This is a genomic window from Candidatus Eisenbacteria bacterium (assembly GCA_030017955.1).
GTDB lineage: Bacteria > Eisenbacteria > RBG-16-71-46 > JASEGR01 > JASEGR01 > JASEGR01.
The window spans coordinates 1-43528 of record JASEGR010000016.1 but is presented as its reverse complement, the minus strand read 5'-3'; the positions used below and the strand labels follow the sequence as shown (position 1 = coordinate 43528).

Annotated in this window: 57 protein-coding genes; 45 read left to right on the top strand and 12 right to left on the bottom strand. The window is 53.1% G+C overall.

The features are described 5' to 3' along the window. Positions 1-48: 48 nt before the first annotated feature. The 38 genes from rpsJ (at position 49) to QME66_03760 (ending at position 25291) form a co-directional block, all read left to right on the top strand. Positions 49-369, top strand: a complete 321-nt coding sequence (gene rpsJ, locus QME66_03945; GenBank protein ID MDI6808121.1) for a 30S ribosomal protein S10 — start codon at positions 49-51, stop codon at positions 367-369. 99 nt (positions 370-468) lie between these two features. Beyond that, positions 469-1116 (top strand): 50S ribosomal protein L3, encoded by a 648-nt coding sequence (gene rplC, locus QME66_03940; protein MDI6808120.1) that lies wholly within the window; start codon positions 469-471, stop codon positions 1114-1116. Between the two features lie 49 nt (positions 1117-1165). After that, complete coding sequence (gene rplD, locus QME66_03935; GenBank protein MDI6808119.1) at positions 1166-1798, top strand: 50S ribosomal protein L4; 633 nt, start codon at positions 1166-1168, stop codon at positions 1796-1798. Further along, positions 1795-2085 (top strand): 50S ribosomal protein L23, encoded by a 291-nt coding sequence (rplW, locus tag QME66_03930; GenBank protein MDI6808118.1) that lies wholly within the window; start codon positions 1795-1797, stop codon positions 2083-2085. Before rplD ends, rplW begins: the two co-directional genes overlap by 4 nt. Before the next feature lie 8 nt (positions 2086-2093). Beyond that, positions 2094-2918: a 50S ribosomal protein L2 gene (gene rplB / locus QME66_03925; protein ID MDI6808117.1), complete on the top strand. Its 825-nt coding sequence runs from the start codon at positions 2094-2096 to the stop codon at positions 2916-2918. 3 nt (positions 2919-2921) lie between these two features. Continuing rightward, entirely contained in the window at positions 2922-3209 is a 288-nt protein-coding gene (rpsS, locus tag QME66_03920; protein ID MDI6808116.1) for a 30S ribosomal protein S19, read from the top strand. Between the two features lie 85 nt (positions 3210-3294). Continuing rightward, the gene (gene rplV / locus QME66_03915; protein ID MDI6808115.1) at positions 3295-3642 is read left to right on the top strand and encodes a 50S ribosomal protein L22; all 348 of its coding nucleotides are present in this window, start codon (positions 3295-3297) and stop codon (positions 3640-3642) included. Between the two features lie 83 nt (positions 3643-3725). Next, positions 3726-4439, top strand: a complete 714-nt coding sequence (gene rpsC, locus QME66_03910) for a 30S ribosomal protein S3 (GenBank protein ID MDI6808114.1) — start codon at positions 3726-3728, stop codon at positions 4437-4439. Further along, positions 4411-4833, top strand: a complete 423-nt coding sequence (gene rplP, locus QME66_03905; GenBank protein ID MDI6808113.1) for a 50S ribosomal protein L16 — start codon at positions 4411-4413, stop codon at positions 4831-4833. Before rpsC ends, rplP begins: the two co-directional genes overlap by 29 nt. After that, complete coding sequence (gene rpmC, locus QME66_03900) at positions 4833-5069, top strand: 50S ribosomal protein L29 (protein MDI6808112.1); 237 nt, start codon at positions 4833-4835, stop codon at positions 5067-5069. Before rplP ends, rpmC begins: the two co-directional genes overlap by 1 nt. 21 nt (positions 5070-5090) lie before the next feature. Then, positions 5091-5348, top strand: coding sequence for a 30S ribosomal protein S17 (rpsQ, locus tag QME66_03895; protein ID MDI6808111.1), 258 nt, complete (start codon positions 5091-5093; stop codon positions 5346-5348). 87 nt (positions 5349-5435) lie between these two features. Continuing rightward, positions 5436-5804 (top strand): 50S ribosomal protein L14, encoded by a 369-nt coding sequence (gene rplN / locus QME66_03890; protein ID MDI6808110.1) that lies wholly within the window; start codon positions 5436-5438, stop codon positions 5802-5804. Continuing rightward, positions 5805-6134, top strand: coding sequence for a 50S ribosomal protein L24 (rplX, locus tag QME66_03885; GenBank protein ID MDI6808109.1), 330 nt, complete (start codon positions 5805-5807; stop codon positions 6132-6134). Positions 6135-6141: 7 nt separating this feature from the next. Further along, on the top strand, positions 6142-6687 hold the full coding sequence (gene rplE, locus QME66_03880; GenBank protein ID MDI6808108.1) for a 50S ribosomal protein L5: 546 nt from the start codon (positions 6142-6144) through the stop codon (positions 6685-6687). An 11-nt stretch (positions 6688-6698) separates the two neighbouring features. Then, positions 6699-6884, top strand: a complete 186-nt coding sequence (locus tag QME66_03875) for a type Z 30S ribosomal protein S14 (protein ID MDI6808107.1) — start codon at positions 6699-6701, stop codon at positions 6882-6884. A gap of 8 nt (positions 6885-6892) precedes the next feature. Beyond that, positions 6893-7291 (top strand): 30S ribosomal protein S8, encoded by a 399-nt coding sequence (rpsH, locus tag QME66_03870; GenBank protein ID MDI6808106.1) that lies wholly within the window; start codon positions 6893-6895, stop codon positions 7289-7291. A 10-nt stretch (positions 7292-7301) separates the two neighbouring features. Beyond that, positions 7302-7856 (top strand): 50S ribosomal protein L6, encoded by a 555-nt coding sequence (gene rplF, locus QME66_03865; protein MDI6808105.1) that lies wholly within the window; start codon positions 7302-7304, stop codon positions 7854-7856. Then, entirely contained in the window at positions 7857-8276 is a 420-nt protein-coding gene (gene rplR, locus QME66_03860; protein MDI6808104.1) for a 50S ribosomal protein L18, read from the top strand. It begins immediately after the preceding gene. Positions 8277-8287: 11 nt separating this feature from the next. Continuing rightward, positions 8288-8833, top strand: a complete 546-nt coding sequence (gene rpsE / locus QME66_03855) for a 30S ribosomal protein S5 (protein ID MDI6808103.1) — start codon at positions 8288-8290, stop codon at positions 8831-8833. Next, on the top strand, positions 8790-8990 hold the full coding sequence (rpmD, locus tag QME66_03850) for a 50S ribosomal protein L30 (GenBank protein MDI6808102.1): 201 nt from the start codon (positions 8790-8792) through the stop codon (positions 8988-8990). The genes rpsE and rpmD overlap by 44 nt, the downstream gene beginning before the upstream one ends. Next, the gene (gene rplO / locus QME66_03845) at positions 8987-9433 is read left to right on the top strand and encodes a 50S ribosomal protein L15 (protein MDI6808101.1); all 447 of its coding nucleotides are present in this window, start codon (positions 8987-8989) and stop codon (positions 9431-9433) included. Before rpmD ends, rplO begins: the two co-directional genes overlap by 4 nt. Next, the gene (secY, locus tag QME66_03840) at positions 9426-10736 is read left to right on the top strand and encodes a preprotein translocase subunit SecY (GenBank protein ID MDI6808100.1); all 1311 of its coding nucleotides are present in this window, start codon (positions 9426-9428) and stop codon (positions 10734-10736) included. Before rplO ends, secY begins: the two co-directional genes overlap by 8 nt. Positions 10737-10790: 54 nt before the next feature. Continuing rightward, on the top strand, positions 10791-11438 hold the full coding sequence (locus QME66_03835) for an adenylate kinase (protein ID MDI6808099.1): 648 nt from the start codon (positions 10791-10793) through the stop codon (positions 11436-11438). A gap of 81 nt (positions 11439-11519) precedes the next feature. After that, positions 11520-12269, top strand: coding sequence for a type I methionyl aminopeptidase (gene map / locus QME66_03830; GenBank protein ID MDI6808098.1), 750 nt, complete (start codon positions 11520-11522; stop codon positions 12267-12269). Positions 12270-12337: 68 nt separating this feature from the next. Next, complete coding sequence (gene infA, locus QME66_03825; GenBank protein MDI6808097.1) at positions 12338-12556, top strand: translation initiation factor IF-1; 219 nt, start codon at positions 12338-12340, stop codon at positions 12554-12556. A 68-nt stretch (positions 12557-12624) separates the two neighbouring features. Beyond that, positions 12625-12741 (top strand): 50S ribosomal protein L36, encoded by a 117-nt coding sequence (rpmJ, locus tag QME66_03820; GenBank protein MDI6808096.1) that lies wholly within the window; start codon positions 12625-12627, stop codon positions 12739-12741. Positions 12742-12768: 27 nt separating this feature from the next. Further along, on the top strand, positions 12769-13182 hold the full coding sequence (gene rpsM / locus QME66_03815) for a 30S ribosomal protein S13 (GenBank protein MDI6808095.1): 414 nt from the start codon (positions 12769-12771) through the stop codon (positions 13180-13182). Between the two features lie 26 nt (positions 13183-13208). Next, the gene (gene rpsK / locus QME66_03810; GenBank protein ID MDI6808094.1) at positions 13209-13598 is read left to right on the top strand and encodes a 30S ribosomal protein S11; all 390 of its coding nucleotides are present in this window, start codon (positions 13209-13211) and stop codon (positions 13596-13598) included. A gap of 77 nt (positions 13599-13675) precedes the next feature. Continuing rightward, complete coding sequence (gene rpsD, locus QME66_03805; GenBank protein ID MDI6808093.1) at positions 13676-14308, top strand: 30S ribosomal protein S4; 633 nt, start codon at positions 13676-13678, stop codon at positions 14306-14308. 126 nt (positions 14309-14434) lie between these two features. Further along, a complete protein-coding gene (locus tag QME66_03800) occupies positions 14435-15496 on the top strand; it encodes a DNA-directed RNA polymerase subunit alpha (protein MDI6808092.1) in 1062 nt (353 codons plus the stop codon). Positions 15497-15580: 84 nt separating this feature from the next. Next, positions 15581-16027, top strand: a complete 447-nt coding sequence (rplQ, locus tag QME66_03795; GenBank protein ID MDI6808091.1) for a 50S ribosomal protein L17 — start codon at positions 15581-15583, stop codon at positions 16025-16027. 60 nt (positions 16028-16087) lie between these two features. Then, a complete protein-coding gene (locus QME66_03790) occupies positions 16088-17314 on the top strand; it encodes a family 10 glycosylhydrolase (GenBank protein ID MDI6808090.1) in 1227 nt (408 codons plus the stop codon). Positions 17315-17353: 39 nt separating this feature from the next. Further along, on the top strand, positions 17354-18730 hold the full coding sequence (locus tag QME66_03785; protein MDI6808089.1) for an FAD-linked oxidase C-terminal domain-containing protein: 1377 nt from the start codon (positions 17354-17356) through the stop codon (positions 18728-18730). After that, positions 18730-19944, top strand: a complete 1215-nt coding sequence (locus QME66_03780) for a (Fe-S)-binding protein (protein MDI6808088.1) — start codon at positions 18730-18732, stop codon at positions 19942-19944. Before QME66_03785 ends, QME66_03780 begins: the two co-directional genes overlap by 1 nt. A gap of 177 nt (positions 19945-20121) precedes the next feature. Then, a complete protein-coding gene (locus QME66_03775; protein MDI6808087.1) occupies positions 20122-20778 on the top strand; it encodes an isochorismatase family cysteine hydrolase in 657 nt (218 codons plus the stop codon). 43 nt (positions 20779-20821) lie between these two features. Further along, positions 20822-21145 (top strand): hypothetical protein, encoded by a 324-nt coding sequence (locus tag QME66_03770; protein ID MDI6808086.1) that lies wholly within the window; start codon positions 20822-20824, stop codon positions 21143-21145. Between the two features lie 70 nt (positions 21146-21215). Continuing rightward, on the top strand, positions 21216-23135 hold the full coding sequence (locus QME66_03765) for a S9 family peptidase (protein MDI6808085.1): 1920 nt from the start codon (positions 21216-21218) through the stop codon (positions 23133-23135). A 137-nt stretch (positions 23136-23272) separates the two neighbouring features. Beyond that, positions 23273-25291 carry a hypothetical protein gene (locus QME66_03760; GenBank protein MDI6808084.1) on the top strand — a complete coding sequence of 673 codons (2019 nt, stop codon included), beginning with the start codon at positions 23273-23275 and terminating at the stop codon, positions 25289-25291. A gap of 45 nt (positions 25292-25336) precedes the next feature. Here the strand turns inward: QME66_03760 and QME66_03755 are convergent, their stop codons facing one another. Beyond that, on the bottom strand, positions 25337-25552 hold the full coding sequence (locus QME66_03755) for a thioesterase (protein MDI6808083.1): 216 nt from the start codon (positions 25550-25552) through the stop codon (positions 25337-25339). Here QME66_03755 and QME66_03750 point away from each other — a divergent pair. After that, positions 25532-25678 (top strand): hypothetical protein, encoded by a 147-nt coding sequence (locus tag QME66_03750; protein MDI6808082.1) that lies wholly within the window; start codon positions 25532-25534, stop codon positions 25676-25678. The genes QME66_03755 and QME66_03750 overlap by 21 nt on opposite strands. A 70-nt stretch (positions 25679-25748) precedes the next feature. Here the strand turns inward: QME66_03750 and QME66_03745 are convergent, their stop codons facing one another. The 9 genes from QME66_03745 to QME66_03705 all read right to left on the bottom strand — a co-directional run bounded on the left by QME66_03745 (position 25749) and on the right by QME66_03705 (position 33275). Next, positions 25749-26087 carry a NifB/NifX family molybdenum-iron cluster-binding protein gene (locus QME66_03745; GenBank protein ID MDI6808081.1) on the bottom strand — a complete coding sequence of 113 codons (339 nt, stop codon included), beginning with the start codon at positions 26085-26087 and terminating at the stop codon, positions 25749-25751. Positions 26088-26384: 297 nt separating this feature from the next. Further along, positions 26385-27287, bottom strand: coding sequence for an ATP-binding protein (locus QME66_03740; GenBank protein MDI6808080.1), 903 nt, complete (start codon positions 27285-27287; stop codon positions 26385-26387). A gap of 31 nt (positions 27288-27318) precedes the next feature. Next, on the bottom strand, positions 27319-28503 hold the full coding sequence (locus tag QME66_03735; GenBank protein MDI6808079.1) for an aminotransferase class I/II-fold pyridoxal phosphate-dependent enzyme: 1185 nt from the start codon (positions 28501-28503) through the stop codon (positions 27319-27321). A gap of 115 nt (positions 28504-28618) precedes the next feature. Then, positions 28619-29473 (bottom strand): ATP-binding protein, encoded by an 855-nt coding sequence (locus QME66_03730; protein ID MDI6808078.1) that lies wholly within the window; start codon positions 29471-29473, stop codon positions 28619-28621. Between the two features lie 90 nt (positions 29474-29563). Continuing rightward, the gene (locus QME66_03725) at positions 29564-29935 is read right to left on the bottom strand and encodes a NifB/NifX family molybdenum-iron cluster-binding protein (GenBank protein ID MDI6808077.1); all 372 of its coding nucleotides are present in this window, start codon (positions 29933-29935) and stop codon (positions 29564-29566) included. Between the two features lie 97 nt (positions 29936-30032). Beyond that, positions 30033-30419, bottom strand: a complete 387-nt coding sequence (locus QME66_03720; GenBank protein MDI6808076.1) for a DUF5320 domain-containing protein — start codon at positions 30417-30419, stop codon at positions 30033-30035. Between the two features lie 31 nt (positions 30420-30450). Then, complete coding sequence (locus tag QME66_03715; protein ID MDI6808075.1) at positions 30451-31077, bottom strand: NifB/NifX family molybdenum-iron cluster-binding protein; 627 nt, start codon at positions 31075-31077, stop codon at positions 30451-30453. 186 nt (positions 31078-31263) lie between these two features. Continuing rightward, positions 31264-32646, bottom strand: coding sequence for a sigma 54-interacting transcriptional regulator (locus tag QME66_03710; protein ID MDI6808074.1), 1383 nt, complete (start codon positions 32644-32646; stop codon positions 31264-31266). Between the two features lie 206 nt (positions 32647-32852). Continuing rightward, positions 32853-33275 (bottom strand): Fur family transcriptional regulator, encoded by a 423-nt coding sequence (locus QME66_03705; protein ID MDI6808073.1) that lies wholly within the window; start codon positions 33273-33275, stop codon positions 32853-32855. 881 nt (positions 33276-34156) lie between these two features. On the opposite strand from QME66_03705, the gene QME66_03700 reads away from it, so the two are divergent. From QME66_03700 to QME66_03690, 3 genes are read left to right on the top strand one after another with little or no spacing between them, the layout of a single operon-like run. Further along, a complete protein-coding gene (locus QME66_03700; GenBank protein MDI6808072.1) occupies positions 34157-35224 on the top strand; it encodes a hypothetical protein in 1068 nt (355 codons plus the stop codon). Between the two features lie 14 nt (positions 35225-35238). Next, positions 35239-36156 carry a metal ABC transporter substrate-binding protein gene (locus QME66_03695; GenBank protein ID MDI6808071.1) on the top strand — a complete coding sequence of 306 codons (918 nt, stop codon included), beginning with the start codon at positions 35239-35241 and terminating at the stop codon, positions 36154-36156. A gap of 10 nt (positions 36157-36166) precedes the next feature. Then, the gene (locus QME66_03690) at positions 36167-37006 is read left to right on the top strand and encodes a metal ABC transporter permease (GenBank protein ID MDI6808070.1); all 840 of its coding nucleotides are present in this window, start codon (positions 36167-36169) and stop codon (positions 37004-37006) included. A 160-nt stretch (positions 37007-37166) separates the two neighbouring features. Here QME66_03690 and QME66_03685 read toward each other — a convergent pair whose 3' ends face one another. Both QME66_03685 and QME66_03680 read right to left on the bottom strand, forming a co-directional pair. After that, positions 37167-38117: a WG repeat-containing protein gene (locus tag QME66_03685; protein MDI6808069.1), complete on the bottom strand. Its 951-nt coding sequence runs from the start codon at positions 38115-38117 to the stop codon at positions 37167-37169. 43 nt (positions 38118-38160) lie between these two features. Further along, positions 38161-40275: an MtrB/PioB family outer membrane beta-barrel protein gene (locus QME66_03680; GenBank protein ID MDI6808068.1), complete on the bottom strand. Its 2115-nt coding sequence runs from the start codon at positions 40273-40275 to the stop codon at positions 38161-38163. Between the two features lie 285 nt (positions 40276-40560). Between QME66_03680 and QME66_03675 the strand changes: the two genes are divergently transcribed. The 3 genes from QME66_03675 (at position 40561) to QME66_03665 (ending at position 43370) form a co-directional block, all read left to right on the top strand. Next, entirely contained in the window at positions 40561-40884 is a 324-nt protein-coding gene (locus tag QME66_03675; protein ID MDI6808067.1) for a hypothetical protein, read from the top strand. Between the two features lie 516 nt (positions 40885-41400). Beyond that, positions 41401-41784, top strand: a complete 384-nt coding sequence (locus tag QME66_03670) for a transcriptional regulator (protein MDI6808066.1) — start codon at positions 41401-41403, stop codon at positions 41782-41784. A 128-nt stretch (positions 41785-41912) separates the two neighbouring features. Then, positions 41913-43370 carry an SDR family oxidoreductase gene (locus QME66_03665; protein ID MDI6808065.1) on the top strand — a complete coding sequence of 486 codons (1458 nt, stop codon included), beginning with the start codon at positions 41913-41915 and terminating at the stop codon, positions 43368-43370. The last annotated feature ends 158 nt before the right edge of the window (positions 43371-43528 follow it).

Genomic DNA, 43528 nt, shown 5'->3' with positions numbered 1-43528 from the left:
CTGTAGGCGCAGGGGTAGTCGTAGAAATCCTGGAATAAGAGAGAGAGAATGACGACGACAGCACAGACACAGAGGATAAGAATAAGGCTTAAGTCGTACGACCACGCCATGCTGGATTTTTCCAGCGAGGAGATCGTCCGTACCGCCAAGAGGACAGGCGCTAAAGTCGCCGGTCCCATACCGCTTCCGACCAAGAGGACGGTGTACACGGTACTTCGCTCCCCCCATGTTGACAAAAAATCCAGAGAGCAGTTTGAGATAAGAGTTCATAAGAGGCTCATTGATATCGTCCGCTCTACGCCGCAGACTCTTGAGGCGCTGACAAAGCTCGAGCTTCCTGCGGGCGTGGACATAGAAATAAAGGTCTAGAACTCTGGCAGCTTGGTCTTTCGACGGGGTAGCCGCCCCTCCTCGATCCTGGTGGGGGAGCGAGGAAGTTCTGATTCCTAACGTAAGGAGTGAGTTTAATTGAATTGTCTTCTTGGCAGAAAAGTCGGAATGACGCAGATCTTTGACTCTCAAGGCAGGGTTCTGCCTGTGACAGTGATAGAAGCCGGCCCATGCTATCTTCTTCAGAGAAAAGAGCAGAAGAAGGACGGGTACCACGCTTTCCAGCTCGGTTTTGCAGAGAAAAGAGAGAAGAGAACAACCAAAGCGCTTCTCGGACATTTCAAGCGTGCAGGGCAGAGTCCAAAGAGACTTGTGAAAGAGGCGAGGACTAATCCCGGTGAAGAGGGCAAGGCGGGGGATGTATTCACGGTTGAGATGTTTTCGCCGGGAATTGTTGTCAATGTCACAGGAACGACGAAGGGAAGAGGTTTCCAGGGAGTCGTGAAAAGGCATGGTTTTTCAGGAGGCGATGACACACACGGGTGCACGACTCACAAGCAGCCCGGTTCAATCGGAGCAAGCGCGTTCCCGTCCAGGGTCCTGAAAGGAAAGAAGCTTCCGGGAAGAATGGGTGGAGCAAGACTTACAATCAGGAACCTCGCGGTCATCGGGGTTGACAAGGAGAGAAATCTCCTTTGGGTTAAGGGCGCAGTTCCAGGCCCTTCGAACGGCTTTCTTCTGGTCGAGAAAGTAAGCAAGCGACGAGAGGAGAAGGGCGCAGCCTGAACGAACTGTGACCAGCGACAGGTTGAATACAGCCGTCTTGAATGCGAACATGACAGAACTGAAGAAACTAGGAATGAACGGGAAAGAACTGGGCAAGTTCACTTTGCCTCCCGCCTTGTTTGGCGTGGAAGTGAATGAACATGTTCTCTATGAATATGTCAGAAACTATCTGGCGAATCAGAGGCAGGGGACATCTTCAGTCAAATCCAGGTCAACGATGAGCGGCGGAGGAAAGAAGCCGTGGAGACAGAAAGGGTCGGGAAGGGCACGTGCCGGCACGAACACATCTCCGGTATGGGTCGGCGGAGGCCGCGCGTTCGGGCCGAAACCGAGGGATTACAGCTACTCGATACCTGCGAAGGTCAAGCGGCTGGCTCTCAAGTGCGCTCTTTCTGCCAAGGCAAAGGAAGATTCGATTTATCTCCTGGACAGTCTGACTCTGGAATCTCCGAAGACGAAGGAGATGGTGAAGATAATCAAGGACCTTGGACTTGACGAGAAGAAGTGCACTCTGGTCCTCGGGAACATGGACAAGAATATCAGTCTTTCAGTCAGGAACATTACGCATGTAAGGCCGAGACTTGCGGCGAATCTCAATGCATACGATCTTATAGATTCTGAGGCAGTCGTTTTTACTCAGGACGCATTGACAAAACTCATTGAGGCTCTGGGGGAAGCTTGAAAGAACCTAGGGAAATAGTCAGACGGGCTCTGATCAGCGAGAAGGGGACCCAAATCAGGACCAGCGGGAATCATTACCTGTTTGAGGTCTTCCGGGATTCCAACAAGATAGAAATAAAGAGAGCCGTGGAGGCAATTTTCGGAGTCAAGGTGGAAAGAGTGAGAACGCTCCAGGTCGTGGGAAAGACAAAGAGAATGGGAGTGTTCCAGGGAAAGCGCTCGGACTGGAAGAAAGCCGTGGTCACGCTGCGGAAGGGCGACACAATCGACATCTTTGAGCAGATCTAGGAGAGAAAATGGGGCTCAAGAAACATAGACCGCTTACACCGACGCTCAGGTATCGCATAGATGCTGACTACTCTGATGTCACGAAATCGAAACCCGAGAAAAATCTCGTCGTGCCCCTCAAGAAGACCGGCGGCCGGAACAACTACGGCCATATCACTTCTTACCATATCGGCGGCGGTCACAAGAGGAAATACCGGATGGTGGATTTCAAGCGTGACAAGGATGGGATTCCGGCAAAAGTGAAGGCAATTGAGTATGATCCCAACCGGTCCGCAAGGATTGCTCTCCTCTGCTATGCCGACGGAGAGAAAAGGTACATTCTTGCTCCTCTCCGTGTGTCCGTCGGGGACAAGCTTCTTTCCGGCTCCGGCGCCGAGATAAGGGACGGCAACTGCCTTCCTCTGAAAGAGATTCCGCTGGGTGCCAGTGTTCACTGTGTTGAGCTCGTGCCCGGAAGAGGCGGCCAGCTTGCGCGTTCGGCAGGAAGTTTTGTATCGCTTGCCGCAAGAGAGAACGGATTCGCTCATCTCAAGCTTCCTTCCGGCGAGGTGAGAATGGTCAAGGAAGAGTGCAGGGCGACCCTCGGTCAGGTCGGAAACCTGGACTTTGAGAACATCGTCTATGGAAAAGCCGGGAAAACCAGATGGCTCGGGAGAAAGCCGATCACTAGGGGTGTTGCAATGAATCCGGTTGACCATCCTCTTGGCGGCGGTGAAGGAAAGAGTTCGGGAGGAAGACACCCTGTAACTCCCTGGGGAGTGCCCACGAAGGGTTACAAGACAGGGAAAAAGAACAAGCCTTCTTCGAAGTACATATTGAAAAGGAGGAAGTAGAAGGTGGCAAGGTCGGTAAAAAAGGGTCCGTTTGTTGATGAGAAACTGCTGAAGAAGGTTGCGGCGATGAATCAGACCCGGGATAAGAGAGTTATCAAGACGTGGGCCCGGCGCTCTACTATTACGCCGGATTTTGTGGGTCATACTCTTGCGGTTCACAATGGGAACAAGTTCATTCCCGTCTATATCACAGAGAATATGGTCGGGCACAAGCTTGGGGAATTCTCCCCAACAAGGGTTTTCAGGGCTCACGGTGCTCACGTGGAAAAAGCCGCGGCGCCTCTGAAGTGAGAAGTCTGGAACCGAGAATCGAAGTTCGGAGATAGATCGCAGAGTTTCTTGTTCTTGAGTCTGATGTTTGCAGGAGCAGGGGGAAATGGAAGCAAGAGCTGTTGCAAAACATGTGAGAGTTTCGCCGAGAAAAGCCAGGCAGGTTCTCGATGAGATAAGGGGACAGAATGTCAATTCTGCTCTCAGTCTTCTTCAGTTCACGCCCAGGTATGTTGCAAAGACTCTGAACAAGCTTCTTAAATCTGCGGTGGCGAATGCTGTGAATATGGAAGGAAAGGTGGATGTGGATTCCCTTTTCGTGAAAGAAGCCTGGGTCGGACCCGGCCCAACGCTCAAACGCTGGCTTCCGAGAGCGCAGGGAAGAGCCACACCTATTTTGAAAAGGACGAGTCACATCACGATCATAGTCGATGTGCGAGAGCCGAAAGGGTGAGAGACAAGGGTTAGGGGGTCAAGGGGTCAAGGGGATGCTGAAGTTGGATTGGGACATCAGTTGTTCACTATGGAGGTGTTAGTTTGGGTCAGAAAACAAATCCAATCGGCCTGAGACTCGGCATAGTCAAGACCTGGGATTCAAAGTGGTTTGCTGAGAAGGATTATACTGCATTTCTTAAAGAAGACATCCTCCTCAGGTCATATCTCAAGAAAAAACTCTCCCAGGCGGGGATTTCCAAGATAGAGATTGAGAGGGCATCAGACAAGTTTACGGTCACGATTCATGCGGCAAGGCCGGGCCTGGTCATTGGAAGAAAAGGGACCCAGGTTGATCAATTGCGGGATGAGCTTCAACATCTCACGAAGAAAGAGGTTGCTCTGAACATAGAGGAAGTCAAAAGGCCTGACACGGACGCCCAGCTTGTTGCGGAACATGTTGCCAGGCAGCTGGAACAGAGAGTGTCTTTCCGGAGGGCCATGAAGAGGGCGATTACGTCCGCAATGAGAGGCGGCACGAAGGGAATAAAGATTACGTCCTCCGGCAGGCTTGGCGGCGCCGAGATGGCAAGGACCGAATCCTACAGGGAAGGGAGAGTTCCTCTCCACACGCTGAGGGCGGACATTGACTTCGCCAGGGCCACTTCTCATACGACGTACGGGTGCGTGGGCGTGAAAGTATGGATTTTCAAGGGAGAGATTCTCAAGCAGCCCAAGATAACGGAGCCGCGCGAGGTTCCTGCTCCTGTTCCAAGCGAGGAAGTATCCAATGTTAGTGCCAAAGAGAGTCAAGCATAGAAAGCAGCAGCGCGGAAGAATGAAAGGCAAAGCCACAAGAGGCTCGACGGTCGCCTTTGGTGAGTATGGCCTGAAAGCGCTCGAGCCTGCCTGGGTGACAAACAGGCAGATTGAGGCCGCAAGAGTGGCAATAACCAGGTTCATCAAAAGAGGCGGGAAGATGTGGATACGCATCTTTCCCGACAAACCCGTAACGATAAAACCTGCAGAGACAAGAATGGGAAAGGGCAAAGGGAATCCCGAGTACTGGGTGGCAGTCGTAAAACCCGGAAGAGTTCTTTTCGAACTCGAGGGGATTGGAGAAGACCTGGCGAAAAAAGCCTTCGCTCTTGGCGCAAGCAAGCTCCCGATAAGAACAAAGTTCGTCTCAAGGGATGAGACGGGGGGTAAATGATGCCGCGCGAGCTGAGACCGGAGCGTTTGAGGGAAATGTCCCTTGAAGAGCTGCAGGAGAAACTGAAGGGGACCAGTGAGGAGCTCTTCAACCTGAGATTCAGAAACTCGATGAAGCAGCTTGACAACTCTCTGAAGATCAGGGAGACACGAAGGGATATTGCCAGGATCAAGACAGTTTTGAAGGAAGCCCAACTGGGAATAAGGAAAATAGCCACTCACGGCGAGGCAAAATAGGAAGCTGTCGAGGCAAATCTTATGACAGAAAGAGGGAAAAGGAAGGTCAGAGTAGGAAGGGTCGTAAGTGACAAAATGGATAAGACCGCCGTCGTCCTGATTGAACGGCTTGTGAAGCACCCGTCCTACGGAAGGTATGTCAGGAGAAGAACGAAATTCAAAGTGCACGATGCGAAGAACGAATGCAAGGTAGGCGATGTCATAAAGTTCACTGAGACGAGGCCTCTGAGTAAAGAAAAATGCTGGAGGCTTGTGGAGTTTGTGAAAAAGGCTGACTAGTTGCCGGGCGGGAACTCCTTGCAAGCCAGCGAAGGCAGTTAGGCAATCTGAATTCGTGCGGAAACGTGGAGAGAACTGGGTGTCACGGTGGTTCAACCGAGAAGCATAATAACAATCTCTGATAATACGGGGGCAAGAATCGCCCGGTGCGTGAAGGTCCTCGGCGGGAGCAAGAAGCGTTACGGCCGGATCGGGGACATAATAGTCGTTTCAATCCGGGACGCAATTCCGGGGGCGACAATAAAGAAGGGCGATGTCGCCAAGGCAGTGCTAATCAGGACCAAAAAAGAGATGAGGAGAAAAGACGGCTCCTACGTGAAATTTGATGAGAATGCCGCCGTTTTGATTGATGAACAGAACGAGCCAAGAGGGACGAGAATCTTCGGCCCGGTTGCAAGAGAACTCAGGGACAAAAAGTTCATGAAGATCGTTTCCCTTGCGCCAGAGGTGATCTAGATGGCCTCGACCGCGGTTACCAAGAACGATTCAGTCGTCGTCATTTCGGGGGACGACAAAGGAAAGAGAGGAAAGGTACTCAAGATCTTTCCGGATGATGGAAAGATCATTGTTGAAAAGGTGAACCTTGTCAAGAAACACGTGAAGACCAAGGGGCCGGGATCTCCGGGGGGAATCATTGAAAAAGAGGCTCCGATAAACGCGTCGAATGTTCTCCTCTATTGCTCAAAATGCGACAGGGGCGTGAGGATTTCTTTCCATACCCTGGAAGATGGAACCAAAGAAAGACTCTGCAAGATCTGCGGGGAGACAATTTCAAGACAAAAGTGATGAGACTATGAAGGCAAGACTAAAGAAAAAGTATGATTCACAGGTTGTTCCTGCCCTGGTGAAGCGCTTTGGATACAAGAATGCGCTTCAAGCTCCGCGGCTTGACAAGATAGTTGTCAATATGGGAGTGGGCGATGCCCTTCAGAACATCAAGCTCCTGGATTCTGCCGCAAGTGAGCTCGCGGCCATCACAGGCCAGAAGCCTACCATCAGGCGTGCCAGGAGATCGATTGCGAATTTCAAGCTGAGAGCGGGTGCTCCTATTGGCTGTGCCGTAACACTCAGGGGAGACAGGATGTACGAGTTCTATGACAGGCTCACCAATATTGCCATCCCTAGGATTCGCGATTTCAGGGGACTCTCCACAAAGTCCTTCGACGGAAGGGGAAACTATTCGATCGGGCTCACCGAACAGATTATCTTTCCGGAGGTCAACTACGACAAGGTGGGCAAGGTGAGGGGGCTGGATGTGACGATAGTGACGACCGCAAGGACCGATGAAGAGGGTCTTGAACTCTTGAGGCTCATGGAAATGCCGTTCAAAGCAAAGTAAGAGGAGGAAGAGTGGCAAAGAAGGCATTGATTGAGAAATGGAAAAAAGAACCCAAGTTCAAGGTGAGAGCTTACAACAGATGTCACAGATGCGGGAGGCCCCGGGGCTATATCAGAAAGTTCGGAATGTGCAGGATATGCTTCAGAGAGCTTGCCCTCGACGGTTTGATCCCAGGTGTTGTGAAGTCTAGCTGGTAGGAGAACATATGTCCGTATCCGATCCGATTTCAGACATGCTCACTGTAATTCGGAATGCCTGCAAGGCAAGGCACAAGAGAGTTGAAATCCCTTCGTCGAGGTTCAAGGCTGAAATAGCCAGAGTCCTCCTGAAGGAGAAGTTCATAGCAAACTACAAGAGCGTCGAAGACAGCAAACAGGGAATTTTGAGGATATTCCTGAAGTACGACGAGGATGAAACCAGCGTGATAACCGGTCTGGAGCGCGTCAGCAAGCCGGGAAGAAGAGTTTATCTCGGAGCAAAGAAGCTTCCGAAAGTGGTCGGCGGTCTGGGTGTAGCCATAATCTCAACCCCATCGGGTCTCATGACAGAGAAAGAGGCACGAGTGAGAGGACTCGGAGGGGAGATCGTCTGCAAGGTCTGGTAGGAGGAGCAAAGTGTCGAGGGTAGGCAAGAAAATCATTGAGCTCCCAAAAGGCGTGAGCGTGAAGTGTGAGGGAAGGCGCGTTTCCGTGACCGGGCCGAAGGGCGAGCTGAGCTATGACCTTCTTCCCGGGCTTTCGATTTCGACGGAAGAGAGTACCGTGAGGGTGATTCAGTCCGATGAAGGCAAAAACGCGAGTGCGTTCCACGGGCTCACGAGGACCCTTGTCTTTAACATGGTCTCCGGAGTGGTTCAGGGATTCTCGAAAACACTTGAGATTCACGGCACCGGATACAGAGCTCAGATGGATGGGAAGAAGCTTGTTCTTCAGATTGGCTTCTCGCATCCGGTTGTGTTTGACCCGCCAGAGGGAATAGAGATTTCCCTCGATTCTCCAACGAGAATCGTCGTGAAAGGAATAGACAAGGCGCTGGTTGGAGAAGTGGCCGCCGAAATAAGGGCAGTAAGAAAGCCGGAGCCGTATCGTGGGAAAGGTATTAGATACGTGGGTGAGTATGTGAGGAAGAAACCTGTGAAGGGAGCTGCGGGGACAGGAGCAAAGGCCTAGGTGAAGACAAAATCTCAACTCAAAGTCCTGGCAAGAAAGAGAAGACATCTTAGAGTGAGAAGGCGCCTCTCGGGCACAGCCGAAAGACCGAGATTGTGCGTCTTCAAGAGTCTCAAGCACATCAGCGGAATTCTGGTGGACGACGGTGAGCTGCGCACTATTACTTCGCTTTCCACGCTCAGCCCCGAAGTGAAGAAAGCGATCGCGGAAGTGAAGGGAAAGACCGCGAAAAGCCGTGTGGTAGGCGTGCTTCTCGGCAAGAAGGCACTTTCCCTGGGAATCACGAAGATTGCATTTGACAGAGGCGGGTACCTCTTTCATGGACGTGTGAAGGCATTGTGTGACGGATTTATGGAATCTCTTTCGGGAACGGAGAAAACAGCCGCCAAGTCAAGTCCTGCAGGTGACCGCAAAAAATAAAGGAGGGATATTTGAAGGACGAGGGAGCTCCAACAAGTGAACTGATTGAAAAGGTCATTTATTTCAACAGGGTGGCTAAGGTTGTAAAGGGTGGAAGAAGGTTCAGCTTCAACGCGTTGGTCGCAGTTGGCGATCGGATGGGTAGTGTTGGCGTTGGGCTCGGAAAGGCAAACGAGATTGCCGATTCGATCAGAAAAGCCACCGAGGCGGCGAAGAAAAGTCGGATATCTGTTCCCTTGCTGGGAACCACGATACCTCACGAGGTCTATGGAAAGCATGATGCCGGGAAGGTGTTTCTGAAGCCGGCATCTCCAGGTACGGGTGTCATAGCCGGTGGCGCCGTCAGGGCGGTGCTTGAGGTCTGCGGAATTCAGGATGTTCTCACGAAATCGCTTGGGTCGAGCAATCCGCATAACGTTGTCAAAGCAACGATGGATGCTTTGGCCCAGCTCAGAAAGGCAAAAGATGTTGCCCGCCTCAGGGGAATGTCTGTGCGTGAGGTGTTGGGAATGGATGAAGGGAGAAACGTCTCAGGTGCTCAAGATAACCCAGATTAAGAGTTCGCTTCGCAGGGAAAAGTCGCAGGGGCTCACTTTGAGGGCGCTGGGCTTAAGAAAGAGGCATCAGACTGTTCTTCACAAGGACACACCTGAGATAAGGGGAATGATCAAGAAAGTCCAGCACTTGGTTAAAGTAGAAGTGGAGGAGAAGTGAGACTCGGTGCTATCAGGCACAATGCGGGAGCGGTGAAGATAAGAAAACGCCTTGGCAAGGGAAGAGGCACAGGTCACGGCGGCACATCCACAAAAGGACATAAGGGGCAGAAAGCGCGCTCCGGCGGGAGAGTGCACCGCTGGTTCGAAGGCGGTCAGATGCCGCTCCAGAGAAGGACCCCCAAGGTGGGTTTTGTTAACTTCACAAGGAAGAAAGTCCAGATTGTGAATGTGTCGGACCTCAATAGATTCGAGGAAGGGGAAGAGATAACTCCGGAGCGTTTGAAAGAGAAGCGGCTTATCCACAGACTGAACCTGCCGGTGAAACTGCTCGGCGACGGAAAGGTCGAGAAGGCTCTCACGGTAAAAGTTGACGCGGCCAGCACATCAGCGCGGGAGAAGATTGAGAAGGCAGGAGGGAAGCTCACCCTAAGTCATGCTTAACAGCTTCCAGAGTGTTTTCCGAATTCCGGAACTCAAGAGGAGAATTTTCTTCACCGCCCTTCTCCTGATTGTTTTCCGGCTTGGCAGTCATGTGCCTACACCCGGAGTTGATGCCCGTGCTCTGGCGACTTTTTTTGAGCAGGCAAAGGGCACTCTTTTCGGGCTCTACGACTTGTTTGCAGGCGGTTCACTGGGAAGGGCGACAGTTTTTGCTCTTGGGATAATGCCTTATATCAGTGCCTCCATCATCCTTCAGCTTCTTGGAGCGGTGATCCCGTACTTTGAGAAGCTGCAGAAGGAGGGCGAAGAGGGAAGAAAGAAGATAACTCAGTACACAAGGTATGGGACGGTTCTTCTTTCCGTGATCCAATCGTTCGCATTTGCTCTTTTTCTTGAGAATCTAACGGGCACGGGCGGACAAAGAGTTATTCCCAATCCAGGTTTCGGTTTCAGGATGGTAACAGTCCTTACTCAGACAACCGGGACAATTTTCATAATGTGGCTTGGAGAGCAGATAACCGAGAAGGGCATCGGCAACGGAATATCGCTCATCATTTTCATTGGAATAGTGGCGCGCTTTCCGAATGATGTCCTCAATTCCGTAAGATCAGTCATGGTCGGGACAATCAGCATCATCACCATGAGTGTCCTCGCCGTGATGATGCTGGCGGTCATAGCCTCAGTCATTCTCATAACTCAGGGGCAGAGAAGAATTCCCGTTCAGTATGCAAAAAGAGTGGTTGGAAGAAAGATGTATGGCGGGCAGAATACTCACATACCGCTTCGCGTCAACACGGCAGGCGTTATTCCCATCATCTTTGCCCAGTCCATTATCATGTTTCCGAGTACACTTGTGAATTTCTTCCAGACGAATCAGATAATGCTTGGAGTTGCCAATCTTTTTCAGCCTGGCGCGCCGGTCTATCTCATACTTTATTCGGCAATAATAATATTCTTCACCTATTTCTACACGGCTATTGTTCTCAATCCGAACGATCTTGCCGACAATATGAAAAAATATGGCGGTTTCATCCCGGGCATGAGACCCGGAAAGAAGACCGCAGAGTACATCGACGGCATCATGACCAGGATTACTCTTCCTGGAGCCGTATTTCTCGCTGCAATAGCGGTTCTTCCTGATGTTCTGATCAGGAAGTTTAATGCTCCCTTCTACTTCGGAGGAACGAGTCTGCTGATTGTGGTCGGCGTTGCGCTTGATACACTCCAGCAGATCGAGTCTCACCTTGTTATGCGGCACTACGACGGGTTCCTCAAGGGCGGAAGAATCAGGGGGAGAAGATAGGGTCGGGCGCCCCAGGCGACGGCGTGAATGAATTGACGGAGGAAAAGCTTGAGAGTGGTTCTCCTTGGACCGCCGGGTTCAGGTAAGGGCACCCAGGGAAGGCTCCTCTCTCAGAGATACAAGATTCCTCTCATTTCGACGGGAGAAATTCTCAGAGAGGCGATCAAGCTGAAGCTTGAGCTTGGGTCGGAAGCAGAGAAATTTCTCGACAAGGGCAAGCTTGTTCCTGACGACGTGATGCTGGGGATCGTAAGGGAGAGAATCTCCCGGAATGATGCAAAGGGAGGTTTCATCCTCGATGGATTTCCGCGGACCGAACCCCAAGCCCTGGAATTCGAGAAACTCCTCGGCGAGATGGGCACACGGCTTGATGCAGTTGTGAATGTGGATGTTCCCGAAGCAGTGATTGTGAAGAGGCTTGTGTCAAGAGTCGTATGCTCCAAGTGCGCCGCGAATTATAACCTGGCGACGAATCCGACCAGGGTTCCGGGCCGGTGCGATGCATGCGGGGGGAAGCTCGAGAAAAGAGCTGATGATGCTGAGGAAACTGTCAGAACGAGAATTGCAGTTTATCATTCAAGCACGGAGCCGCTTCTTGCATTTTACAGGGAACGTTCGCTTCTCCATTCGATTAGCGGGGACGGAGAAGTAAGCAGTGTCTTTGGCAGGGTTGTGAAAAGTCTGAACAGCAGTGCAGGCTGATGGCTCTCTTCTATCCGGAGACAGGCACAAGGAGTTGTTTTCCTCCTACATCGAGAGAGGGTGGAATGAGGAGCGCACGAGTTGATTCCGATCAAGAGCAAGGAAGAAATCAAGTTGATTGCCGGGAGCTCCGCGCTTGTAGCCGGATGCCTCGAGCTCGTCGGACATCTTCTCAGACCCGGCATTTCGACGGTGGAGCTCGACAGGGAAGTTGACGCATACATAAGAAAAAATGGTGCAGTGCCCGCTTTCAAAGGGTACAGAGGGTTTCCGGCAAACATGTGCGTGTCAGTGAATCACGAAGTGGTTCACGGGATCCCTGGAGAACGAATGATCAATGGAGGAGACATCGTGAGTGTTGACATAGGGGTCCTCAAGAACGGCTATTACGGAGATTCTGCCAGGAGCTTTGCAGTAGGCGATGTCCATGATATCGGCAAGAGACTTCTTGCTTCTGCCGAAGAGGCTCTCGTGAAGGGGATAGAGAAGGCAAGGCCGGGGAACCGGGTGGGAGCGATTTCGCATGCGATACAGTCATCGGTCGAATCCAACGGGTTTTCCGTCGTGAGGGCCCTATCAGGCCATGGCATAGGAAAGGAAATGCATGAGGAGCCCCAGATTCCAAACTATGGAAGGGAAGGAAGCGGGGCACTGATTAAGGAAGGAATGGTCTTTGCAATTGAGCCGATGGTTAACGCCGGCAATTTCGAAGTGGAGATTCTTGACGATGGATGGACAGTTGTGACAAGGGATAGGTCCCTGTCTGCACACTTCGAACACACGGTGGCGGTTTTGAGCGATGGGCCGGAGGTTCTTTCTTGTGTTGGATAGAGTTCAGAGCGGAGCCCGGGGCACAGATTGCCCTGAATGGCATCGTCACTTGAGGCAGGTGGAAATCCGTGCCTAAGGAAGAAGGCGTACAGGTTGATGGTACTGTAATCGAACCTCTTCCCAACGCAACATTCAGAGTGGAACTCGAGAACGGTCACAGGGTACTTGCTCACATTTCAGGAAAGATGCGGATGAACTTCATAAAGATACTGCCCGGGGACAAGGTAACAGTTGAGCTTTCACCCTACGACTTGACGAGGGGCCGGATTATTTATCGCTACAAATAGAGTTGAGAGTATTTTCACCGAAGATTCTGGTCCCGGAATAAAGCCGGACAACGCTGAGGGTTAGCTGAATGAAAGTCAGGGCATCAGTAAAGAAGATTTGCGAACAATGCAAGATTGTGAGAAGGGAAGGGATTCTTCGCGTCATCTGCAAGAATCCGAGACACAGGCAGAGACAGAAGTCCTAAGTCTGGGGTTTCGTCAGGAGGTAGAACTTGGCAAGAATAGCTGGTGTTGATCTCCCTGCTGAGAAGAGAGTCGAGGTGGCTCTCACTTACATCTTTGGAATTGGTGATTCAACGGCAAGAAAGATTCTCAAGATTACCGGAGTCAATCCTAACATGAGAGTGAAGAGTCTCTCTGAAGAGGATACTGCAAAACTCAGGAGTGAGATTGAGCGCAACTGCAAGGTCGAAGGAGCCCTTCGCGGAGAGGTCTCTCTGCATATCAAGCGCCTCATGGATGTCGGCGCCTACCGTGGATTGAGACATAGAAAGGGCCTTCCCGTCAGGGGACAGAGAACCAAGACAAACGCAAGAACAAGGAAGGGTCCGAAGAAGACTGCGGGAGTGAGGAGGCAAAAGGCTGCTTCGCCGGCAACAAAGAAAGCTGAGACAGCAAGCGCATAGGAACTAAGGCCAGCAAGGAGGAAAATTTGCCACCAGAAGGAAAAAAGCCGAAGAAGAAGGAACGGAAAGTAGGGAATGTCGGGGTCGCCCACATCCAGGCGAGTTTCAATAACACCATTGTGACTATCACCGATCCGTCCGGAAATGTGATTACATGGTCAAGCTCCGGGAAGGTAGGGTTCAAGGGCTCGAGGAAGAGCACTCCATTTGCCGCGCAGATTGCTGCCGAGGCGTCTGCAAAGGAGGCTTTGAGTCAGGGAGTGAAGAAGATAGAGGTATGGGTCAAAGGACCCGGCTCCGGCAGGGAGGCGGCAATCAGATCCCTCCAGGCAGCAGGCCTGGAAATATCGGCAATAAGAGACGTGACACCAATTCCTCATAACGGATGCAGACCACCGAAGAGAAGGAGGGTCTAATCTTCAGGGAATCCTTGCAGCGGCCGTATTCATGCGGCGCCGGCTGCGGGTTAGGGGAAGGAGATACGAGGCAATAAATGGCAAGGTACAGGGAAGGAAAATGCAGACTCTGCAGAAGGGAAAGCGAGAAGCTCTTCCTCAAGGGTGACCGGTGTTTCACTGATCACTGCGCCATCGACAAAAGGAATTTTGTCCCGGGCGAGCATGGAAAGGGCGGCAGAAGAAGAAGAGAGACTGGATACGGGCTTCAGCTGAGAGAAAAGCAGAAAGCAAGACGCATCTACGGCATCATGGAACGGCAGTTCAGAAATTACTTCCTCAAGGCGGAAGGAATGAAGGGGAAAACCGGCGAAATACTCCTTCAGCTTCTTGAGACCCGCCTGGACAACGTTGTTTACAGAATGGGGCTTGCCCCGTCGAGAAACGCTGCAAGGCAGCTCGTGAGGCACAGACATCTTAAGGTGAACAACAGGGTCGTCAACGTTCCAAGCCGTGCGATCAGAGCCGGCGACGAGGTCGCTGTGCGGGAGAAGAGCAAGACCCTGAAGCTCATTACCTCCGCGCTCGAAAGCCAAAGCGCCCGCGGCCTGCCCCAGTGGCTCGAGGTCAGCAGAGAAGACATGAAAGGAAGGCTTGTCCAGATACCGTCGCGCACTGACATCCCGGTCGCGGTTCAAGAGCAGTTCATCGTGGAGCTTTATTCAAAATAATTTTGATCTACTACTCTCAGAAAGGTTGACTTTTGACAGGAGGTGGCGCCTGGCTATTCAGAGTTGGCCTGCCGTTGTTGGAAGTGATTCAAGGCTCTGTCACCTACTGTGAAGGGGGATGGCTACATGAAGCTGAAAGGATTTCAGATGCCCAAGAGAATTGAGATAGACGAGAAGACCATGACTGACCGGTACGGAAGGTTTGTGGTCGAGCCTCTTGAGAGAGGATTCGGGACTACGCTTGGAAATTCCTTGCGCAGAGTCCTTCTGTCATCTCTGCAAGGAGCAGCTGTGGTGACCGTGAAGATTGACGGAGCCCTTCATGAGTTCGCCACGATCCCCGGCGTAGTCGAGGATGTGGCCGAAATAATCCTGAACATAAAGAAGATGCGCCTGAAGATGCACACCGACGGCGTGAAGAAGGCCTATTTCAATGCAAAAGGGAAAAAACGGCTGGTCGCGGGCGATCTCGAAGCGGATCCTGACATAGAAGTCCTGACGCCAGACCTTCATATCGCTACAATCAACAAGAATGGTGAATTCAAGGCCGAACTGGAGATCTCGACTGGGCGGGGATATGTGCCGGTCGAAATGCAGGAGGAACCAGAGAAGTCAGAGAAATCAGAGAAATCAAGGAACATAGGTACTATCCCTATTGACGCACTGTTCTCTCCGATTGAACGGGTGAGCTACTTCGTTGAGAGTGCAAGAGTCGGGCAGAGAATCGATTACGACCGGCTGATTGTCGAGATATGGACTGATGGAAGCGTGCTTCCGGGCGATGCCCTTGCTCATGCTGCAAGAATACTGAGGGACCACTTCTCTCTCTTCATACACTTTGAAGAAGAAGTTGAGGAGGAGGCCGAGGTTGAGGAGGATGAGGAGACGAGAATGATGCGCAAGCTCCTCGAAAGGAGTGTCGAGGAACTTGAGCTTTCCGTTCGTGCGGCAAACTGCTTGAGGAATGCCGGGATAGTGACAATCGCAGACCTTGTTCGTAAGACCGAGCAGGATATGCTCAAGTATAGAAACTTCGGGAAAAAGTCACTGAAGGAAATCTCCGAAATACTTGCCAGGGACAACTTGCACTTCGGCATGGATGTCTCGAAGTACAGAGTTTCTTCAAAGCCTGAGGATACGACTCCAAAAGAGGAGAAGGTTTTGGAAAGTGAGGAGGCAAGCCAGTAAGGGTGATCCCCTCACCCTACCCTCTCCCCTGGGGGAGAGGATGGAGGTGAGGGGGGATGGCCACAACAGGAGAGGAAATAGTCAATGAGGCATAGGAAAGACTGGAAACAGCTGAGCAGAACGGCAAGCCACAGGAAGGCCATGCTTAGAAACCTTGTCACGTCCCTCTTTAAGATTGAAAGGGTGACAACAACGGTTGCAAAGGCAAAAGAGGCGAAAAGGGTTGCCGAGAGAATGATCACTTTTGCAAAAAAGGGAGACCTGTCATCGCGGAGACAGGTTGCAAGGTTTGTTCAAGAAGAGGCTGTTATCAGGAAGCTCTTTGACACGATTGCACCGTGGTACGCCGAAAGAAATGGCGGTTACACAAGAATTATACGGCTCGGACGGAGACTCGGAGACGCCGGAGAGCTTGGCATCCTCGAATTGCTCAAGACAAAAGAGCAAAGAGAAGCAGAGAAGGCCAAGATAGCCGAATTGAAGGCTCAGAAGGAAGAGAAGGAGAAAAAGAGAAAGTCCTTAAGGCCGTAGAAACCGCCGCCATTTCGAAGGAGGCAGAGTTTCAGAGCACGAGAAAAGGATAGGTTGATAATGAGACCAGGGACCCGTTCATGCGGGTTCTTTTCTTTTCTGCTTCTTCTGTTGCTGTTCCTATTTCACCCTTCTGTTTCGCTCTCTACCCCGCGCGCGAGAACTACTCCGGGGTCTGTCCATGAACGAAGGGCGCTCTGGGTTGTGAGGACGACTCTCACCTCGCCTGAGAAGATAGAACAGATGGTGAGAGAAGCAAAGAAGGCGAATTTCAACATGCTCTTTGTTCAGGTGCGGGGGAGGGGAGATGCGTATTATTCCTCTTCGATTGTCCCTCCACCCGAGGACATGAATCGTTCCGGCTTTGACCCTCTCTCCCTGGTTATCACCCGGGCACACAGTGCGGGGCTTGAGGTCCACGCATGGGTGAATGTGTTTCTCACCTGGTCCAAGCCGACAAAGCCGGTCTCACCGGATCATGCGGTAAATCTTCATCCGGAATGGTTTGGCGCCTTCCCTGATGGAAGGAGTTTTGTTTCAATTTCGAGGGAAGAGCTTGGGCGCAGAAGTATTGAAGGGCTCTTTCTTTCACCCGGGAATCCGGATGTCAGGGAGTATATCAGGGCGGTTGTCTCTGAAATCGTGGAGAAGTATGCCGTTGACGGCATTCACCTTGACTATGTCAGGTTTCCAACCTTGAAGTCCGGTTTTGACGAGATTTCGAGGCGCGAGTTCATGAGAGTCTATTACGTCGATCCGCTTTCTCTTGAGACCGGACCCGGGGCCGTCCTGGACTACTTTGGAGCGCCGGGTTTAGCGGACCTGGCCGGCAAGTGGAAGAACTGGCAGATCGAGTGTGTTACGGAAACTGTGAAGGGAATTGGTGAAGTAATAAGGAGAGAGAGGCCCGGCATCGTTTTCTCGGCGGCCGTGATGCCGGACAGCGATGCGTCGCGGGATCTTCACGGCCAGGACTGGGTTTCATGGGTGCGCAATGGATATCTGGATTTTGCAGTCCCTATGTGCTACTCACGTTCGAGCGAGGTTATCGAGCGGCAGCTCAGGAAAGCCGTTCAATCAGCCGGGAAAGACCGTGTCATGGCGGGCATCGCAGTGTATAATCAGCATTCAAGGAGCGCAGTTGAGAAGATCAGGATAGCCAGGAGACTGGGAGTCCTGGGAGTTTCGCTGTTCTCATACGATTCCGTCGGGGAAAGGAAAGAGTATCTTCAGAGCCTCAGGAGAGATGTCTTCCAATCTCCTGCATCAATTCCGAATTCCCAATGAAATCCCGGCTGAGAACATCGTCCACGGAGAAATTGGCCAATGCTTTCTGACGCCTTGCTGAAAAAGCTGAGAAAAGAGTTGGGTCAGGAAAACGTGCTGACGTCGGATGAAGAGCTGGTCTGTCATTCCTACGACGCCACGCTCATAAGAAGCCTGCCCGATGCGGTGGTCACCCCGAGGACAGCCGAGGATGTTTCGAAAGTCCTTGTACTTGCGAATGAAAACGCAATCCCTGTTACTCCCAGGGGTTCAGGAACAGGACTCACCGGAGGCTCAGTTCCGCTAAGAGGCGGAATCGTCCTCTGTCTCACAAAGATGAATTCGATAAGGGAGATTGCTCCCGCAGACCTTCTCGCAGTCGTTGAACCTGGAGTTGTAACCGGCGAGCTGCAGAGAAAACTTGAGGAGGAGGGGCTTTTCTATCCTCCCGACCCCGCGAGTCTCGAGATCTCTTCGATTGGGGGAAACATCGGAAACTCGGCTGGAGGGCCGAGAGGTTTCAAGTACGGAATGACGAAAGACTATATCCTGGGCCTTGAGGTCGTCCTTCCAACCGGGGAGCTGGTGAAGACAGGTGCAAGAACTGTCAAATGCGTGACGGGCTATGATCTCGCCAGACTCTTTACCGGCTCCGAGGGAACACTCGGCGTCATAACCTCTGCGATTCTCAGGCTTATACCCGTTCCCGAAGAGCGGATAACTGTCCTCGCTTCGTTCAAACGTCTGGAAGATGCCGCCTCGCTTGTAAGTGAGGCAGTCTCGGCCGGACTTGCGCCTTCAGCTCTCGAAATCATGGATAGTGTCACACTCTCAGCAGTCAAGGAGAGCTCGGGACTGAACTCCCCGGAGGGAACTTCGGCGGTTGTGCTTTCAGAAACCGATGGGTTCAGTGAAGTTGCCATGAAGGAAGCGCAGAAAGTGCGCGAACTGAGCATAAAGAACGGGGCAATTTCTGTTCAGATGGAGAAAGACAAGGAGAGACGTGAAAAACTGTGGGCGGCCAGGCGTGGAGCATTTGCAGCTCTCGCCAGGAAGAAGCCTACGACGATTCTTGAGGACATAGTAGTTCCACGGACAAAGCTTGTTGAAATGGTCAGGGCCGTGGCAGAAATCGGAAGAAGGCATCAGTTGGTGATCGCAACCTACGGCCACGCGGGAGATGGAAATCTTCATCCGACAATCTTGTGCGACAAGAGGGACGAAGACGAAATGAGGAGAGCCGGGAGCGCTGCGGGAGAGATCTTTGAACGCGCACTTGACCTGGGTGGAACTCTCTCCGGGGAACACGGTATAGGATTCGAGAAGGCAAGGTTCCTCAAGAAGGAAATCGGTGAGGCAGGAATCAAGATAATGAAAAGACTCAAGGATTCTTTCGATCCGAAAGGGATAATGAATCCCGGGAAGATGTTTGAGTAATGCAATATCCCCACATATCAGCCCATTCAGAAGACATAGTCAGGTGCATAAAGTGCGGCCTGTGCAAGTCCGTCTGTCCTCCGTATCTCGAAACGTTTGTTGAATCGGAAGGGGCAAGGGGGAGAGTAGCCCTCGTGGAGGCGCTGCAGGACGGGAGACTCACGCTTTCACATATTCTGTCAGATAGAATCTTCACGTGCCTGAATTGCAAGGCGTGTGTCGAAGCGTGCCCGAGCGGTTGTAACGTTGACGACCTTGTTCTTTCGCTCCGTGCCGAGCTTGCATCGAGAGGCAAGATCGGCCTTATCAAACGGCTTGTCCTGAACGATATCGTCCCGTCAAGAACAAAGCTTGACCTCGCAGTCAAAGCTGGTTCTGTCTTCCAAAGGTTTCCGGGACTGTTCTCGATGCTCGGCCTTGATGGAGAAGGTGGATTCCCCAAGCTCCAGGGAAGAAGCTTTATCGACAGTCATAGACCCGGAAGGAGAGTGAGGAACCCGGTCATGAGAGTCGGCTTTTTTGTGGGATGCGGCACGAATTTCCTTCATACAGAAGCCGGGGAGGCAATAGTCTGGGTTCTTGAAAGGCACGGCTGTGAAGTCATCGTCCCCAGGGAACAGGTCTGCTGCGGAACGCCTGTATTCAATTCAGGCGAATTCGGGACTGGGCGCAAGCTGGCAGAAAGGAATCTCGAAGTCTTCGAGAAGGCCAAAGTAGACGCAGTCATAACCGGATGCGGAAGCTGCGGGCTCACGCTGAAGAAGGAATGGCATGAGGTTCTCGGTGTTGATGCCCGGGAGTTCTCGAACAAAGTCTATGACTTCTCGGAATTTCTTGTCAAAGAGCTGAAGCTTCAGAAGCCGAGAAGGAGCTTCTTGCTCGCGGTAACCTATCACGATCCCTGCCATCTTGCGCGGGGACAGGGGATAAAGGATGAACCGAGGGAGATTCTGAAGAACATTCCAGGAGTGAATCTCGTAGAGATGAGGGAATCGACGAGATGCTGCGGCGGAGCCGGGACATTTGCCTTCACCTGGCCTGAACTCTCAAGGAAGATCGGATCCCGCAAAGCCCTTTCTATAAGAGACACTGCCGCAAGCATGGTGACCACATCATGCCCGGGCTGTTACTTGCAGCTCAGGCGGGTTCTCCGCGCGAACGATATCGAAATGTCCGTGAAACACGTGGCCGAACTCTACGCATCCGCGCTATAAAATAGTGACAGTCACCTATTTTTCGTGCCCGTCCCGACCGCTTCTTTCGCGGAAGGCTGCGGAGATCGGGTTCTGGGCGCCTTTTTGCCGGGAATAGGAGACGAGAGCAGGGACACATACAGCCTGGTCGCTGGAAAAATAGGTGACTGTCACTATTTTTGCCTAAAGGAGGAATCTTTGGACTACTACGTGACGGAAGGCTCGCTCCGGGAGAAGACCAATGAATGGCTTGCAAGGATCAAATTATACAACCGGCACCGGATGAAGATACGCAAGGGCGGAGCGGCTCTGATGGTCATCGATATGCAGAAGTACTTCTTGGATCCGTCGTCTCCCTCATTCATCTGCGGCGGACTCGCGATTCTTCCAAATGTCAAAAGACTCATCCGAGCGTTCAGAAGGGCCAAGCGCCCGGTGATTTACACGCGTCACGTTCACCATCCGGACCGGATTGATGCCGGCATTATGGAGTGGTGGTGGGAAGGAATGTGCGTTGAAGGCACCCCGGAGAGTGAGGTTCATGAAGATATTTTCCCTCGCAGGAATGAGAAAGTAGTCCTGAAACACAGATATTCTGCGTTCTACAATACCGACCTGGAAACCATTCTTCGCTGTCTCAAGATTGAAGACCTTGTGATCTCGGGCATCATGACAAATATGTGCTGTGAATCCACTGCACGGGATGCATACTATCGTGACCTGAGAGTTTTCTTCCTGGCCGACGGGACGGGGACCATAAATGAGGAGATGCACCTGGCGAGTCTCCTCAATCTCTCGCTTGGGTTTGCCTACGTAACGACTGTCAGCGATATTGTGCGGCAAGCTCAGTCGTGATCAGATGATGAGTTGCAGCAATGTCGAAAGGAGGAGTTGACCCATGGCATACACGTTTGGAGAGCTCAAGAAGAAGACTGTGGCTGAACTCAGGAAGATCGCAGACGGCGTTGAGCACGAGGCAGTGAAAGGCCATAGTCAGATGCACAAGGATGTCCTTCTGACAGCCCTCTGCAAGGCTCTTGGGGTTACTGTCCACGAGCGCCATGAAGCAGTTGGCATCGACAAAAGAGCCATGAAGGCACAAATTAAAGAGCTTAAGAAAAAACGGGATGAAGCTCTTTCTGCCCACGATCATCCCCAGCTCAAGACTGTTCGGCGGAAGATTCACGATCTGAAAAGAGCGATACGGAAAGCCGCGTACTAGAAACTAGTTGGAACAAATCGGCTTGAGTCGCCGTAGTCCTGTGCAGTTCACAAACCATAGGAGGTGTCGTATGAGGAGGGGAAGGTGCTGCAAACTGGTCGTTCCGATTGTAGCTTCGTTGGTTGTCGTGGTTCTTGCTTCGCTTTGCCTGGCGGCAGAACCTAAGCTGATCCCGCGCCAGACAATCTTTGGAAATCCAGTCAAAGCTGGGCCACAGATTTCACCCGACGGGACGCGGCTCTCGTATCTTGCTCCAGTCAACAACGTGCTTAATGTATGGGTTAGGACTATCGGCGCTCAAGATGATAAGGCCGTTACAAAGGACACAAATCGTGGCATTCGCATTTACTTTTGGGCGGCAGACGGAAAGCACATTCTCTATCTTCAGGACGTCGGCGGCAATGAGAACTGGCGTCTTTATGGAGTAAACCTCCAGTCAAGTGAGATTCGCGAGCTCACACCGTTCGAAAACGTCCAGGTGCAGATTGTGGCGCGAGACAAGCATTTCCCGAACGAGCTTCTGATCGCGATGAACAAAGAAAATCCCCAGGTTCATGATGTGTATCACCTCGACCTCGCTACCGGAGAGCTCAAGCTCGTCGCGAAAAACCCTGGTAACGTGGCGGGCTGGGTAATTGACAGAAATTTCAAGGTTCGAGGCGCCACGGCATCCACGCCTGAAGGCGGATTCGATCTCCTTATCCGGGACAATGAGCAGTCGGACTGGAAGAAATTGCTTACATGGGACTCTGAGAATAGCCTCACAAGCGGCGCCTTTGGTTTTTCCAAAGACGGGAACTACCTCTTCCTGATTGATTCAAGAGATGTCAATGCGGGCCGGGTTGTGAAGATGGAGATCTCAACAGGGAAGATACAGGTGATTGCAGAGGATCCCCAGTATGATGCCAGCGATGTGATGATTAGTCCTGATACTTACGAAGTGCAGGCAGTTGAGTTTACAAAAGAGCGGAAGAGCTGGACAGTGATTGATAAATTGATAAAAGCTGATTTCGACAAGATTGCGAAGCTTGACAGGGGCGATTTTTCGGCTTACTCCAGAGACGATGCCGACGGCACGTGGATTGTAGGATTTTCGGCAGATGACGGACCCGTCTCTTACTTTGCCTACGATCGAAAGAAACAAAGCGGGACCTTTCTATTTGACAACCGGCCCGAGCTCAACAACTACACGCTTGCACAGATGGAGCCGGTATCGTTCAAATCCCGCGACGGTCTTACAGTCTATGGGTACCTCACCTACCCATTGGGCAAGGACAAGAAGAATCTGCCGTTGGTGCTCAATGTTCATGGCGGCCCATGGGCCCGCGACTTGTGGGGATATAACCCGGACGCTCAGTGGCTGGCAAACCGCGGCTATGCCTGTCTCCAAATCAATTTCAGAGGTTCCACAGGATATGGCAAGAGCTTCGTGAATGCCGGGGACCACGAGTGGGGCGGGAAAATGCACGATGACCTTGTGGACGGCGTGAAATGGGCAATCGCGCAGGGTATCGCGGATCCAAAGAAAGTCGCAATATACGGCGGCTCCTATGGCGGCTACGCTGCCCTTGTAGGAGCTACATTCACTCCCGATCTGTTCTGCTGTGCGGTGGATATTGTTGGCCCGAGCAATCTTCTGACCTTCATTCAGTCCGTCCCTCCTTACTGGTCTTCACTTCGTTCTCTTTTCTACAAGAGAATCGGAAATCCCGATACAGAGCCGGATTTCTTGAAGGCCCGTTCACCGCTTTTCAAAGTAGATCAGATCAAGATTCCGATGCTGATTGCCCAGGGTGCGAATGATCCGCGAGTCAAGCAGGCGGAGTCCGAGCAAATCGTCGCGGCAATAAAGGCAAGGGGAATCGAGCATCAGTATATGCTTTTCCCGGACGAAGGCCATGGATTCGCCAAACCGGATAACCGTCTGAGATTCTACGCCGCTGCCGAGAAGTTTCTTGCGAAGTACCTCGGCGGAAGATATGAGGAGTAAGCGGTAAGCACGTTGCGGCAAATCGAGTGTGGTGCTCTGAGCGGCCGGGACCCCTTGAAGATCAGGAACAAGGATCCCGGCCGCCAGCTGCTGGATGGCGGTTTTCTCCTTAAGAGCTTGGCTCCCGGGATTGCGCCGTGAAACACTCATCCCAAGCGATCGAGACCGGACACACCGCCGGGCGATCGCTGCCAACTAGACTGTTCTACACTGTGGCGACGCTCATCGTTGTCCTCCATGTCTATGCAGCTTTCTACCCGTCTTCGCTGAATTGGGGATTCCACGCCCTGGCGTTCTTCAGCTTGCCCGCGAAGCTCGTGTGGATACTGCTTGCACTTCTCATCTTGGTTCCCCCGTCGCGACGATTCCTGCTTCATCTGACCGAACGCACGGTTGAACGCATCTCTCGTATCCCAAGGAGCGCCGTGTATGCAATTCTTCTTGTATGTTGGGCCGCCCTCTGCTGGTTTGCGCATACCCGATGGTATCTGCTCGGTGATGGGCAGTTGACGCTGCGGGACGTAGCTCGGGCCGTCACCCTAAATGCGCCCCCGCCAGTGCAGTTCAGAACTGAACCACTTTCGATTTTCATAAATGTTCAGCTCTTCAAGATGCTGTCCAGGCTCGGCGGAGCGGATGTCGTAATGGCTTTCAGAATCATTGGAGTCGTATCTGGCGTCGCCTTCCTGCTGACCATTTTCCTGCTTATCCGGAGATTGACTGAAAACACAACAGAGAGAATTCTCCTGGGAGCCTTCATCCTTTTTGCCGGAAGCAGCCTGCTGTTTCTTGGATATGCAGAGGATTACACGATTCTGTATGCGGTTCTGTTCGGCTATTTGGTTCTCAGCTATTCCTTTCTGCGCGGCGGATGCAGCCTCGTCCTGCCTTCGATTGCCTTTGCAGTGATGGTAACGCTTCACCTGGGTGCGATCTTCTTCGCTCCGTCCTTGCTCGTTCTTCTTTACGTTCAATTCAGGAAGAAATGGCATCAGGGGCTTTTTGCCGTTGGGACGGCGGCCGTGGTTGGTCTGGTTGTGCTCATGTTGATCGGTTACCAACCACTCAAACTGTTCAAGGTACTGGGCGGCGGTGGGTCGTATCTCATACCTCTGGCCAAGGTTTCCAATCCGAATCAGAATTTTCCGTTCCTGTCGTGGCAGTACTTTCTGGAACAGTTCAATCTTCAGATCCTGGTTTCGCCATTTGCCTTGCTTCTTCTCATTATCTTTGTTGCAGGCTCCCGCAGGGAAATTCGTTGGACTGCGCCGCCACTCTTCTTTCTCATTGTTGCTGCCCTCTGCGGCTGTGCATTCGTTGCTGTTGCGAATCCGAACCTGGGTTTGAGCCGGGACTGGGATCTATTCTCCTTTAACCTTCTTCCGTTGATCTTTCTTGTTGCCGTGGTCTATGGGCGACATGTGAAGCTTGAAGGCAAGAAGGAGCTCCTCTTCACCGCGGCGTGTCTTACTTTGCTCCACACAATCCCATGGGTGACGTTGAACACCTCCGAGAACAAATCCCTGGCCCGTCATCGGATCCTGCCGGATGAACGCCTGTGGGGAGAGTCTGCCCGTCTTTCAAACCTGGATGAGCTCGGCGCCTACTATCGCAACAAGAGCATGTACAAAGAAGCACTCGAAGCGTACCGGGGGTACCTGGCGATCAATTCAGGAAATCCGAGGACCTATCAGTCGATTGCAACCGTTTATCAATTCATGGGAGACAAGGAACAGCAGAGGCTTGCTCTTGAAGAGGCAATCAGACGGGGCTGGCGAGGCGCCGAAGCATTCATTGATCTCGGCATGCTTGTCTGGGATAGGCATGAAATCGACCGTGCCATCGAGTTAACAAGCAAAGGATTGGCAATCAATCCAGGGCTGAGTCCGGGATACCACAACCTCGGCGTGTTCTATTTGTACGGCCGCCATGATTTCAAGAATTCCCTGGACAATTTCGAAATGGCAATTGAGGCGGATCCGGAAGACACTACTGCCTACAAGGGAGCAGCAATCTCTGCATACTTCACCCAGGATCTTGAAAAAGCAAGAATCTATGCCAGGAGATACTTGGAGGATGTTCCCAGCGATCCGGAGGCCCTGCAGCTCGTGAGCCTGCTCGACCAGGCGCCCCGGCAGCGGCCCGGTCAGAGGTAGCCTCCTCATCGACCAATATCGTTATCCGGGCATAATTGGTATTCATCAAGGGCTTGCTTGGCGCATGAACTTGGCTTCGGCCCAAGCCATGATCTGTCCCTCACAGGTCAACTCAGCTTTCAATCCGTACAGCGGCGGCTTGGCGGACAGCATCCATGCTCTGAGCCCCAAGATGGTCCGGCAGGACACTGGCTGCAAGAATCTCACCCTCAGGTCTCCCGTGACTGCTCGGATGCCATTGTGAAAAAGACAGTGCGTCATGGCTGCGTCGAGCAGCGCGGAGATTATCCCGCCGTGGAGGATGCCATCATATCCCTGAAGCCATTGGTGAGGCTGAAAAGTAGTCTTAACGGCGTCACCATCAGCTCGGAAAGCGAGCTTGAGTGACCAGGGGTTTTCTCGTCCGCAGAACAGACATTGGCTATGGCCATTCCGGGCACTGATGCTTTCGGGATCCTCAGTGGTCACAGACATTCTCTCCAACACCGAGTGTGCCTGTAAGGTAATCAGAGATTAGCTTTTCCGGCGTTTCTGCAGGTGCTCCCACCAAAACCTGAATGCCACATTCGGTGAACAATCCTTGAGCGCGCTGACCCATGCCACCGGCGATGATTATGGTCGCGCCGCGCTCCGCCAGCCAGGGAGGCAGCAGCCCTGGCTGATGTGGAGGCGCATGGATGTCCTCCCGCCTGACAAGTTTTTTCGTTGCGGTGTCCACATCAACGAGGGCAAAATGCTCGCAGTGTCCGAAATGCGTCGAGAGTATTCCATCCGCCAACGGAATCGCAATTCTCATGGGTTTTTCCTCCTTACTTGTCATGGGGTTCGCCGTCTCTTCGGCAGCTTTGACTCCGTCCAACACCGCAATGTAATTGACGATGTTGCGGATGATCTCAGCCGTTGGGGTCGCCGCGTAGTGGTGAACGAAAGCCCGGGCACGAGAACGGTGCCGCCGCCGATTCCTAGTAGACCTCCCAGCACACCGGCCAACAGACCGGCGGTCAGAACCAACGCGAGGTTAATCAATTATTCTCCCCCGCCGATATGAATCTCCATCCATTCCAGGCTTAGATGCCATGACGCCTCCCGTATGTCACACCCAACAGGCAAGATGGTCCCATAGCTGTCTAATATCCTTTGCGGATGGCGCTTCGGTTTCCACTACCGCCCGCTCCCGCATCTGGGCCAATGTCACGCCGTGGTCATACCGGATACGGCCCGCGATCTGCGCGCCCGCCTGGCGCGCCTTGTCCTCAATGCGGTCCGTCATCTCGGGGTTGAGGTCCCATTTGTTCACACAGATCGCGGTTGGAATGTTGAAATGCCGCGTCAGGGAAAGAACCCTCTCCAAATCGTGTTCCCCGGAAACTGTGGGCTCCGTGACAACCAGCACCAGCGTTGCGCCGGTCACCGAGGCGATGACGGGGCAACCGATCCCGGGCGGACCGTCCACGATGATCAGAGAACGATGTTCCTCCTCGGCGATACGGAGGGCTTCCCGGCGGACCGTGGAGACCAGTTTGCCGGAGTTCTCGGCTGCCACGCCCAGTCGGGCGTGAACCATGGGACCACAGCGTGTTCTTGAAACATACCATTCACCGTTAACCACCGGGCCAAATTCTATCGCATTCTCTGCACAGAACCACGCGCAGACGCCGCAGCCCTCGCAGCCGATGGGATCGATACGGAAGGTTTTGTCCACCCGGCCGTTGCCGTGACCGTCGAAAGTAATTGCATCGAAGTTACAGAGTTCCTCGCGTTTGCCACAGGCAATGCAATGACCGGGTTTGATCCTTGCTTTTTTGCCTCCGGTGAATTTTGCGCGGCGGATGACATCGGGCGCCAGAACCAAGTGCAAGTCTGCCGCATCTACGTCACAGTCTGCTATAACCGGCCGGTTTGCAAGCACAGCGAACGACGCCGTTACACTGGTCTTGCCCGTCCCTCCCTTGCCGCTGATGATAACGAGTTCCTTCATGTGCATTCCTTCATTCATGTATTTGCATTCATCATTGTGGGGCGGGATGCTACTGCCTGCTGTCAAAGGCCTGGCGGAGATCCTCGATGAGATCCTCGACATCCTCGATCCCAACCGAAAGGCGGACCAAACCATCTGAAATGCCGACGGCCTCCCTTTCTTGCTGCGGTATTCCGGCATGGGTCATGGATGCCGGATGTTCGATCAGTGTCTCCACGCCGCCCAGTGAAACGGCAAGCGTGGCCAATCTCAGCCTGTCCATCAATCGCCGTCCTGCGTCGAGGCCCCCGCGCATTTCAAAACTGATCATGGAGCCGAATCCCAGCATCTGCTTTTTCGCAAGTTCGTGCTGTGGATGGGATGGCAGCCCGATATATCTTGTCCAAGAGATTTCCGGCCGCGACTCGAGCCATTGGGAGAGAATTTGAGCGTTCTTCTGGGAGCGCTCCACCCGGAGCGAAAGGGTTTTCAGCCCCCGGTGTACAAGATACGCCTGATGCGGATCCATGTTGCATCCCGTCAGGATCATGATTTCCCGGAGCCGGCAATGGATTTCATCCGTCCGCGCCACCAGAATTCCCCCCACCACATCCGCATGCCCGTTGATAAACTTGGTGACGGAATGCAACACCACGTCGGCGCCAAGAACCAATGGCTGTTGCAGGCAAGGCGATGCAAATGTGCTGTCCACCGCAAGCAGTGCCCCGTGGGCATGAGCGAGATCGGCCATGGCTTGAATATCCGTGATTTGCATCATTGGGTTCGACGGGGTTTCGACATAGATTAGCCTCGTTTCCGCCCGTAGGGCATGATGGACGTTTTCCGCATCAGAAGTATCCACGAAGGTTGATCGCCCCCCGAATCGCGAAAGATGCTTTTCCATCAATGTGCGGGAAGGACCGTACACCGATGCGGTGCTTACTGCATGGTCGCCCTGCTGCAGCAAGGCAAGGCACGCCGTCGTCACAGCACTCATGCCGGAGCTCGTTGCGACGCCCCCAACGCCTCTTTCAAGCTGCGCCACGCACTTCTCCAAGGCGGCAATGGTGGGATTCCCGATCCTCGTGTAGATATACCCGTCCACTTTCTTCGAAAACCGATCCGCGCCGTTCTGGGCGTTGTCGAACGAAAAAGTCGACGTTTGGTATATTGGAGTGACGACGCTCCCAAAGGGATCCTTCGCCATTCCTGCATGGACCAGCTTTGAATTTATGCCGAGATGCTTTGCGTCCACGGTATCCTCCTGAATCACCTGATCGTTGTCGTTTTTCTTTCAGTATGGCCGGCGGAATCAGGCACCCTTATCACCGCGCCATACCGAAGCATAGTCTTTGTGCAGTCATCCCCTATCAGTACTTCTTTTCGCTATGTGTTGCCCAATGATCCAACGTGGAAGACAGAGAGACAAATGATCTCCGATACTCCGGAAGCGCATCAACAACGAGCCCGCCGCGGGAATACGTTTCGGCGATCCGCCGGTCATCCGGAATTTCCAGGAGAATGGGAATGTCTTTCTTCACGCAGAACGCATGCACCCGGCCATCGCCGATCCCAACCCGGTTGACGACCACGCCTAACGGAATTCGGAGTTCGCGCACCATATCCACGGCCAGTTTCAGATCGTGCAGGCCGAAGGGCGTCGGCTCTGTGACGAGCACGACGAAATCCGCTCCCCGGAGTGTCGCGATCACCGGGCATGACGTTCCCGGAGGCGCGTCCAGGATTGCGGGCGCGCCTTTTCTCAGTCGAGCCTTCACCGCGCGGATGAGAGGTGGGACCATGGCCACACCGACGTCAAGTCGCCCCTGGATCAGAGTGATGTTCTCCGCCTGGACCGTCTCGACAACTCCTATGCGGTTATCAGCTTCGTGAATGGCCTTCTTGGGGCATACCATCGCGCATCCCCCGCAGCCGTGACATATCTCGGGGAAGACGAGCGTCTCGGTCCCGAATGAGACGATGGCGTGGTATGCGCAGAAACGGCCGCACTCACCGCAACCGTCGCAAAGGGATTCATCGACTTGCGGGACCGGAATGCTGACGGTTTCCGCTTCGCGTGTGGTGCCCCTGAGAAACAGGTGGCAATTCGGCTCTTCCACGTCGCAGTCCAGAAGCTGCACGGGAGAGCCAAGCGCCTTTGCCAGGTTAAGGGAGACCGTCGTCTTGCCGGTTCCGCCCTTGCCTGAAGCGACCGCAAGAATCATGAGGTGCCACCGCCCGCGTAACCCCGACGGCCGCGTTGTCGAGCCGTTTCCCCGCCAAGATGAAGCACATTGCCTTCGCGGCGCACCAGTTCAACCACGCTTAGCCCAATGCCCTTCAACGTCAGCGGCCTTTGCCTCGGTTAGTTTCCCCGCGCGGTATCGCTCAAGAGCCACGGCCACCGTGGGGGAATCGGTGTTGAAAATCTTGATTCCGGCCGCCAGGAGCACACGAAACGCTTTCGGGCCGCAATGCCCGGTCACGAGCGCTTTCGCTCCCAACCTGGCCACGGTTTCCGCCGATTGGATTCCCGCCCCCTGAGCCGCGTTCAGGTTCTGCTGGTTGTCCACCACCTCGAAGTTCTCGCTATCCAGATCGTAAACGAGAAACTTGGGGGCCCGGCCAAACCGGCTGTCCAACGGGCCATTCAGATTATTACCCGAAGTTGTGAAGATGATTTTCATTGTCACCCCCTCATTCAATTGTAGGCGGTCTTGATCTCCTCCATTCTGCGTCCGTTACTGGATTGGCTTCAATCTGTCTGAGGCGGGCAGGTGGCGTTCATTCCGCCGCGGTTCTCGTTTCGATTTCATCGAGACACTTCTTGATGAAGTCCAGTTCCGACTGCAAGGCATCGGCTTGGTTCTTCAGCACCTTCTTCTCCGTTTCCGGGTCAGGCTGCTGGTACGGCATCGGGTATCCGTGAGGCATGGCGTAGGAACCAAACCTCAACCATCCCGGCTGACCAGTGGCGTAGAACCAATGCCGCCATCCACGTCCACCGCCGCCGAAGCCCCAAGAGCCTCGCCCGCGTCCGAAGGCAATGCCGGAACCGCATCCTGGCATTGGATTCGCGTACCCAGGCATTCCGAAACCTACGCAGTACCCGGCCGAGCGGCCGGTCATTGGGCCAATTCCCATCGGTCCGGTTCGATCTCCTCCTGGCATTTTCGTATCCTCCTCTCTCAAAGATTGACTGCTATTCCCTGCTCATCGCGGCCCCGCACTTCGGACACTTACGCTCGACGCAGGGTACACCACGTTCGTGTGGTTCCCTCTGCCCGCATTTAGGGCACACGCAGGTACCGGTCGGTCCGGCGGCTTTGGGGCCCCCCATCCGACCGGGTCTTTGTCCACCTCGCCCCTGACCTCGACCGCCTCCTCCGCCCTGACCCCGGTCCCCGCCTTGTTCCATCCCACCACCTTTTCTTCCGTTCATAACGTAATCCTCCCGGTGTAGGCCATACGTTCCCCCGAGCCGCCTTCGCCCGCAGCAGCCCGGCATTGCAAAGACATTCCAATCAAGGTCCCCAGTGAGCCAAGCCCCGATGATTTCTTGCAGGCTGCCGGCCATGAAAGGAACAACCCGGATGCCGTAGGCAGCGACCATTTCATGCAAGGGTTTAGATATCGCACCGCAAACCAGGATGCCGACGCCCAGTTCTGCAAGACGAAGTGCCTTCTGAGCTGGCAGATCGTCTGTGATCGTCTCTTGCGTCTCGCGGACAACCTGTCCGTCCTCGGTCTCCACAAGGCGAATCTGGCCCGCCACATCGAAGACCGGCGCGATTCGATTGTTCCAGGCTGCGAATGCCGCTTTCATCATCCGATTCTCCCGTTCGTCCTTCTCTAGCGAAGGAAAGCATTTGTCGTGCCAGGATGAGACGAGCCGTGGAATCCGCGACAATACATTGAAAGATAGAGAGTTATGAATCTCATTGAGGGGATAGTTTTGGGCTATACAGTAGTAAGATTGCTACTGTGGGAGGCAAGGCCAGGTGCACTGACGCTACTATTCTTGGGGGGAGCGGCCGTTCCGCCTGGGAAGGGAAATGCCCAGCTTCTTTATCCTGCGGAAGAGCGTGGTCTTGTGAATGCCAAGCTCCCTGGCCGCAGCGGACCGATTGCAGCGGTTTCGATCCAGGGCGGCGCGTATTGCTTGGGCGTCAACAAGATCGTGGGCTGATCGCACGCTAAGGTCCGCGCCTGTCGTCATGCTGTGCGCCGTCAACTCCTCGGGCAGATGCCCGATGCCGATGAGACCTTGCTGGCAGATGACAAATGATCGTTCGATGACATTCTCCAGTTCGCGCGCGTTGCCGGGCCAATCATAAGCCATGAGCAAGGAAAGCGTCTCGGCCGCGATCCCCTGGATAGACTTACGCTGCAGACGGTTGAATCTCTCAATGAACTGATCTACCAGAAGCGGGATATCCTCCTTGCGCCGTCGAAGTGGTGGCAGCTCCACGCGAAGCACATTCACGCGGTAGTAGAGGTCCTCCCGGAATGCACCCTTGCGCATCTGTACCGCCAAATCCCTGTTGCTGGCAACGATGACTCTGACGTCCGCCGTCTCGGAGCGGGTCGCTCCGAGCGGGTCATACCTATGGTCTTGCAGTACCCGCAGGAGCCTCACCTGGAGCGCCGGACTCACGTCGCCGATCTCGTCGAGGAACAGAGTCCCACCCCGTGCCATGGCAAACCGTCCAGGCTTGTCCTTGTTTGCCCCTGTGAACGCGCCAGCCTTGTAGCCGAAGAGTTCGGATTCGAGAAGAGTATCCGGTAATGCCCCGCAATTGACCGGTATGAATGGGCCGTCCCGCCGTGGGCTAAGCTCGTGAATAGTACGCGCTATCAGTTCCTTGCCCGTCCCGGTTTCCCCGAGAATAAGGACCGTACTGGGACTGACGGCAATGACGGGCACGGCCTCGAATACCCTTTGCATCAGAGGGCTGCGGCTTGCGAGGTCGCCAACTCGGAATCGACCCTCGAGTTCCCGGCGCAAGGCCTCAACCTCAGACAGGTCCCGGAAGGTCTCCGCTCCACCGACCACGCGGCCTTCGGTATCCCGCAACACGGCCGTGGAGATGCTGATGGGAATGCGGTTCTCGTCCGCGTCGATGATGTACCCGGACTTGCCGATGATGGGTTTACCCGTTTTGAGCGTTCGCTGAAGAGCGCAGCCGGCGCCGCACATACTGGAGCGGAATACCTCGGAGCAGCGCCGACCCATCGCCTCCGAGCGCACCACACCTGTGATGTCTTCGGCAGCCCGGTTGAACGATGTGACGCGCCAATCCAGATCCACCGTGAAAACACCGTCCGAGATGCTCTCGAGAATAGTTTCCTCCGGTGTCAAGACGGCGGGCTTCCTGATCTTCTTGCGTTTCCTCATCCTGACGATCCCTGTAAGAGCCGATCTTGGCTCTCCAATTCGGAAATGATTTCGACCGGCTCGCCCTGCGCCTCGCGAAGCATCAAAGCTGCTCCCCTCAGCTCATAGTCGCTCTGATGCGCTCCTCCTGAGTCATCGCCGCGAGGCGTTTGATCTCATCAACGTTCAGCTGAAGTCTCTTGGGGCCGGCAGTCAATCTATTCAGATTATTTGCCCTTCTTCTTCGAACATCTCAAACAAGCGCCTCTGACTTCCACTTGCGTCTTTTCCGCTCTTCCCAACATCTTCGCAGTGTCCGGAATCTTCAATTGGTCAAACTGCTTGCTGCAAAAGTCACGGGTCATTCCACACTTCGTGCAGATGAAGTGATGGTGAGAACCCATATTCGCGTCAAATCGCATTCTCCCGCGAGGAGGTCCTATGGTGGTTATGATCCCGAGATCCAGCAGCGACCATAGTGTTCTATACACCGTGTCCAGCGACACCGTGGGGACTCTTTCGCGAACGCCCTTGCAAATCGTCTCTGCATCCGGATGGTCAACGGATATCGCTACCTCGCGGAAAATCTCCAGGCGCTGGTGCGTTAGCTTAACGCCGGAACGTGTGAATCGTTCCTTGAGGTAATTCATTCGATGTTGCAGTTCTTTCTGCCAAAGCTTATTGTCGTGAGTCTCCGAGGTCGGTTTCATTCGTAAATAGGAATGTATAGCGAAGTAATTTTGTTGTCAAGTGCCATTCTTCGACAGGCAGCCGGAGTTCCTGAAGTCTTGTTCGCCTGAAAGTCTATGCTGCTGCCGAGAAGTTCCTTGCAAAGCACCTTGGCGGAAGGTATGATGGGCAAGTAGTAATCACTGGTGGCACGCGGTTAGAGATGAAACCGGGCGTTGCACTCTACTGCCCACCCAATACAGAGCATGACGTACTTAACACTGGGTCGGATATCCTCAAGTACGTATATGTGGTGGCTAAGACGAGTTGAGACACCCGGAGAAACCATCTTCATACTTTGTACCATGGGTAGAACGGCGTATTCTTGAGATTCGTTTATGAACGCTTCTAAACCTCCCTATTCAAACATGAAGAAATTGTTTTCCTCCCTGTTCATTGGGGCTTTCCTCTCAGCGATTTTTATTGCCTCATGCGACGTGCACACCGATGCCCAGGCAGAGGCAAGGGCCTATTGCCCGCTCTGCATCTTTCTGCTCTCTTGTTGCGACCCGCCCGCTTCGCCCATTGGATCTGTCTGGCGGCCTGCTTTCACCAGTCTCATTGCTCCTCTGTGTACTGGTTTTGTCAGTTTTTCATTCGCCTACCTGCCCCCTATTCACGGCCCTCCATTGTCTGCTTGACATTTTTCCCAATTCCAGATTCGTGTGCGGTCCTATGGCTCTGCCTTGCCGTGTCAGCCGATTGCTGATGGCTGGCAAGAGCCTGTGAGCCGGAATTTTCTCCTGTGTCCCGTGGTCGCCGCGTGGTGATGCTATTTAGTTCCCGAACGGAGGAATTGACTATGAGTAATATGAAGAATGTAACGGTTCTCTTCTTGATTCTAATTGCTTTCCCACCTGTATCTGTGTATGCGGCGGCTACAGATCTTCCCGACATCAGCGTCATAGGAGACATATCCGCGCAGACGTCAAACGACTTAGTCTCCGCAGGTAGAAACAGAGTGACTATCAGAGGGATAGAGCTTGCTCTCCAGGGGTATCTGTATCCGGAGATGCGAGCCGATGTGTTTCTGGCGATGCACCGTCACGGAGATACGTTCGAACCAGAAATCTGCGAGGCATTGGTCAGTTCCCTGCGTTTTTTCGCTGACGGGCTCGGCCTCAAAGCGGGAAGAATCCACATCGACTTTGGCAAACTGAACAAGATACATCAGCACGAACGCCCCTTTGTGGATCAGCCGCTTGCGCTTACGAATTTCTTCGGACCTCACGGCTTTGTGGGGGAGGGGGTCACGCTTGGTTACCTTTTTCCCCTGCCGTTCTTTCTTGAGGTGAATACGGGTACATGGTGGATTCCGGCAGGTCATGTCCATGAGGAGGGAGACACTGAGCCCGAAGAATCAACGGAATTCTCGCCCGCCGGACGAGTTCACACCGGTCGAATGTGGGCGGGGTTTCGGTTGGGTGACAGGGTGGAGCTCGAGATGGGTGCTAGCGGCGCAAAAGGTAACGGCTCACACTATCTTGAACACCAGGATGACGTAATGATCGGCGGAGCCGACCTGACCACGAGAATGTGGTTGTCAAACTATCAAAGGGTGATCTTCCAGAATGAAATAGTGCACCTGATTCGTAAAGTCCCGGTGGGACGGATTGAACGGTTGGGCCTCTGGAGTTTTCTCGGGTTCCAGTTCAACAAGCATTGGGATGGTGGATTCAGGTATGACTGGTCTGAGAATGCCTTCCCACAAAGGAAAACCGGCTCCATGGTTTCAACGGTAGGCGGGTATCGTTTCACCGAGACAACGAGGATACGGCTTCAATACGGATATGCACCATCGAGCGGAGCACATGAGGCAACACTCCAACTCGTATTCGGCATTGGTCCGCATAGTCACCCACTCCAGTAGAGGGAGGGAACACAATGACTCGGTTATTGATAGCCATGATTTCGGCAGCGGCTTTAACGGCAGGTGTTGCCCACGGAGATAGCAGACTGCGAATAGTCACCACGACGTCCGATATGGCTGACTTTGCAAGGAACATCGGCATGGATCGTGTAGTCGTCACCAGCCTCTCCCGCGGTGATCAGGACCCACATGCGGTTGAGCCGCGGCCTTCGATGGTCGTGCAACTCAAAAAGACAAACCTACTTATTCGAGTGGGAATGGATCTTGATCAGTGGGTAGAAAGCCTTATTGACGCAGCACGAAATCCCAGCGTTATGGAGGGGGCTAAAGGTTACCTTGATGCATCGTTGCCTATTGTCAAGCTGGAAATCCCGGAAGGCAGGATAGACAGCCGTATGGGCGACATACATATCTATGGCAACCCGCACTACTGGATCAGCCCTGAAAATGCCAAGCCCATTCTTAGCTCTATACTCGCCAAGATGTGCGAGATAAGCCCTTCGAACGCTGATTACTTCAGAAAGAATCACGAAGAGTATGCTAAAAGGCTCGATGCGGCGATTCACAGATGGAAAGAACGGTTGAAGCCGTATCGGGGCGCAAAAATCGTCGCATATCACAATTCATGGCCCTATTTTGCGCAATGTTTCGGGCTCGTTATCGTCGGATTCGTAGAACCAAAACCGGGCATACCGCCGACGCCGTCGCATATCGCCTCGCTCGTTGGCAAGATGAAGGCCGAGAATGTAAGAGTCATAGTCATGGAGCCATATTTCAACCTGAGAACTGCCCAGTCAATCGCGTCAAAGGCTGCCGCAAGAGTTGCGGTACTGGCTCCCTCGGTCGGCGGGCTCGAGGGAACAGACACTTACATAGATCTTCTCGACAATGACATCGCCCGACTTACAGACGCGCTCCAGGCTCCGCGATAGGAGGTGTGGCATGTTCGAGCTAATGGTGATACCGTTTGTCCTGTGCGCAGTCCTCAGCGGGATCTATGCCTATCTAGGCATCCACATTATTGAACGCCAAGTGATCTTTGTAGATCTGGCACTGGCGCAGATTGCAGCGCTGGGCGCTATGATCGGAATACTCCTTGGTGTGGGGTTGCATACTGCACCGGCGTATTTGTTTTCGTTCGCCTTTGCTCTGGCCGGTGCTGCAATTTTTGCCCTTACGCGCCTCAAGGGGAAAAGCGTCCCTCAGGAGGCGGTTATCGGCATCGTATACGTGGTCACGACCTCCGCATCGATAATCGTCCTGAGCCGAAGCCCTTCGGAAATGGAACATATCAAACACATGCTTGTCGGCAATATCCTCTTCGCTGGTTGGCAGGATGTGATAAGGCTGGCAATTATTTGCGGCGTCATTGGCCTGTTTCATGTCGCTTTCAGAAAGCCCTTTCTCACGATCTCAATAGAGCCAGACCTGGCCGAAAGACAGGGTCTCTCAATCACGTGGTGGGATTTTCTTTTCTATGTTTCCCTTGGGGTGGTTGTAACATCGTCAGTGGAAGTCGCAGGTGTTCTGCTCATCTTCTCCTATCTCGTGGTCCCTGCCGCGTGCGCAATGCTCTTGTCGTCCAGGCTTCGGACCCAATTACTTTTAGGATGGGGCGTGAGCATAATTGCCAGCCTTGCAGGACTCTTTTTCTCAGCGGCATTCGATCTGCCTACCGGTGCGGCGATCGTGTGTACGTTTGGAATCGTCTTTCTCGTAGCGATGATCGCCTCCGTCTTTCGACTTAGGTCAACTGGACGGAGAGAGCAGATATCACCATAGTCTCACGGAGGGCAAGGACGCAAAACCTCTGGCTCCCCGGGCAGGACTCGCACCTGCAACCAATCGGTTCGCAGGTGCCCGGATGCCTCCATCGGGCCCGGACTCAGCATCGGGGCGCGAGGAAGGATCGACCCGGACCGGGATCAGGGAACAGCCTTGCCTATAGAATCCTCATGTACTTTGTGGTCTTGTCAGCATAACCTGTGGCCCGTCCCTTTCTCACGATGGCCAGCCCATCGCTGAACGGGAAGGCGCCGTCATATTTTGGCCGGATGGCGAATTGTCCCGTGTTGAAGATGTAGCCCCACTTGTAATCGAGTTTTACGGAAGCCAATCCTTCATGAAAGGGGAAAGCCCGCTCAAATTGGGGCTCAATGACGATTTTCCCGCTCTTGTCTATGTACCCCCATTTGTTTTCACGTTTCACCGGTGCCAAATCCTCGGAGAAAGACAGGACATTGTCGAATTGCGGTTTGATTACGGTTTGGCCCTTTTTATCGATGAAGCCACGCTTACTGCCGATTATCACCCCGGCCAGCCCCTGGGAAAAAGACAATACTCCGGTATATTCAGGTTTGACAACGACCTGTCCTGATCTATCGATGAAACCCCACTTCTCCCCAAGCTTCACTTCGGCAAGCCCCTCGGAGAAGAGCCAGGCGTAATCGAACTGCGGCTGGATGGCAAACTTTCCGGCCTTGTCGATATACCCCCATTTGCCCCCGACTTCGACGGGTGCAAGTCCCTCGGCAAACGAAGCAGCATCCTCGAATTGAGGCGGGATTCCAAACTTTCCTTTGGTGTCGATGAAGCCCCACTTGTCCCCGCTTAGCACGGCAGCCAATCCCTCACGAAAACGCCAGGCTTCTATGAATTGGGGCTCGATGATGAACTTGCCTGCCTTGTCAATATAGCCCCACTTTTCACCGACTTTTACGGCAGCCAGGCCTTCGGTGAAGGGGGTGGCATCGTCATAGTGCGGAACGATAACCATCTTATCCGATGAATCGATATAGCCCCACTTTCCCGCTGCACACCCGCCCACACTCCAGATAATCCCCAGTATTAATGGGAGCACAGACTTGGAATTCCATGAGTATTCCCGTCTCACATTTCCCCCTTTGGCCAGAGTCCATACATTCTCCAGGATTCGATCATGGCCGATATGCAACACTGAAGTACACGATGTTCGCCTTATAGGTCAAGTCCGCGTACGCTCCGGTCAGAAAATTGCCGTTCGTTGACCCCGCGGGATATAGAAACTTGTATCCGCTGTACTGTGCGTCGTCGGAAGCAAATACCGTGTAGATGTAGCCGGCACCAAAGGACAAGGTTTTTGTGAGGTTATACGTCAACTCGCCCAGATAATACCTTGTCCTGTATCTTCCCCAGTTGGAGATATCTATGTTGTCCTGCGTTCTCCCAACACGAAGAAAGGCGATGGTATAATCAGCGCTTCCATCCGATTTGGAAGAGCTGTGCTGCAACTTCAGAGCCAGCTTCTGTGGAAGGATGTGAACGTCTGTCCCTATTCCATAGCCATAGTTTGATTCTATTTGAGCAACTTGCCACGTGTAAGAAAGGGAATCCGAGCTTCCTCCAGGATCGGCGTTCGTTCCAGTATCGAACCGTCTTTCCTGTTGATCAATCTTGGCGTGCTCGTAATCGACGTAGGCAAAAAGTCTCACTCTCTTTGCGATCAGGTAATCCCCATCCACGTTGAATTCATTCCTTTTGTCGCTCCGCACCCCAAGGATCGTCTCTTTGTGCTTCGTATCTTTGTATCTGTACCCCAGGTTGATATTGACGTTCTCCGTTGGAAAGACATCTAACATGGCCTTGTAGGCATTCCGGTCTCTGGGGGCCGCATCAAACCGTCTTTGATACCGTTCGATATTGGCGGCATCCGTGGCACCTGTGACTGTCCGTCCCACGAAAGCTCCTCTTCTCACTAGCCTCTCATAACCCATCCTGGCCACCATGAAATCCGATCCGCCCCATCGCAGTTCAGTCCCGTAGGTGTCGTCTGTGTTTGTGGGGATATCGTCCCTTTCCTCCCTCTCGATGCGGCCGTGGGTGTAAGATGTTGTGAAGTAGAAACTCGCCGGTAATTTGAAACCTAGTTCTGCTCCGTAGCCGGCCTTTCGATAATCAAACAAGTGGTTGACCAAAGTCGTTGTTCCGACTGTTGTCCTTATGCTGTCTGACTTATTCTCCCTGTTGTAGTATTTGTAGAACACCTTTCCATCCAGGAAGTAGAACGGACTGGAAGTGAACGTAGATCTGTAACTTCTGGTGTCTGTCTTCCCATCGAAAACGTATTTGCGCAAAGAAGTGACAGAGGTTCTTCCGCCGGTGACATCTGCCACGTAGGAGGTAAGAAGGTTGACGTGGGACTGCGTATTCGAAGAAGTTGCGTTGAAGCTGAGCTTGCTTCGAAATGGGAGCTTGACCGCGCCGCTCAGGCCCAGTTTGTCACAATCGTTACTTGGCGGGAGCATAAACGTATCGCTGGTCGCCGCCGTATTCTTGGTTGACGGGTTGACAAAAACCAATTCAGAGTTGTTGTTCTTGAAATTGCTGTGAATGTAGCTGAGCGAAACGAAGAAGGGGTTCCTGGCATATCCGGCTTCCAGCTTCAAATCGTCGGTCACGTAGCTGGTCGGTGCGGGAAGCTCAATGGCAGGACCTCCCGGACTGGTCCCCGCGACTCCGACCGGATATACTCCACTTCTTTCTTCCCTGTTGAGTGAGGCATCAAGAAAGAACGGTTTCAGCATTTCCAGTCTAAGGCCTCCCCCGTAGTTTTTTCTCTCCGTGGAGTAGTCAAAAGCGGTCCAGGTAGATATGTCTTTGTTCGGCGATCCGTTGGCCGGAGTCGGTGAGACATAAGTCAGGTTGGCCCCTCCGACTCCCGTGTAGAAGCTCGTTGCTCCGTAAGTGAGGTTGTGAGGAAGCTCGTTGTACTGGAGGAAAAAGCCAAGCTTTCCCCATTTCCTGCCTTCAAGGTCGTGCCTCTGAGTCTTGTACCCTACATCCTTGGCCCTGAAATCCAGATAGTATTTCTCCTTGTCAAACCTGGTCTCGACCCCGACATAGACTCCATCCTTGATATCCCGGTACTCATTGAATTTGCCCCTCTGTCCATCCGTTTCCGGAGTGATCCAGGTAACCGAAGCCTCTGTCTCAGATTTTTTCTCTTGAGCAGAAACACTCGAGAACACGATCACGCCGGAAATCATGGCGCAAACAAATATCTTCGACCTCATTGACTTTCTCCCTTATCGTACATGTCTTTCGCCTCTTGTGGACGGGGCGTTGCTTCCATGAATTGTTGTGTGGCAATTCAGACAATTTCGGGCAAACATCTTGTTTGAAGGAGTAGCTCCCTGGAAAGTCTCAAAACTGGTGTAGATCGTCCCCGGATGTCGAGTCCAGTCGTGACAGCTTTGGCAAAGCAGCGGGACTCTGCTGACCAGAAGTTTGGAAACATTGCTCCCGTGCGGGGTATGACAGCTCAGGCAATTCTCTTCCACCGGAGGATGTTCCCACATATGGGGACCTCTTTTTTCTGCATGACAGTTGTAGCAGAGTTCATTCACTTCGTTCGCCTTGATCATCTTCTGGCCAAAACCTCCGTGGTGATCGTGGCAGTCCGTGCATTTCATTTTCCCTTCTCTTATGGGATGGTGGGACTGCTTGTTTTCCTGGGATCGTATGCTCCGATGGCAGATATTGCAGAGGTCGGGCTCGGGGGCTTTCAGATTCTTCCGCGTGCCGGAATGAACCGTATGGCAGTTGTCACAAGAAACACCTTGGGCCTTGTGCTTACCTATGTCCCAGAAGGACAGGTCTTTCTGTTCACCGTGACAGGCTAGGCATTTTGCAGACTTCTCCGTGGCATCTGCGATCCTCTTGCCAAAAATAAATATCCCCACGCCTCTTTCGCCGCTTTTCTCCACATGGGCAGCCCCCGGCCCGTGGCAAGATTCGCACCCATCCTTGCTGGCTGGACTATTCGGGATTCCTTTTTGGGCGTGTGTGGACATCGAATAGTTTGCGTAGCGGTCCTCATGACAGCCTCTGCAGACTTCCACCCCGAGAACACCGTTACCTCCTCGGACTTCTGCCGGGAGAAAAGCTGCCCATAAAAAGACCAGAATCGGAAAAAAGGTTAGATGCTTATTCATCAGGCCCCCTCTTCAATTGATTGCAACAGCAGTCGTCTTCCTTTAGGGTAGATAAGAAGATCCCCGGCAAGGGGACGACGTTCTGATAGATTTTTTGGCACAATGGAAAAAGCTTTACAAAAGTACCACAACGTGGTACTATGCGTCAAGCAAAATCTTCTCGACAAACGGATCCTTACATCTTCCCCGAGGAGAGGAACAAAAATGGACAGCAAAGAATTTCAGGTTCTCCGCCAAAAACTTGAGAAAACCCAAGAACAGATGGCGCAACTCCTGGGAACATCCGTCAAGGCAATTCAAAGCTTTGAGCAAGGTTGGAGAAAGATACCGGTGCACGTGGAGCGCCAGGTGCTCTTTCTAGGCGCCCTTAAGATTGGAACCCGCAAGCGGCCTCGTCCTTGCTGGGAAATTCGCGGCTGTCCCCCTAAGACTCGAGATACCTGCCCTGCGTGGGAATTCAACGCCGGCCATCTCTGCTGGTTCATCTGCGGCACGATATGCCGGGGCAAGCCCCGGGATAACTGGTCCAAGAAAATTGTTACATGCCGGAGATGTGAAGTTTTCGCAAGGCACATGAAACACGCATAGTCCGGTTTCCCTCTAGACTGCTCATGTCGAATCATTCCATTGGCAGCAATTCCTCCAAGCGACCCTGGGAAAATGAAAACCTCTTCTGCCATGATCTCCCCTCAAGACCGCAAAAAGGAATTGGGAAAGTGTTAGTGACAGGTGCTTCCGGCTACATCGGGGGAAGATTGGTTCCGGAGCTGTTGGCCCGCGGATACCGGGTCAGAGTAATGGTAAGAGCAGCATCTCCTGTATATAAGGAGCGTTGGCCGGAGGCGGAGATCGCTGTTGCCGATGCACTTGAAATCGACCGTCTGAGAGAGGCCCTGGAAGGTGTCGACACTGCATATTATTTGATTCACTCGTTGCTTCTGGGGCCGAGAGGATTTGCATCAGCGGACATAAAGGCGGCCGCGAATTTCCGAAGGGCTGCGGAAGAGAAGAAGGTCAGAAGGATTATATATCTTGGAGGACTTGGCGATACTCAGACCCAGCTTTCGTCTCATTTGCAGAGTCGAATCCACGTAGCCGAGGAGCTGAAGCAAGGAACAGTCCCCGTGACAATCCTGCAGGCAGCGATCATCATCGGGTCCGGAAGCGCCTCGGATGAAATTATTCAACATCTGGTAAGAAGACTCCCCATAATCCCCATCCCGCGCTGGGCAAAGACAAGATGCCAGCCCATTGCCATCCGCGATGTAATCAGGTATCTGGTCGGGGTCCTGGAAACGCCTGAAGCAGCCGGCAAATCCTTTCATATCGGGGGTAATGATGTCCTAACCTATGAGGACATGTTGAAGATTCGTGCCAAAGTGATGAACAAGAAGAGACTTTTTGTCCCGTTCATGGTTTCCAACATTCGGTTCTATTCCTACGTGGGGAGCCTCCTGACGCCGGTTCCAGACCACATAACGCGCTGTTTGATTGAAGGTCTGAAGAATGAGGTCGTCTGTCAGGATAATTCCATTCGACAATTACTGCCATTCCAGCCGTTAGGCCATAAAGAGGCCATTATCAGAACAATGAATCGCGTAGAACAGGATGACATACGTACCCGCTGGTCTGACGCTTATCCACCTGCTCACGAATTGGCATTGAGACTCCATGAGTGCAAGGAGGTCCCCAAGTTCACTGCCTCTTACTCGCTGGTTACGGAGAAGGCCGCCTCTGCACTCTTTCAATCCATCTGCAAAGTTGGGGGCAGAGGGGGCTGGTTCTCCAACAACTGGATGTGGCGGCTGCGCGGAGCGGTTGACCGAATTCTGCTAGGCGTAGGAACCTCTCGCGGCCGGAGGAGCCAGACAACTTTGAAGATCAATGACGTAATAGACTTCTGGCGCACAGAGGATCTTCAGATGAATCGGCGCCTTCTGCTCCGGGCGGAAATGAAGCTCCCCGGGCGGGCATGGCTGGAATTCAATATCCAGGAAGGAGAGGGGGTCGGCCACGCCCCACTCATACAGACTGGCGAGGGGAAGAGAAGATTGTCAGTCGCCGCCCATTACTTTCCGCATGGTCTCTGGGGCGAGATATACTGGTACCTATTCCTGCCATTTCACCGCCTGCTTTTCAATGACCTGATCAAGCAGATTGAAAGACGGAGCTAAGAGGGGGATCAAGTCTTCTCGATGATAAATAGGGATCTGGTTTTCCGCGATGGAGATGTCTTCGGTTAACAGGGGTGCTCTGGATTCCGCGGTGGATCCCTATGACTAGCCTGAATTATGCACGCGTTTACTGAAAAAAGAGTGCCATCGTCCTCGGG

Bases quoted from the DNA above. Each gene is read 5' to 3' on its own strand.
- QME66_03770 (MDI6808086.1), top strand. From the start codon at position 20,822: ATGGCATACACGTTTGGAGAGCTCAAGAAGAAGACTGTGGCTGAACTC.
- QME66_03690 (MDI6808070.1), top strand. From the start codon at position 36,167: ATGTTCGAGCTAATGGTGATACCGTTTGTCCTGTGCGCAGTCCTCAGC.
- QME66_03780 (MDI6808088.1), top strand. From the start codon at position 18,730: ATGCAATATCCCCACATATCAGCCCATTCAGAAGACATAGTCAGGTGC.
- QME66_03745 (MDI6808081.1), bottom strand. From the start codon at position 26,087: ATGAGAATTGCGATTCCGTTGGCGGATGGAATACTCTCGACGCATTTC.
- rplX (MDI6808109.1), top strand. From the start codon at position 5,805: ATGGCCTCGACCGCGGTTACCAAGAACGATTCAGTCGTCGTCATTTCG.
- QME66_03710 (MDI6808074.1), bottom strand. From the start codon at position 32,646: ATGAGGAAACGCAAGAAGATCAGGAAGCCCGCCGTCTTGACACCGGAG.
- rpsQ (MDI6808111.1), top strand. From the start codon at position 5,091: ATGACAGAAAGAGGGAAAAGGAAGGTCAGAGTAGGAAGGGTCGTAAGT.
- QME66_03730 (MDI6808078.1), bottom strand. From the start codon at position 29,473: ATGATTCTTGCGGTCGCTTCAGGCAAGGGCGGAACCGGCAAGACGACG.
- QME66_03675 (MDI6808067.1), top strand. From the start codon at position 40,561: ATGGGGACCTCTTTTTTCTGCATGACAGTTGTAGCAGAGTTCATTCAC.
- rpmC (MDI6808112.1), top strand. From the start codon at position 4,833: ATGCCGCGCGAGCTGAGACCGGAGCGTTTGAGGGAAATGTCCCTTGAA.
- QME66_03715 (MDI6808075.1), bottom strand. From the start codon at position 31,077: ATGATGAAAGCGGCATTCGCAGCCTGGAACAATCGAATCGCGCCGGTC.
- QME66_03765 (MDI6808085.1), top strand. From the start codon at position 21,216: ATGAGGAGGGGAAGGTGCTGCAAACTGGTCGTTCCGATTGTAGCTTCG.
- rpmJ (MDI6808096.1), top strand. From the start codon at position 12,625: ATGAAAGTCAGGGCATCAGTAAAGAAGATTTGCGAACAATGCAAGATT.
- QME66_03785 (MDI6808089.1), top strand. From the start codon at position 17,354: ATGCTTTCTGACGCCTTGCTGAAAAAGCTGAGAAAAGAGTTGGGTCAG.
- rpsJ (MDI6808121.1), top strand. From the start codon at position 49: ATGACGACGACAGCACAGACACAGAGGATAAGAATAAGGCTTAAGTCG.
- rplB (MDI6808117.1), top strand. From the start codon at position 2,094: ATGGGGCTCAAGAAACATAGACCGCTTACACCGACGCTCAGGTATCGC.
- rplV (MDI6808115.1), top strand. From the start codon at position 3,295: ATGGAAGCAAGAGCTGTTGCAAAACATGTGAGAGTTTCGCCGAGAAAA.
- QME66_03720 (MDI6808076.1), bottom strand. From the start codon at position 30,419: ATGCCAGGAGGAGATCGAACCGGACCGATGGGAATTGGCCCAATGACC.
- rplE (MDI6808108.1), top strand. From the start codon at position 6,142: ATGAAGGCAAGACTAAAGAAAAAGTATGATTCACAGGTTGTTCCTGCC.
- rplD (MDI6808119.1), top strand. From the start codon at position 1,166: ATGACAGAACTGAAGAAACTAGGAATGAACGGGAAAGAACTGGGCAAG.
- QME66_03700 (MDI6808072.1), top strand. From the start codon at position 34,157: ATGAGTAATATGAAGAATGTAACGGTTCTCTTCTTGATTCTAATTGCT.
- QME66_03740 (MDI6808080.1), bottom strand. From the start codon at position 27,287: ATGAATGAAGGAATGCACATGAAGGAACTCGTTATCATCAGCGGCAAG.
- QME66_03800 (MDI6808092.1), top strand. From the start codon at position 14,435: ATGAAGCTGAAAGGATTTCAGATGCCCAAGAGAATTGAGATAGACGAG.
- QME66_03670 (MDI6808066.1), top strand. From the start codon at position 41,401: ATGGACAGCAAAGAATTTCAGGTTCTCCGCCAAAAACTTGAGAAAACC.
- secY (MDI6808100.1), top strand. From the start codon at position 9,426: ATGCTTAACAGCTTCCAGAGTGTTTTCCGAATTCCGGAACTCAAGAGG.
- QME66_03705 (MDI6808073.1), bottom strand. From the start codon at position 33,275: ATGAATTACCTCAAGGAACGATTCACACGTTCCGGCGTTAAGCTAACG.
- QME66_03755 (MDI6808083.1), bottom strand. From the start codon at position 25,552: ATGACGCACTGTCTTTTTCACAATGGCATCCGAGCAGTCACGGGAGAC.
- rplP (MDI6808113.1), top strand. From the start codon at position 4,411: ATGTTAGTGCCAAAGAGAGTCAAGCATAGAAAGCAGCAGCGCGGAAGA.
- rpsH (MDI6808106.1), top strand. From the start codon at position 6,893: ATGTCCGTATCCGATCCGATTTCAGACATGCTCACTGTAATTCGGAAT.
- rplQ (MDI6808091.1), top strand. From the start codon at position 15,581: ATGAGGCATAGGAAAGACTGGAAACAGCTGAGCAGAACGGCAAGCCAC.
- QME66_03790 (MDI6808090.1), top strand. From the start codon at position 16,088: ATGAGACCAGGGACCCGTTCATGCGGGTTCTTTTCTTTTCTGCTTCTT.
- QME66_03725 (MDI6808077.1), bottom strand. From the start codon at position 29,935: ATGAAAATCATCTTCACAACTTCGGGTAATAATCTGAATGGCCCGTTG.
- rpmD (MDI6808102.1), top strand. From the start codon at position 8,790: ATGAAGGGAGAAACGTCTCAGGTGCTCAAGATAACCCAGATTAAGAGT.
- QME66_03695 (MDI6808071.1), top strand. From the start codon at position 35,239: ATGACTCGGTTATTGATAGCCATGATTTCGGCAGCGGCTTTAACGGCA.
- QME66_03680 (MDI6808068.1), bottom strand. From the start codon at position 40,275: ATGAGGTCGAAGATATTTGTTTGCGCCATGATTTCCGGCGTGATCGTG.
- rpsD (MDI6808093.1), top strand. From the start codon at position 13,676: ATGGCAAGGTACAGGGAAGGAAAATGCAGACTCTGCAGAAGGGAAAGC.